This window comes from Geminocystis sp., assembly GCF_041753295.1.
In the GTDB taxonomy this organism is placed as follows: Bacteria; Cyanobacteriota; Cyanobacteriia; order Cyanobacteriales; family Cyanobacteriaceae; genus Geminocystis.
In genome coordinates, this window is record NZ_JBGSUU010000050.1 from 1 (window position 1) to 53,651 (window position 53,651).

The following is a 53,651-nucleotide window of genomic DNA, read 5'->3' on the forward strand; positions in this document are numbered from 1 at the left end:
GGAAGTAAAGCCTGTGGAGAGTCAAACCAACTTAGTGGCAAGTCTATTAAGGATTCGGTGAAGCAGGAAGTGAACGTCCATCCCATGAAGAGTGGGGATTTACTCTTATGAGTAGATTTGAGTAAGTTTTATAGAGCGGCAACATTTAGCATCTTTAATAACAGGAATTAAAGGCAGAAAAACAGGGGCAAGAGGAGATGATTTAGAAGATGGCACAGAGGTTAAATCTTGTTCAAGAATTGATCAAATGGATAAGTGCAAAGACTGTCAATCTCCCGTTGCTAGAAGTGAAATAATATGTTCAAATTGTGCCTCATCTAATATTGAAAGAAAAGAAGATTCTAAGTGGTTGTTTACTATTAGAAATGAAAATGATTTAAAGGTTTTAACAGATGATATTAAGAGAATACTTTTAATTTTAGCTGATTATCCCAATTTTGCTCAACAAGATTATGAAACTCTAAGATTTCAGGCTTTTGAGATTTGGAATAATAGTAACAGACATATTCGATTTAAGGAAATTATGACTAATTATTATCATCAAATTTATTTAGTAAATAAAAGTAAAAATCCGAAACAAACACCAGCACCTCAAAATTTTTGGCCTTATAAATATCAATTTTATCTTTGTAATCCAATTTTGACTTTTTCTTGTTTAGTTAGTCAAGCATCAACGAATCCTCAAATGATCATTAATCATTATATAGATCCTCAACAAAATAGATCTAATATAAAATCAATTATGATGCCTATAAAACTATTAAATAAAGAAGAAAAATTATTAGTAACAGATTATTTACAGTTAGATGATAGTCAAAAATTACCTGAATTTATTGATGAGAAAACTAGACAAATATTATCTTTAAGAAAAGTAACTATAGGTAATAGTTCTCAAAAAGAATATTTGAGATATTCAGCTACAAAACAAAATAAAAAATAAATCTTAATTCCATGATTTTAACAAGATAAATCCAGCATAAGTTGATTATTATTGATCAGATTTTTATTGTCTATATTTAACTCGTAATTATTGCTACGTAAAATAAATTTATATTCATCAATTCTATGGTTAATAACCTTAATATATTTGTCTTCTTTTTCAATGCCTATATAATTTCTTTCCAAATTTAAACAAGCTAAAGCCGTTGAACCTGAACCCATAAAAGGATCTAAAACTATGTTATTTTTATTGGTACTAGCTTTAATAATTCGCTCAATTAACTTAAGTGGTTTTTGTGTTGGATGGTAACGTTTTTCTTCATAAAAATTAATATCTTCCCAAACATCTGTTACGCCCATTTCAATATTAAAAACTTGTGCAATATCTTCATAAGGATATTCAAAATCAAGAATTTTTTGTAATTTTTCCCACATTTCTTTAGTCGGTACTTGAGCTAAAATATTATCCCCCGTATAAAGTGACCACATTCCACCACCATTAGATTTTACTCCTAATTGTTGATTTATTTCTAATGCTGTTAGCTCTAATTTTTTTTGTTTTTCTTTAAGTAATTTTCTAATAAAAGGTTTACTATCATAAATAAAAAATAATAAACTTTCGGTAACGTTAGGAAACATTTTATAATTTTTTGTTGCTCTACCACCAATAGCTTTTATCCCTTTATTAATAATTATTTGTTGTCTAAAATTAAATCCTAAATTAATCAAAGGATGGTATAAATAAAATAAATTTCTTAAATATCCAAATAAGTATAAACTACCCGATAATTTAATTACTCTTGTTATTTCAGAAAACCATTGTAAACACCATTGTAAATAATCTTCTTCAGTGCGCCATTGATAATCCCATTTTTGTTGTATCACTTTCCAATAAGGTGGATCTAAAATAATTAAATCAATGCTTTTATCAGGTATATTTTTTAATATTTCTATACAATCACCGTGAATAATTTTGTTTAAGTATTTCATTATTAATAAATTGATAATTATAATAGTTTTTTAAGGTATTTTGCGAGGTAAGATTTTTTAGATTTAGCAATTTTTTCAGGTGTGCCAATAGCGATTAATTCCCCTCCTTTATCACCCCCTTCTAAACCTAAATCGATAATCCAATCGGCACATTTTATCACATCTAAATTATGTTCAATAACGATGATAGAATTACCTTTATCTGCCAATTTTTGCAACACATTTAATAAGTGGTGAACATCATAAAAAGATAAGCCTGTAGTTGGTTCGTCAATTAAGTATATAGTTTTACCCGTGGCACGGCGAGACAATTCCGTAGCAAGTTTTACCCGTTGCGCTTCACCTCCTGATAAAGTGGGTGCAGATTGCCCTAATTTGATATAAGTTAAGCCAACATCCACTAAAGTTTGTAAACGATTTACCGCGCGAGGGATATTTTCAAACACCTTTAAGGCTTCTTCCACTGTCATATTTAGCACATCGGCGATGGAAAATCCCTTATACTTAACTTGTAAGGTTTCACGGTTATATCTTGCACCCTTACAAATATCACATTGTACATAAACATCAGGTAAAAAATTCATAGAAATTACATTAACACCTTGCCCTCCACAGGCTTCACATCTACCGCCTTTAACATTAAAAGAGAATCTTCCAGCTTTATAACCTCTGGCTTTGGCTTCGATGGTTTCCGTGAATAACTCTCTAATCACATCAAAAACTCCCGTATAAGTAGCAGGATTCGATCGAGGAGTGCGCCCGATGGGGGATTGATCAATTACAATAACTTTATCAATAGCTTCGATGCCTTCTAATGAGTCTAAGTCTTTGGGAAAAGGTACATTACGACTGAGATAATGTTGTAGAGAAGGATATAATAACTCATTGACGAGGGTGGATTTACCGCTACCAGAAACTCCGGTGACACAGACAAATTTACCTAAAGGGATTTCTACATCAAGATTTTGTAAGTTATTGCGATGACAGTTTTTCAGAGTTAAAAATTTACCGTTGCCTTCTCTTCTGGTTTCAGGGATGTCAATTTTTTTTCTCCCTGATAGATAAGCACCTGTTAAAGATTTTTCACACGTCAAAAGTTGTTGAAAATCGCCTTGCATAACAATTTCGCCACCATGTACTCCAGCTTTTGGGCCAATATCCACGATATAATCAGCAAACTTGATCGTATCCTCATCATGTTCTACAATAATTAAAGTATTGTCGAGATCTCGTAATTTTTTTAAGGTTTCTAGTAGGCGATCATTATCTCGTTGATGCAAACCGATACTAGGCTCATCTAAAACATACAATACTCCCGTTAATCCTGAACCGATTTGAGTCGCTAATCTGATACGTTGCGCTTCTCCTCCTGATAAAGTCATGGCAGTTCGATCTAAACTAAGATAATCTAAGCCAACATTTAACAAAAATTGTAAACGTGTTTTGATTTCCTTTAAAGCTAATTCACCGATTTGGGCTTGTTTAGGGGTTAACTGTATATTATTGATGCGATTAAGACATTCACCAATGGAAACGTTAGTTAAATCATAGATAGAATATTGTCCTAATTTTACCGCTAAGGCTTCGGGTTTAAGGCGTTTACCATGACAAACTTCACAAGTTTTATACTCTAAATATTGCTCTAATTTTTGTTTCGCAACTTCCGAGTTACTTTCTTGATAAGTTTTATCTAACATGGGAATCACGCCACGATAATAACCATATTGAATATTTTGAATTTCCTTATCACCGTATAAAACGATGTGCTGTTGTTGAGGTGTTAAACTATTCCATGAATCGGTGAGTTTGAATTTATATTCTTTGCTGACATATTCTAATAGTGACAAATAATAGGGGTTATCTTTTTCAGCCCAAGGTACGATGGCATTGATTATTTTAGCGTGGGGATCTGGTATGATTAAATCGGGAGAAAACTGCCTTAAACTACCTAAACCGTGACAATTTGGACAAGCACCATAGGGTGAGTTAAAAGAAAAAAGACGGGGTGATAACTCTTCCATCACCGCTCCATGAGTAGGACAAGCGAATTTTTCAGAGAATACGATACTTGCCCCTAAATCCTCAATACTGGGGACTTTTTTTTCCCCCAAAGTTGGAGGATAGAGGCTATTTTCCTCCCCTTTAGAAAGGGGAAACCTCCCGACTTCGTCTCCCCCCTTAGAAGGGGGGAGAGGGGGAGTAAGAATCTCTACAATAGCGATACCTTCGGCAATTTTTAAACAAGTAGAAAGAGAATCAGCTAACCTTTCTTGAATGTTGGGTTTAAGAATAAGTCGATCAACCAAAACACTGATATGATGAGATTGTGATGCTTTTAGTTCAATATTATCGGCTAATTCTCGAATTTCGTTATTAATCTTAACTCTAACGAAGCCTTGCGATCGCAAACTAGATAATAATTGATGATGATTGCCTTTTTTTCCTCTGACAACAGGCGCTAATAAATGTATCTTAGTCTTTTCAGGTAAAGATAAAACTTGATCGCACATTTCGTCAATGGTTTGAGGTGTGATAGAATGATCACAGATTGGACAATGAGGAGATCCTGCTCTACCATAGAGTAAACGTAAATAATCGTAAATTTCTGTAACCGTACCTACCGTCGATCTGGGATTATGGGAAGTGGACTTTTGATCAATAGAAATAGATGGAGATAAACCTTCAATACTGTCAACATCTGGTTTATCTAATTGTCCTAAAAATTGTCTTGCATAGGAACTCAATGACTCTACATATCGGCGTTGCCCTTCAGCGAAAATAGTATCAAAGGCAAGGGATGATTTGCCACTACCTGAAACTCCCGTAAAAACAATCAATTGATTGCGGGGTAAGTCTAAATCGATATTTTTTAAATTATGTTGACGTGCGCCACGAATACGAATCATTTTTTAAATCAGGAATTATTAATTGTGGAGGTGAATGGTATTTTAATTGTAGGGATGAATGGCATTCACCCAAATATTCACCCAAATATTCACCCAAGTATTTATCGAAAGATAATAGTAAATAATTTACTTATTTTAACTCAAAGTTAGACATTTTTTTATGTAAATCTAAAGTATAATAATAAAGTGCAACTGGCTGGTCAAAAGCGATAAAATAATCAGGATCTTGAGGAGATAAATAAATAGCAGTAACTTGTTTTCCTTGAATATAATCAGGGTTTATTAACTCATATTTAGTGGTAGTTTCTACTAAGTTTAAATATACACTATTCGGACGACGAAAAAATTGTCTAGTTATTTCGCTTGTGATAAATTTATCTTCGGAAACAATTTCTTGTTGTCTGCCAATTACTGTAGAAATTAGTTCGTTTTCTCCTTTAAATTTAGTAATTTGTTCCGTAGAATTATTTTTATTTATTATTACTTCTTTGACATTTTCTTCTCCTAAATATGCTTGTGAGATCGCTAATCCATTAAAAGCTCTATCTGGGATGATAACTGGTTTTTTATGGATAATACTGGGGATAAAATTATCATTTTTAGGATTAAAGATAGTGGGAATAAATTGTACAAAAAAAGTAATATTTTTATCAATATATTGTTCATTACTATCAAAAGCGGGGGTTTTAAATTTCGGAGACAGAGGGGCGATTTGTTGTTTTAAAGTGGACTTAACATCCCATTTTCCTTCAAACCAAGAGGGAAAAATTAACTCTTGATGGGGAGTAGGTAAAGAAAGCTGATGTTCCCAATGAGGATATAATGCTATTCTATCAGTCAAAATACCACTATAAGCAGGATAAATATTTAAAAAAAAAGTAACAAATAATGCTATAGTCAATACTAAACTTTTTTTGATAAAATTATTATTCATTAATATAAAAATTACTTTTAACCTTATTTATAAAAATTAATTAACTTATTATTAACTATCAATTAATCTATGACACTAACACTAAATAACTTAATTTTAATGGCAGAAGATGAACTAACACAGTATAGCACTGATGCTCGTAAAATTGAAAAATTAAGACGAAAAATTGGCATTGCTTTAACTTTGAAAGAGCAACAAAAATTAAAAGAAGAATTATTAACAAAAATGCCTCAAGGATTCTGGGCAAAAAAATTAGAAAAAGAGCGTCAAACTTTTGCTTTACCTTTTTGGGGTATCGCTGGTTTAGGTTTATTATTAGGTATTTCTTCTCAACAATATTTAGATTTTTTAGCACCTGTTATTGCTTTACCCATTGCGATTAAAATACAACAAGTAGGATGGAAATTTCAAGCACAAACTTTATTGTTACAAACTTTTGAAGATATAGAAAAAAAGGTTAATAACGGATAAATACAGAAGATAAATAAATCGAAAATGCTACGGCTTTCTGGTTAATTATAGGGAAAAAAAAGAAATTAACAAATATTAAGCTGGTATTAAGATTATTGTTAATTCGTTAAACCAAAAAATTAGCACCTATAATGAGGACGTACGCAAGGTTGTTAAACTGACTCAACTAAGTGATTCTCAAATTCAATTAATGAAATTAAAAAAGGAACACATTATGAGTATGAAAGATAGAGCAAAAGCAACAGCGAAAAATGTTGAAGGTAAACTTCAGGAAGTAGCTGGAAACGTTACAGGTGATCCTCAAGCGCAAGCAGAAGGTAAAGCAAAACAAGCGGAAGCAAAAATTCGTCACACCACAGAAGATGTGAAAGACGAAGTAAAAAAAGTTGTTGATTAATTCTTTATCCCTCTAAAAAAGATAAATAATTAAAATCGCTTTTTCATCATAAGACAAATTTATTTCTAGTAGCAGATGGCGTGAATTAATCCATTAATTCGGTTAACAAAATAATATAAAATTCTCTTTTTATCAAACTTTTATCTACAAAGGTTTAAACTCGAACTCGTTTTTAAAACTATAATTTTGTTTAGGTACTTAATATCTAACATCGATAAATTTATTTGTCGATATACGTTATCAGGTGCTAGAAATATTTTGCTTATGGAAACATATTAAGTAATTAATTACTGTGAATAAATCATAAACATTGTTGAATAATATCAGCAGTACTTTTGCACCGATGCAATAGATTATGAATAATTAATAATTAAATTTTCAAGGTATTAATACTATTAAATAAGTGTTGATTTATTTGAGAATCTAATTTTAAATAACCATTTTTTAGTGAAATTCACGTTAATTATTAATCACTAATACATAATCAATCCAATTATTTTTGGAGTTAAAAATGATCTCATTTACAAGGTTACGAAACTTATTTTTCAAGACAAGTTTAGTTATATTGTTGGCAACAGCGACAACTTTTAGTTTTGCTTCTGAATATAGTTGGGCTAAAACTTTAACCCCTTTGGTGAGTCAACCTCAAACCTATATTGCCATGAATAAAGTTGAGGAAATCGGCAATGATATTAAAGGAAAAATGGGGGAAACTGTTAGTAATGTATCAAATACTTTTGATAATATTACAGATAACTTAAAAAACAAAGATGAAATTTTGGAACAAGGTAAAGAACTTAAAGCTGAAACTTTAGAGGGAATGAATAATAGTATTCAAAATCCAGACTATCAACCCAGTGGTAAAACTAAACAAGCTGAAAAAGAAGCCATCAAAGGGAAAAAAGAGATAATGTCTGAAGCTCGTGATGCTTTAAAACAAAATACACAAACAAATAACTACTAAAGCATTTAGGGATTGTGGACTTTTAAATTAATAAAAATAACTCATAATCTTTGTTGCTTTTTGGATGAGTGCATGAAGATAAAGTAAACATACAATCAATTTTACCTACCTATTTATTATGTCAACTCAAGTCTGTAAAACAAATTCTTCTGATTCTGATAAAGATCTTAAATCATTAGTATTACCTGAAGAACAACAAGGTAATGAATTAGATGATTCACCTACTCCTGATAGCTATGATAATCATATCGTTCCTGCAGAAACCGCCGCAAGAAAAGAGCGTGAAGGTGATGATTTTAAGCATCTGAAAACACACCCTGAAGGATCAGAAAATATTGAAACAACTGGTGGTTATACCGTTGACAAAGAAGGTTTAGTGGATAACTTTGCTATTGAACCTGAAATGTATTATGACACCCCTGGGGATTTATCCAAAAAAAAATCTAGTAAAAAGAAAGTTTAGGAAGAAATTACTATCATCAAACAATTTTTCAAGATTCAATATAACCATCTTATTAAGATAAGGAAGATACTGTTATGAATCCAAAAGATAATAAAAATTTTACCCGAGTTATTCATCGAGAATACACTGATCCTCAAGGTAATATTCGGACTGAATACAAAGATATTAAAGGTAATATTTACACTGAATATCTGGATAGTCAAGGCAATTTTCACACTGATCAAAATCAATCAGTTAATGGAAAATTGGCGGACGCACATATCCAAGATGTACGGGTGGAACACGCTGATAAAAATATATCTAAAGGCTTACTCATTGGTGTTATCGTCACTACGGTGGCAGGTTTAATAGCTGGAGTAATCTACTTTTTAAATGATGTGAATAATCCTCAGCCTGTATCTATAACCAATATTCCTGCCGAAAAACCAGAAAAAAATGATCCCTCACCGCCTCAAATAAAAGTTGTAGAGAAAGAGGTAGTTAAAATTGTACCCGTAGAAGTACCCGTACAAACATCCCCTACCGTAGTAGAAAAAGTGCCACAGGCTCAAAATAATCCTTCAACGGTGAATAATAATATCACTGTTAAACCTTCGGAATCTAATCCACCACCGAAAGAAAGTAGCACTAAAACACCGGCGGCTAAACCTGCTCAAAATCCTACGCCATCGCCAACAAAACCTGTTGTTATACCATTATCCAACGATAATGCAATCAAAAATGATGGTGATCTTAAAAATGAAATTTTGAAACAGTTTAAAAATAATTTACCGAATAATCAATTAAAAGTTGATGTTAAAACTGGTGTAATAATTGTGTCAGGAAATGTTGACTCTCAAGAACAAATACAAAAAATTGAACCTTTACTTAAATCTGTAAAAGGCATTAAAAAACTTGAGATAAATGCAACTATCGCTAATGGTGTGACGAATTAATCAGAAGAAACCTCAGTTCGATGGTTTGAATATCTGATTAAGGCAGGTTTCAGGTTTCAGGTTTAATACTCTCGAACTCAGGTAGAAGAAATAAGTAATAAGTAATTTCAAATAATAAATAAATTTTAGGAAAAACAATGATTTTAAAAAAACGTGCAGTGGGTACATTTTCAAATTACGAAACAACGGAAGTTGCCCTTCGTGATTTAAAAGAAAATAACTTTTTGATGGAGCAAATTTCTGTCATCGGAAGTGACATCAAAAATGAAATTGAAACCACAGGAGTTAACACCAGTGAAGATCTTGTCAATATCAATAATTTGCGTACTGATAAAAATAAAGCCTCGGAAAATGCCACTGATGGCGCTATCGCAGGTATAACCTTAGGCGGTTTTACTGGTTTGTTAGTTGGTTTAGGTGCGATGGCAATACCCGGAGTTGGTCCTGTAATGTTAGCAGGGGCAGCCGCTACCGCTTTAGCAACAACCCTTTCTGGTGGTGTTATTGGTGGTGCTATTGGTAGTCTAGCTGGTGGCTTGGTAGGTTTAGGTATTCCCGCAGATCGAGCTGAGGTTTATAGTGATCTGATTTCTGACGGTAATTATTTAATTATGGTGGAAGGATCAGAATCTAATATAACCCTCGCTGAAACAATTTTTAGTAACCATGACATTCATGATTGGTACACCTACGATTTACCCAATGAATCGGTATTAACTCCCAAGCCAATTTTGACTGATTACTCACGGGTATAAAACAAAAGTTTATTTCATCAAAAGACCAATTTTCAATTATTTTTCATTAATTTTTTAAGGAGTTCAAAATGATTTCATTTAGACAGTTTCGTCGCTTTTTTGTAATGGCAAGTTTAACTTTGTTAATTACCTCCACTGTAACTATTACTTTTGCACCTTCTCAAAGTTGGGCCGCTACAACCTTTACAAAATTTACCAGTCAACCTCAAATTGCTATGAATCGTGTTGATGCTATCGGTAAGGATATTGAAGGCAAAACTCAAGAACTCAAAGGTAACATTACAGGTGATCCTCAAGATCAATTTATGGGTAAAGCCAAACAAGTTCAAAGTGATGCTATTAATGTCGGAGAAGACATCAAAGACAATATGAAGTTGAAAGGCCGTTCAAAAGCCATCAGCAAAAATATTGAAGGTAAAGCACAAGAATTAAAAGGTAATCTTACAGGCGATCGCAAAGATCAAATAGTGGGAAAAGCTAAACAAACGGAAAGTGAAGGCAGAAATGTAGTAGAAAACTTGAAAGATAAAGTTCAAAATATTTTCAACTAATCGTCAACAATCAACAATTCTCAGAATTTAAGCAAAAAAACGAATTTAAGCCCTTACCCTAAAATCTGGTTCTAGTTTAATAGCTTTTACCTCCAAACTTGGGGATTAAGGAGCTAATTCGGTAAATTGCGTTTTAGTAAATAAAATTTAAAAATTATGTTTAACTTAATTTGGACAGCAGTTGGAGTACTTTTGATTCTTTGGTTATTAGGATTTTCGATCCACATTGGTGGTGGGTTAATTCACTTACTCCTAGTATTAGCACTTATCGGTATTGTTTATAACTTATTTATTGGTCGGCGAATAGGTTAAGTTAATAAGGTATATTAACAATGGAGAAACAATTATAATGAGACTCTGTTAATCATTCCCTATTTTTACCGATCACATGACTATTATCACCATTCAATCACTAAAAAAAGATTTCGGCATTAAAGAAATTCTCAAGGATGCTAGTTTCAGTATCGACGATAACGATAAAGTAGGTTTAATTGGGGTTAATGGTTCAGGTAAATCAACCCTCCTCAAAATCTTATCAGGATTAGAGCCTTATGATAGTGGAGAAATGGTGGTAAAGTCTGGGGCAAAAATCATCTATCTTCCTCAACAACCCGAAATTGAACCAAATAACACCGTTTTAGAACAAGTTTTTGCCTATAGTGGCGAACAAATGCAGTGGATTAAAGAATATGAAGATTTATCACATCATATCGCCCATGCTGATAGTGTAACCCAAGAAAAACTACTAGATAAATTAGCAAAAGTGACAGAAAAAATTAACGCTGCTAATGCTTGGGATGCAGAAACTAACGCCAAAATTATTCTCGATAAACTGGGAATAAGTGATTTTGATGCCAAAATGGGAGATTTATCTGGGGGTTATCGCAAAAGAGTAGCCCTTGCTTCGGCTTTAATGGCTGAACCTGATTTATTATTAATGGATGAACCTACTAACCATCTCGATGCTGAATCAGTACAATGGTTACAAGAATATATGCAAAAATTTAGCGGTGCAATTTTCTTGATTACCCATGATCGTTATTTCTTAGATCAGGTTACAACTCGTATTCTGGAAATTGATCGAGCTGATATGTACGGTTATGCAGGTAACTATAGTTATTATCTTGAGAAAAAGGCTCTAGCTGAGGAATCTGTGGCTAGTAGTCAAAGAAAACATCAAGGAGTACTTAGACGAGAATTAGAGTGGCTTAAAAAAGGACCTAAAGCCCGTAGTACAAAACAAAAAGCTAGAATTGATCGTGTTTATGACTTGAAAGATAAAGAGTTTAAGCAAACTCAAAGCAAGGTAGAAATTGATACCCCTAGTCGTCGTATCGGTAAAAAAGTCATTGAATTAGATAATATTAGCAAATCTTTTGGCGATCGCACAATAATTAAAGATTTTACCTATGAATTTGCGCCAGATGATAGAGTGGGAATAATTGGCGGTAACGGCGTTGGTAAGTCAACTTTGATGAATTTAATTATGGCAAAAATAGAGCCAGATAAAGGGAAAGTAGAAATTGGTAGTACAATTCATATAGGCTATTTTGATCAACATTCTGATGATTTAATCACCGCAGCACAAAATGAACAACGAGCCATAGAATATATAAAAGATGTGGCTACCTATATCGAAACCTCCGATGGTAGTCAAATTAGTGCCTCACAACTGCTAGAAAGATTTTTATTTACTCCTAATCAACAATATTCTCCCATTGCTAAACTTTCAGGAGGAGAAAAACGTCGTTTATTTTTACTGAGGATGTTAATTAGTAATCCGAATGTATTAATTTTAGATGAACCTACTAATGATTTAGATGTCCAAACTTTAGCAGTATTAGAAGAATATATCGAATCTTTTAAAGGTTGTGTAATTATAGTATCTCATGATCGGTACTTTCTTGATCGCACGGTAGAAACAATTTTTGCCTTTGAAAGTAATGGTAATCTGCGTCAATATCCGGGGAATTATTCAGTTTATTTAGACTATAAAAAGAAACAAGAAAAAAAATTACAAGAAGAAAAAACAGTTAATTCTAAAATTACTAAACAAGTTAAAAATATTGAAGAAAAAGAGAGTAAATCTAGTACAACTATCCGTAAAATGTCAACTTATCAAAGAAGGGAATTAGAGAAATTAGAAAAAAAAATTATTCCTGATTTAGAAAGTAAAAAAGTTGATGTTGAAAGTAAATTACATAGTAATTCTGATGATTATGAAAAACTCCATCAGTTAACACAAGAATTAGCTAAAATTAATGAAAATATTGATAAAGCCACAGCAAAATGGATGGAATTATCAGAATTAAGTTAATTTAATATAAAGTAAGTTGGGTTGAATTTATTTCATAAAAACCCAACATTTTTAGTCTTATTTTGTCTAAATATTAAAACATTTATGAATTGTGGACTTGAAAATTAATAAGAATGACTCATAATCTTTGTTGCCTATTGCCTTTTATCTTTTATATCTTACCTTTTGCCTTTAATAAAATAAATATACAATTAATTTTACTTACTTAAAATATCATTTTTAATAGCTATTCTACAATAGTTATAATAAATTCAGATAAAATAAACGATATAAAGTTGTTACTATAAGAATTAACAATTAACTAGGTTATAGATTTAAAGTTTACATTTCACCTTATACCTTTTTTTAAAGATAATTTATCCCGAAAAGAAATAACATCGCCTTTTTAATTTTTATAAGTTATTGACTGTTGATTTCCGTATAAAATTGCAGTAGCTTCAGTTTCACTCCAACGAGTCATTAAGTTTGGTTGTAAACCGAAAATAACGATTAAAAAAGCAAGAAATAACGCTGGTATTCTTTCACTCCATAAAACTTTTGGTAGATTACTTAACTCAGGTGTAAGTCTGCCAAAAAACACTTTATTTACCATTAATAAAAAATAAACTGCGGTTAATCCAGTGCCAACTAAACATAGTAAAGTGGGGATAGGGAAAATAGGGAAACTACCTCGAAATACCAGAAATTCTGAGATAAATCCTACCATGCCCGGAATCCCAGAACTAGCCATTACTGCTACAATCATTAAACTACCCGTAACAGGTAAACCTTTTTCAGGATTAAGTAAACCCCTTAAATAATCAACGTCTCGACTGCCTGTTTTTTTGTAAACGATACCCACAAGAATAAATAACATTCCCGATATTAAGCCATGACTTACCATCTGTAAAATAGACGCATTAATACTTAGTCTTGTCGCCGCTGCCGCCGCTAATAACACATAAGCCATGTGCGCAATGGAAGAATAAGCGACTACTTTTTTCATGTCTTTTTGGGCGATGGCACAACAAGCACCATATAAAGCACTTATACCTGCTAAAATCGCTAAGTAAGGTGCACAAACTACCCAAGCATCTCGGAAAAAACCGATACCAAATCTTAATAAACCATAAGTGCCAAGTTTTAGTAATACTCCAGCCAATAAAACAGATACAGGTGTACTGGCTTCAACGTGCGCATCAGGTAGCCAAGTATGAAAGGGAAAAATGGGGATTTTAATAAATAAACCAATTAAAAGGGGGATTAATAGCAAAATTTGGCTATTTACTGTCAAAGAATGGGATTTTAAAGGCTCAAATGCAAAAGTTGATTCTCCACTTAACCACACTAAACCGAGGAAAGAAATTAAAACTAAAAATCCTGATAAGGCTGTATAAAGTAGAAATTTCATGGCAGCATAACCTCTTTTTGCACCACCCCAGACGGCAATAAGAAAATATAAAGGCACAATTTCAATCTCATAAAATAAGAAAAATAAGAGTAGATTTTGTGCTAAAAATGCTCCTGATACTCCACCACTTAACAGTAACATCATCCCATAATAAAAACGAGGACGTTGTATATCTTTTGGGGTAATATAAACAGCAATTAAAGTTAATAAACTATTGAGACAAAGGAGAGGAAAAGATAAACCATCAATGCCTAAGTCATAGCCTAAGCCTAACCAACTTAACCAAATAAAACTTTCGCTAAATTGTAAGCCAACAATGTCAGTTTGAAAATTAAAGCCTAAAATAATATTAAGAATAACTATTATTCCTGCTGTTATTAGAGCAATATTGCGATAAATTAAGGTATTTTTAAAACTAGGTAAAAAACAGATGATTATGGAAATAATTATAGGAATCCAAATAAATAAACTTAACATTTTTATTAATAAATAAATTAAAGACAGTAACAGGTTAGGAGAATTTTCTTAATTCCTGATTATTAAAAGAATGACCAAAAGTTGATAATATTTTGCCATTGTCCGCTTAAAATTGACCACATTAACAAACTAACGCCGATAATAATAGTTAAGATGTAAAATTGTGATTGTCCCGATGTGTTATATTTAAGAGTATTACCACTAAAAACTGTGACTAAGCTAACGAGATTAACTACACCATCAATGACATAGCGATCGCACCATGTGGTAAATTGAGCTAAATTAGAGATAAAAGCCACCACAGTAACCTCGTATATTTTATCAAGATAAAAATCGTAAGCTAATAAATCTTGAATAACACGAAGTGATTTTTGTATCGGGCGATTCCACCCTCGTCTTAAAGGAATAAAAGCACCAATAAGACAACCAATCAACCCTGAAACCATGATTAAAGGTAAACTATAAGTCACAATCATTGAAGAGAATGTAGTTGAACTTAAAGAATAATTTAAAGTTAGAAAAGGAGCAAGTAAAGTGATGATAGTTAAAGATACCATAGGAATCGCCATTTGCCAAGGCACTTCTGGTGCACGTTTTGTTTTTGGTTGGGATTTACCGAGGAAAACTAAACGAAAAACTCTGGTGAAATTGACAGCATTAACTAAATTAACGATAAGTAAAATTATTAATAACCACCAAGTAACTTTTAAGTTACCGTTAAACCAACTGCTAAAAGTCGTTAACATTCCTAAAGGTAATAAAGCGATAATTCCAGCACTTCCCGTCATATAGGCTAATGTAGTGCAAGGCATTTTTGACCAAATTCCCCCTAATTCCGTGATATTTTGACCACTGGTTGTTAAGATGATAGAACCAGCACTCATAAATAATAAAGCCTTTGCTACTCCATGAGTAAATAATATCAAAAAAGCAATATTAACATGACCTAATCCTACAGCAATAAAAACTAAACCAAGATAAGCGCTAGTAGAATGGGATAAAGTACGTTTGAGATCAATTTGTGCTAAGGCAATTAATGAGCCACCAATGGCGGTAATTGCACCGATAATAATTAAAGTATCCGTTACTACGGGAGAAAGATTGAATACAGGTTCTAATTTTATTAATACATATGCACCAGCAGATACAACGATAGAGTTACGCATAATACTAGCAGGATTTGGTCCTTCCATACCTTCGTCAAGCCAGAGATTTAAAGGAAATTGAGCGCATTTACCTATGGGTCCTGCGATAAGAGCTAAACCGATTAATGTTATGGTAAAAGGAGGTAATGGGGAAGTCTGTGCCCAATTTTGTAGTTGTGAAAAAGTTAATCCTGCACCATCAGAAGAAAGTGCCACAATACCCATTAATAATAAAATATCCCCTACCCTTTTGGTTAAAAAGGCATCTCTAGCCGCAGTAACAACTAAGGGTTGTGCATACCAAAAACCTACTAACAAGTATGTGGAGAGTGTTAGTAATTCTAGTAACCCATAACTTAGTAATAGAGAATCACTTAACGCAATACCTCCTAAAGCTGCTTCAAAAAATCCCATTAAACCAAAAAATCTGGCGATCGCCCAATCTTTCTCCATGTAACCTAGTGCAAATACTTGAGCTAATAAACTAATACCCGCAACTAATTGTAATGCACCGACACTAACGGGAGAAATTTCGATAGCCAAAGATAAATCTAAATCAGCAATGGAAAACCAAGGAAAAACAATACTTTGAGTAGGTTGTTGCCAAATATGACTAAAAACGACACCATCATGAATAAATGATAATAGCGTCATAAATATATTAATATAAGCGGCAGGACGTGGCCCTGTTTTACGAATAAAACCAAAACACCAAGGAAGACTAAAAACCGCTCCTAACAGACCATATAAAGGTACTAACCAAATATATTCTACTAAAAAATTTATCATCCCTGTTTTTATTAATAAATCATCACAACATAATGAATCAATCTTATAGCAATGTGTTGATGTCTGATCAGATTTCTCTATAAAAAATCATAATACCATTGTAAATTTTCTATAATCAAACTAGATTTTAGATTTTAGGTTTCAAATAATTAGTTTATAGAACCCATTTGGTATCTATTAAATGTAAGTTATAACATTATCATAAGCAAAGACAAAAGAGTTAATGTTCTCGTAATAACGGATTTCTATTTTTCCTTGATAATAAACAAAATCCCTAAGGTTAGGATATTTTTCTTCAACACTTTGATTGTTACTCATAATTTCGTTGTGTTATCTAATTATGTTAATGTTTTTAAAAATATCAGAGGATTACTCATATTTTCGGCAAATCCTAATATTCCTTTATCTCGATATTCATAAATTAATTCTCCTTCTTTGTTAAAAAGAAAAGTTCCCCCTCTTTGAGTCAAATATTTGTCATTTGGTACATAAGTTTGCCAATGTTTTAAAACCTCAACCATATTCTGAAGACGTAGTGTTGCCAACTCAAAAGGACGTTGATAATTTTTTCCTGCTATGTTAAATAATGAGCCTTTAATCATCGGTAAAGGTTAAATATTGATTGATTCATTTTCCTTAAATAATGATGGTGCATTTTTATCTCCTATATAACCTCGCAAAACCTCTTTCAAAGTGCCCTTACTACCAATTCCCGCACACATTAATAATAGATTTAACCAAGCATTTTGTGTCGCTGAAAAAAAAGCTAAATTCCAATTTAAACCTTGATATAATTTTAATTGTCAATGTATCTATAGCCCAAAATACAACTGATTGTCCTGTAATTAACGGTGCAACCAGATGTGACTTAAAAGGTAAAAATTGCCGTTATATCAATGGTGCAATTAAATGTGATAATTAATTATTCTATTAGTTATTCGTAAGAAAAAAGGCTATAAGAAGTATAATCGTCATTACCATTTCTCAATTATTTGCTGACGGTATCGAATAGTTAATTTATACGATGAATAAAATATATAAACACATAAAATTTATAGAAGATTCTCACCAGTATATTAATACGAAGATAGGAGAAGAATACTCGTCAGCTACTAAGTTTATTTCTCAGTTTTATCCTCCACTACCCTGAACAATAGCGTTGCACTATTTTAAGGAGGTAATCAGTAAATTAGCGACGGCTTCACCAGATGCTGGATTTTGTCCTGTAATGACTCTTTGATTTTCCACTGCAAAAGTAGCCCAAGGCTCATCAGCTTTCTTGTAAATAGCTCCTCTTGCTACTAATTCAGTTTCTGTCAGGAAAGGTATAAATTTATCAAGTTCCACCAGTTTCTCTTCTTCATTAGAAAATCCAGTAACTTGTTTATCTTTAATTAATAACTCTCCATTAGATAACCTAATATTTAACAAGCCTACAGCACCATGACAGACGGAACAGACAAAACCACCCTTTTCATAAATTTTTTGACTAATAGCTTGTAATGCTTCATTGTCAGGGAAATCCCAGATCACCCCATGTCCACCCGTATAATAGATAGCAATATAATCATCAGGATTAACTTCACTGGGTTTAAGTGTAGTTCCAAGACGGTTCATAAATTCTTTGTTCTGATACCATTCCCAATCAATGGATTCTGCCATTGCAAGACTGTGGGGATCAATCGGTGTATATCCTCCTTTGGGGCTGACGTAATCAACTTCATAACCTGCTTCTTCTACTTTTTTGACAAAGTGAACTGCTTCCCCTAGCCACAAACCAGTAGCTCGATTCAAATTAGGATACTTTTCAACACTGGTTAGAACGATAAGTATTTTATTACTCATTATATTTTTTTCTGCTTGTACTTGTTCTCATTGTAACTCTGTCATCTCTATTTTCCTCAGTTCTCCAATGTAATGTCATTAGGTTTATTATCCCGTTGGTTTACTAATTTAAAACCAATGGCTACTAGAATATGTCATTTATGAAGATTATCATTATTTAAGATGATATTATAACTTACATTTAGTAGATACCAAATGGGTTCTATAGACATCAAATTACATAAGTTTTTTTCTTTCAGTTAATTTATCTATTAGACTTAGACTATTTTATATTCTTCTTGTCTTCCTGTTTCCTGCTTCCTATCTCCTTTTATTCTAGGAAATTACCATTTATCAACTATAATTTTTTCTTTTTTTTTGAGGTTAAAAACATCAGGATTTACGGATTCAATTTTTCCGTTTACCATACGCCAACAGTTATCAGCTATATCAACTAGATCTGAAGCATCATGGGTGACGACAAGAAGAGTCCAATGTTGTTTTAATCGTGATAATAGGTTAACTAAATTTTCTTTCATGAGCCAGCCGTTGGCTCATCTAAAAGTAAAATATTAGGTTGACGAATCAAATGTACTGGTAAGGATAATCTCTTAGTGTCCGCACTGTGGTTTTATGAAATTATTTTGTTTAATGGGAAATTTAAGCCAATTTTTAAGCCATCTGTACTTTAGCATATTTTTAAATGTTGTTTGGGATAACTTCATTATAGGAGATTTAATTATGATAATTAGTAATAATAATTAGTGGTAAATATTTTTATGATTTGTTATAATATAGTAAGAAAAATCTGATAATTAGGAGTAAATAAAGATGAATCAAAGTACTGTTACCAGTGAGTTAGAGAATAAAGTTTATGATTATGCTATGGTAGTAAAAAATATCCTTGATGAGATGGTATTAAATGAAAATATCGATAATGAATTGTTATTGATGTTTGAGGATTTGGTAGGGGGTGAAATAAGGTTTTACCAACGTACTTTAATTAAAAGAGATTTAGCTTAAGGGCTTCGGTTAGCCCCCCCTGAGCTATAGGTAATGGTTAAGGGTAGGTGGTGTACATTTTTTCTAGTTTTTATTGCAGGGAATTAGGAGTAAGGGTCTGAGTCATCTAGGGTGATAGATAAGCTATAGTCTTCTTGGTCATCATCTGTAATGTCTGAGATTCTGTAAAGTAATTTATCAATGATTATTAAGGTGTTGGTGACTTCTTTAAAGTTTGTGAAACCTATGCTTGAGCTACGGATAAGTTTTTTAAGTAGTTGTAATCCTTTTTCAAGGTCTTCTGTGAGTAAGTGTATGGTATCCATTATTTATTTTGTAGGTATTGGTTTATTTCGTTGATTTCAGGGATATATGAGGGATTAATAAAGCTATAACTGCATTTACTGATAGTTGTAAGTAAATTATTGATGGAAGTTGATAAAATAGATTCATCTTTCATTGCTCGGGTAATCTTGGTTAAGGCGATTTGTCTTTGGATACTATAAACATATTCTTTGATGAGGTCTTTGACTAGGGTTTCTGTGTTATCAATATTAATTTCTGGTAATAAAGTTTCGATGCTTTCGGGGTTAAAGTCTGCGGTAATTTCTTCTAATTCTTGTAGTAAATGGTATCTTCGATGAGTTGCTAATTTTGAAGTACTGATAGTAAAATTAAATGATTGACACATTTTCTGTATTTTGTCTGCTCGTTCTCCTTTGATAAGTAGTTGGTCTATCCTATCAAGTAATATTCTTCCTTCTGCTCCTTGCTTTTCTAAGGCACATATCTCACATTTATTACTACGTTTTCCTATCATTTTTCTATTCCCTTTTATGTAATTTGTGTAAAGTATATATAGCAATAGTGAGCGTGGTTACATTAATCTGTACGGGGGGGTGTGAAGGTGTCGGGGGTTATGGTGTAAGGCTCAAGAATTATTTATCTTGTTTTTTCTTGGTATTCTGCGTATAAAAGCTATTAATTATAGAGGTATCTATATAGGTTTACTACTATACATTGATTAAAGTATATGGATAAAGGTAATAAGGGATGTTTGGGGAATTGCAAGTAAAAAGATAAGAGAAAAAGTACCAATGATTTTCGCCCAAATCTTTATTACTGATAAATATATTTAATTTCCTCCTAATTTTTGGAGGTTTTTTTCTAAATACCCCGTAACTTTTATGAATCAAAGATTATTACTTTTTAAAGCACTAAAGGAATATAAAGAGTCTGTCCTTCAAGGTGTAGCTCTAAATAAGTTAACGACTGCTGAACTTGAGAAGATACATCAATATATTAAAGCTAATGAGGGTAGCATAAAAGAAAACATTAAGATTGACAAGAAGAATATTGAGAGTCTGATAAAGAGAAATAAATTGTTAAAACAAAAGTCTGATATAGATAAAATGACTTTTAACCTTGAAGTAGTACAAGGGGATTTATTGGAGAAATATTTAGTTAATCAGCAGAGAATTAGGGATAATAAAAGAGATTTAGTAGTACAGCGAGGGGCAATAGGTGGTAAACCCTCTTCTTTACTAACTGGCTCGATCATGTTTGTTAGGGAGTTGGATAAAATAAGGTTAGATAGCTTTAGGGAATTACGGCAACTACAGGGATTAAGGAAAGGTAGCATAAGAGAAATAACAGGTAAGGGTTCAGATAAGGTTAAGCCGTTACAGGAAAATATAAAGGTAATTATTGATAAGTTATCGAGCCAAGTAATTGATAACCAGAAGATTAAGGAAGATATAATAAGACAGGAAGCTAAGAATTATACTACTCGATTAATGTTAGAAATACCTAAATCAATTAGAGATGGTTTTCAAGGTATAATTAATAATAGTAATAATAATATTTTAGGTGGTAATAAACTTAGTAATATTCAGTCTGCTTATCAGGGTTTTGGTGAAAATATTAAGGCGGTATATGAGAAATTAGCTTCTATAAATTTCCTTAATAAGTCAGGAATTACTAATCAAAGTACTGAGGTAATTAAAAGATTTTTAGGGGATAATGTAGGGAAGTTATTTCAGGAATCTATTAAGTCTGTTCTTGGGGATATTAAACAGGAGATAAAGGGTTTTTTTAATGCTCTTAAGGAGTCTATTAATAATCTTAATAATAGTATTCAAAATAAGTTACCTAGAGCTTACCTTGATATAGTTAGAGAGATTAATAATATTCAGAAAGATAGGGATAAAAGTAAGGAAAATACTAAGAATGAGATAGAGAAATTAAAGGTAACTAAGTCTGTTCTTGGTGTAGATAATATCCTTAATAAGCTAGAACAAAAAGTTAATAATTCTGTGGATAATCCTGACCCTTTTGCGAGGGTTAATGATACTATTGCTACGGTAATTAATGGGGTAAAATCTGGTATAATTGATAAGCAAATAGCTTCTTTAATTCTTAGGGATAAAGCTGAGGAGAATTTAACTAATATTAGTGAGAAAGGGTCTATTCTTAGATTTATTGAGGGTATTGTAAATGATTCTAAGGATTTGGTAAATGGGGGTAATGATAAGGTAAATGAGGTTAATAAAACTGTAAGAGATACTGATAAGGAAACAGGTAAATATGAGGGGATAATTGAGACTTTAAATAGTGATAAAGTTAAGGCTATTGTAGCTAATGATATTCAGTTATTACAGTCTGTTAATCTTGCTATTACTCAAACTAAAGATGCTATTAATTCTTTGGAGTTTAATCGGGTAAATGCGATTGCAAAGTTTAAGGCTAGTTTTGCTGATATTGATAATGATTACCTCGATATTTATTCTAATTCTCTTAATAGTAATTTTGAGAGTACTAAGGAAATAATAAGTAATCAATCAGATAGTTTTTTGGCAAATAGGAGAATACTAGAGCTAGAATTGCAGAAAACTAAGGAGTCTGCTACTGCTAAGATTGATTTTATTGATAGTAAAATTGCTGATATTGTGTCCGCTCCTGTGCCTATTGATAAAGCATCGATGGAGACTGACAGGGAAGAAAGAAAGGTAAAGATTGCTAAATTAGAGTTTGATAAACAAGAACTTGAAAAGTCTGTTAGTAGTGTTGAGGATAAATTAAAAAACTTAGGTGATTTATTTGGTAAGGTATTTAGAGAAATAGGTGATAGTGTTACTGATTCTATTAAGGGATTTTTTGATGGTATAATTGATGGAAGGGATAATGCTTTAGATGCTATTCGTGATATTCCTAAACTCATTCAAAAGATACTGGTACGCAATCTTATTGATAGATTTATTGCCCCTTTCTTTAAGCCTTTTAGTGAACCTGATAAAGCTAAGGTAGTATTGCAGAAGTCTGTTATACCTTCTATTGATTTTGATAAGGTAGGGGTGAAGTTAGATAGATTTATATTAGAACTATCAGAAAGTTACAGCAAACAATCTGAGGTTGTGGCGACCCAGTTTGATAATGTTGTTAGTAGTATGGAAGAATCTACTCTTAAGTTATTGGAGAGGGTAGAGAAAATAAAGGTTGATTTTCCTTTTGATGAGCTAGATAAATTTTACACTGATTTAGTGGATAAGTTAGTTAATACTATAAACCTTGAAACTGTTAATAATTCTATTGTAGCTATTGAGGGGATTATTAAGGGTATTAGTGGTAAGTTAGATAAACTGGTAGTAATTAAAAGTAATCAAAATAATCAAAATCAAAGTAATCAAGGTAATCAAAGTAATCAAAGTAATCAATTATTTATAAAAGCTATACAAGGAATTATTAATGATGATAATGATGATGATGATGATGATGATAAAAAACCTAAGAAGAAACCTAAGAAACCTAAGAAACCTAAGAATAAACCTAATATTGATGAAAGAAATGTTTACACTGTAAGTGATGGGGCTGTTAATGAGGGTGGGGTAATCATTCATGAGGTGGTGGTGTCTGATTCTGATAAACAAAGGGTTTTACCTTTAGCTTTTGAGGATATAAAGACTAGCCCTGATGATTATAGCCAAGATGTTACGGTGTCTAATAATGTAAAATATAATGGTGATGATATTATTGTTCCTCCTCATGTTACAAGTTTTAATGTTTTGGTACAGACTAAGAAAGATTATGAGGACGAAAGCCCTGAAAATTATAAGTTAAAGGTGGGTACTTTAGGGGCTGGTTATGGGGTGATTAGTGATGAACCTGATATTTTTAGTGATATGGGGGATATAGGTGGCGATATAGGTGAATTAGGTATTACTGGGGTTTTTGGTGGTTTGTTATTGTTTTTAGCTAATAAATTAAAAGGTTTTGGTAAGGATAAAGATTACAAATATGATGATGATGATGATAATGATGATAATGACGGTAATGAACAAGGGGGGGAAAGTCTTGATATTGATGAGACTATACAAAAGTTACTTGAGGTTGCTTCACAGTTAGAAGATTTATTTACGGATAATGAACTGGAAGGTATGAGAAGGGCTGTTAAAAATAAGAATATCCCTAAAATAGTTCGTATTATACGTCATAGGGCTTATGAGAAAGGGGAGGGTAGAACTGTTGATGACCAATTAAAAGATTTAGGTGTCTCTTTTTTTAAGGATAATGCACTTAGTTTGTCTGGGGGTAATCAAGGATTTACTGAACTCTATAATGTCTTTGTTTCTCTTAATAATACTTTGTTAAGTACTAATAGCTTATTACAGACTACTAATAGTTTATTGCAGAGTTTAACTGTAGCTAACAATGCTTCAAAAATACCTAGTGCAGTTAATCAAGGAGGTATTAAGTCTGCTTTTACTGACATCTATAATCCTAAGAGTAGCATTAATAGAGCTTTTAATACTCCTTCATCACCACTAGCAAATATTCCTAAAGTATCTAATACTTCTCCTAAACTTCCTCCAGTAGTTTCTAATGTTTCTAATATACCTGTCTCTAATCTTCCTAAAGTACCTGTTGTAAATACTCCTAAAGTATCTAATAATTCTGTTGTAGTTCCTAAGAATCAGTTTAATAGTTTAGGTCAACAAATCCCTAATGCTGTTTATGAGCAATTGATAGATGCTCCTGATGGTTCTACTACTCGCTTAAAGGTTGGTAAGGATTTTAAATACTTTATTAGGACTGCTAATAATGTTGCACAGACTACTTTAAATTCTAAATATACTCCTTCGGGTTCTACTTTGCAATATACTGTAGCTCTTAATAAGCAAGGTTTACCAGTTCTTACTAATGCTGGTATGCAGTTTATACCTACTAATCCTACTGCTAATAATCCTAAACCCGTAAGTAATGAAAATAAGGGTAATGTATCTGTAACTTCTGTAACTCCTAATCCTGTTGGTAAAGTTTTAAGTAATGTTATGACTGCTGATGATAATTTTTGGTCTTGGTTAGCTAATGGTATTTCTAGTAATAAAGATACTAGGTCTGCTGAAATATGGTTAAGAAAAGATGGTAATGCTGAGAAAATAAGAAAAGCTGGTTTAACGGTAGGGTTCATTTTATCTTTAGTTCAGTCTGGGGGGTTATCTGGTATTGCGGGGGCTGGTGCTAGGGGTGTTGGTTTTTTAGGTGCTTTTAAGAAACTTTTTGGTTTTAATAAAGGTGGTACTGTGGGGGGTGATGGTTTAGTTAATGCTGCACTTACCCCTAATGAGTTAGTTATTCCTGCTAGTCAAGCTAAAACTATTGGTTATGATAATTTAGAGTTCCTTAATAATCTTGATAAGGGTCATGTTTTCTCTGGTGGTGGTACGGTTAAGGGTGGTAATTCTTATTTAGGTGATACTATCCCTGCTATGCTTCATGGTGGTGATTATGTGCTTAATAATAATACTTCTGATATATTGGCGAACCATGTTTTACCTAAGTTCATGGGGGGGATTTTTGGTCAACAAGATTACTCTAAATACAATGATAATAGCTTATTTGGTCTTAGTGGTTTAATGCCTTTTATCGGTGGTTTGGGTACTCTTGGTATGCAATTATGGGGGATTATGAATCCTACTCCTGACCCTAAGAAAGCTAAAAAGTTACAATATAAAAGGATTGAAGCCTTTGCTTTATTAAATGAGTTAGAGAAAACTGAAGGGGCTTATTTAAAGGATAAAGACGGTAATCCTACTTACCATCAAACTCGTAATAAAGGTGGTGTTATTAAGCCATTAGCTACTGGTGGTATTTTTGGGGATTGGGGAAAATTTGATGTTGATTTATCTGGTGTAGATACAGGATTAACTAATAGAGGTGATGGTAAAGTATTATATAATTCCTTATCACCAAAAAAGAAAAAAGGTTGGTTAGATTATTTACCTTCTTTAGCTATGACGGGGTTAAGTTTCTTAGCTGGTAAGAAAAAAGATCCTAATCAAGAACAAGAAAGGATAGCAGAGAAAGAAAGAATTAAGTCTTTAACTGCGTTTGGTAATGATCCATTTTTAGCTAATAAAAGTACTGCTGATTGGATAAGGAAACGAGGGGATATTTTAGCTGTTACTAAGGGGTTATTGTCTCAGAAAGAAGTTAAAGAATATGGTAAATTAAATAAGAGAAATACTGGGGGGATAATAAATTATTTACCTGATAATATTAAGAGTTTACCTAATCCTAATTTATTTACTGAGAATTTAACTAAGGGTAGAATTTTTAAAGGTTCTGGTTTACTTCAGGGATGGGGTAATAGCAGTCATGGTGATATAATTCCTGCTAAGTTAAGGTCTGGGGATTATGTGATAAATGCTAATTCTACTAAGATTTTAAGAAGAAATAATCCTGATTTATATAGGAGATTAGTAGGTTTTAATACGGGTGGTTTATTTGGTAATAATAATGATTTAATTAAGGCTAGTAAAGTTATTGATAAACCAATAGATTTAACTCCTTTTTCTTTGTGGGGTAAAACTAAAAAATTCTTTAAGAGTATTAAGCAAAAATTAGGTAATTTTACTAAGGATAATAGTTTAGTAAAAAATGTTTTTAAAAATGTAAAAAAGTCTGTTTTATCTATGTCTGAGTTAGGGGGTTTTAATTACTCTGATACTAATGGTTTTAAGGATTTAGGGGTAAATATAGATAGTTTACCTTATAGTTTGGGTATGGATTCTATTAGTTCTTATGGTGATGATTCACAAAGGATAATTAATAATATTAAAGATATTGAGTCTGTACCTCGTTCTGTTGGTTCAGCTATGGATAAAATACCTGAGAGTTTTGCTCGTGCTTTTAATGATTCTAATATGACTCCCCAAGAGGTTAAGGTAGATTATAACGTTAAGACAATTAATAACATTGATTATGTATCTAAGGAAGAATTTATGGCTGGTATTAATTATGCTAGTCAGGCAGGGGCAAATATAATTCAAAATAAACTTAAGTTTAACCCTAATTATCGTAAAAATCTGGGGTTTTAGGTTATGGTAGCTAATGGTAGTAAATCAAAGCTAATGTAATGTGATGGTAGCTAAGTCTGTTAATGCCTAATTGTTAATTGTTACTGTTAGAAATACCTGATATTGATATTATGGTTTTTAGTATATTTGTCTTCTAAGCGATATAGTGTTGTCCAGAATTTCCTTGTACTGACATTTAAGTTATATTTAAAGTCTCCTGATACTTTATTTGTTACTATGATTAACTTTTTGTATTCTTTTGTTTTTGCTGTGTAATTAGCGTACATGAATAATACTGAGATGATGGTTAAGCTTATGATTGAGTTGATTATTTCTAACATTTTGATTACCTTGATTTATGTATTGTAATTTATGTGTCGTATTGAGAATGTATAGGAGTTATTGTTAATTGTTAATTTGTTGATTACGCTATAATCTCTAATCTGGTTCGTTTATGGTTACGGATTCCTTGAGTTAGTTTTATGTGTCCTTCTGGTACTGTGCAAGGTATTGATACACTAAACCCTAAGTTTTCTATGTTTCTGACTAAAATACTTTGTTGCGTTACTTCTATCCACTTACCTATAAATTTACTCGGTAGCTTATCGAACCATACTTCAGCTACATATCCTGTGTAACTTCTTCTTGATTCTCTCCAGTAAATTTCTTTTGCTCCTGCTTGTTGTGCTATTATTGCAACTAATGGATATGGTACATTTAATTTTAACTGACTCATAATTTTACCTACTAAAAGACAGCTTCTTTTCACCCGTTTTTAAGGTTCATATTCGATTTTGATATGTGTGCAATTTCAAAAATAAATGGAGTGGAGGACGTTACGGGGTTAAGTGAACTTTTTTCCCCATTTTATGCGTCCGTAGCGACTCCGAAACAATGTGAAATAGTCACACCTCTGATAAGGGTATAATAGGAAAGCTGTAGTAGTACTTAGATTTTTACTTTGTTCTGGTCAAGCGAACGTAGTGAAGCCCGTGCCTAGCGGCTTTAGAGCGTCACTAATTATGATAAGTACTTATAGTTATTGATTGGTTCTGAGTTTTAGCTTTTCTCTAAGAAAAGAACGACACAGTGACGTAATAGTGTTGTTAATCTTTTAAAGGGATTTTATGAGGAAAGTCAAAGTATCCCTGAGTTAAGGTTTAGTGCTGAGAATAAGAAAAAAATATTGAATTTACAACAGAATAATTAGTATTTCAATCTAAAAAAATACCCTTTAACATCATTTTTTGCCTATGTTTAACTATTTCATCTATTTTTTTTTGATCTTTAGGTAATAAAGGTGGGTAATCTTCAAATAAAGTAATAATTTCGGCATTATTTTTCAATTCTTTAGATGTGATTTCTTCTGCTTTTTTTATTTTACTTACTAATTTATACGCACTAATTCCTTCTTCTGGAGGGCGAATAAAATTACCGATAGGGTAACTACCAAAACTGAGAGCTTCCCTTAGTATTTTTTTATTAATCTCATCATTATCAATATTCGTGGTTAATTCCAATTTATAACCATCGTAATACCAAGATAAAGTACTATCACCAATTAAAGTTTTTTTGATTAGTTTTCTCATAATTTTTTACTCATAAATAGCATCTTCATAAGCTGAAATATCACCGTCTAAAGGGTCACTAGGGGGGTTATTAGAGGTAATAGTGGTTCTGTATTGACATAATTCTTTACTCATTAATAACCTAAAATGGCTATTTGCTTCTTGTACTCTATCCATAACCCCGAAACTATCTATATCTAAAGGATTTTTATTGGAATTTATACCTGTGCAAACATCGTGAATAGCATAATTTAATACTTTATCAATTATTTCTGGGGAAACATTGGTAATTTTTAGGGTTAATCTTCTTTTATTATAACTCCAAGTAAGGATAGAAGAAAAGTTTTTAAAGACAAATTTAGTTTTATTAATTATCATAAACCAAGTTCTTTTTTAATTTTTTGTAATTGGGAAATATTTATTATAAGTTGATCAGAAGATTTCCTTGCTAACCTGAATAAAGGCTCTAAAGTATTTTGTTTTTATGTTTTATTGTTACCTTTTTATTTGAATTATTTAAGGGGCTTTTATACCCCTCTTTGTTTACTATTTTATACTGAGATAAGTTGATTTTTCTCCTAAACAACCATATTTCAATGCTATTTTTTCATTGTCTGTGACTGCTTTTCTGAGGGCTTTTTTATCTATCTCTACCGTTATTTTCTGGTATTCTGGGGGGTAATCTTTAGCATTTTCTCTCAGTAGTTGTAAGGGTGCTATAGATGCTTTTCTGATGGATACATTAAATTTATTTGTTCTCAGTTTTGTTTTACCTATCTTCTCTAAATGTTTCTTAAGGTATTCTTGTAACCAATCGATTGCTTTCTCGTCTTTTCGTACCAGTTTTGTTAGTCTGTCTGCTTCTGCTTTTCTGATTTCTAACCATCTTTTTCTTGACTGAATTAAGGATAAAATAGAATCAATCTTTTCTATAAATTTATTGTTTGTCTCGTCTGCTTCCTCCAATAACTCTAAGTATTCTAGGTGTAAATCAGCAGGTATATCTACCCCCTCAAGGTTTTCTATGGTCTGTTCTAATTCATTTAAGCGATCGCCTAATTCATAGAGTTTGTATGTGCCTTTAGTTTCTGTCATGTAGTTGGTAGTATTTTAATAGTAATTGGTAGATTGTAGGTGAGGGCGGTTAAACCCTCTTATTTTATGTAATTTAGGGTGCAGACTTTTTTACATCTAAATTAGCTAAAATGATTGTAGATAAAGCATTTAACCCCTCAGACTTTTATTGTTTATTTACCTTTTTTTCCTCCTTTTTGTTCTTGCTTAGGTTTAGGTGATTCTACTTGATTAGCATATATAAATAGTCTTGTTTTTTTCTCTCCTTCCTCGCTTTCCCATGAACTTTGTTCTATCTTTCCTGATACTATTACATAACTCCCTGAGCCTAAATAGTTATTAACAAATATCGCTTGATTTCCCCAACATTCACAAGGTATCCATGATGTTTTTTCCTCTCCTTTTATCATGGTATTTACCGCTACTGAGAAACTAACTTTTGTTGCTTCTCCATAAATATTCATGGTAGGTTCTGCACCTATATATCCTGCTATTGTTACTGTATTTATCATTTTTGATTGTTCCTTTTTTTTATTGAATTTGCTATAACTTAAGGGATTTATCAAGGCTTTTTTCTCTCTCTTGATTTCCTTTCCGTTATATCTTTATTATAACTAATATTCTTTAAAATTGCTAGTAAATCTTTAAAAATATAAAGAATAAGTTATGTGCTATAATAAGGAAAATAAAGTAAAGAAACGATAAGTTTATGGCTAATAATTCAGAGATTCAGGTAATTAATAAAGAGTTAGTAAATGTTCCTTTAAAGTTTAATTTACTTGAGGATGAAGACATCGAACAAGCTAATGTAGTTTTTGATGCTATGAGACAATATGTTAAACGTTATTTAGTAGAAAAAATAGATTATGGTACGATTCCTTATTGTGGTAATAAAGATGTTTTATTTAAGGCTGGTGCTGAAAAGTTAATAAGATTATTTAAGCTACGTCCTACCTTTGATTTAATTGATAAAATTGTGGATTATGACAAAGAATTATTCCATTATCATTATCATTATCATTATCGTTGTAGTTTATATCGCTATGGTGATTTAGTAGGTCAATGTGACGGTATTGCTAATAATAAAGAAAAAAAGTTTACTCGTGTTGATAAGAGTACTGGTAAAATGAATGATTTTTCTGTGGTTAATACTGTCTGTAAGATGGCTCAAAAAAGAAGTCTTGTGGGTAGTGTCCTTATAGTCTGTGGTGCTTCTGAATACTTTACTCAAGATTTAGAAGATTAGTTTAGGTTATAATAAAAAAGGGGTTAATTCCCCTTACTACAAATTCAATAAAAAAAAGAAAATTACAATATTCTTGTATTTATTCTCGTTCGTTACTTCTATGATAACAGATTTAGTAAGTGTAAAAACTTTATAGCCCTGTATTTCATTTTGTTATATTCTTTAATAATTGTTATAATTTACTCACTATTTAAAAATAAGTTTATATGGTTAAACGCAAAACAAATAAGATTTTTCCTAATGAATATCGAGAAAAAGCAATAGCTAATAATATAGCTTTGGCAACCGTTTATAGTAGATTAGAAAGAGGTTGGGATTTAGATAAAGCTGTAACAACTCCGCCTATAAGAAAAACTTACATTCATCAAGCAAAAAGAGAAGATGGTTGGGTAGTTTCTAGCGATCGCCCTCGCTTAAAAAAATCTATGAGTGTATCTCTTTATGAAGACCTTGAACCATTATTTAATAAGGCTTTGGCTGATAGTGGTTTGTCTTGTAGTGAATTTATAGCAAATGCAATTGAACAATATTTAAAAAAGTTATGGACTCCCCAAAAGTAATTATAGTAGATTTCTCTCAGTCTGTTAAAAAGGGTAATGATAAAATTTATAAAGATAACCCTAAAGTTATTAATCATCCCATTATTACTGAGAGACGCAGAAGATTAGGGCTAAAGCTAAAAATTAATAAGCAATGGTTTTAGTCTGTTAGGTTCTTAATTAAGCAAGTAACAGGAAAGTATTTAAAAAACTGCGGTAATTCTTGCTTTCTTTTCTGTCTCAATCTGAATAATGGACAATTGCAATTGTAGGGGGTGACAGTGTAATATTTTGTTTGTTTACCTTGCACTATATATATGTTTTCTCCTACTTGCTTGTAAGGTAATTGATAGGCTTTTGCTTGGGTGTAGAGCATTAAGAACTCTGCATAATCTTTATAACTAATGATTCCTGCTAAGTTTGTCCATAATCCTGTGAACCATAAATCGATTTGGAGGTCTTGGTAACGGTAATTATAATGACTTCTATCAAGGTGGTAGAGTGCTTTATCGATTAGGTACGGGGTGAAGTGCTGTGATATTAATTGATGTGATGGGTTCATGTTTTTTCGTGCCAGTGTTTGTGTGTATTCCCCATATTTCAGGGGATTAGTTAGGTTTTTAGGTTATCTAAGGTTATTGCTTATTCCTTACAGTCTGTAATGTTCTAAGTAAAATTCAAGGTCTGTTTGTGGTAAATCTAATTCGTTAAAGGCTTGGTTAGGGGTCAATCCTTCCTCGAATAGTTCTATATAATACTCTCTGTCATCTTCTAATAAATCAGGGTACATTCCATAATGATTTGTTAGTATTTCGTCTAGTTCTTCTTGCCATAATGTATAGCTTTCGTTTGCTTGTCCCATGTTTGTTACTCCGTTGTTTATGTGTAGGTTAATTGTTAATTGCTTATAATTGTTTACATTCCTAGATTTATGTCTCTTGATATTTCTTGGTTTAACCGTTCGTATTCTTCGATGTAATCAAATTCACCATTAATTAAGTGGTAATACTCTTGTTCTTCTAAGTATTCTTGATATTGTCTTTGGATCTGTTTTTCTTCAAGGTCTTCTAGGTATTCCTGAAAACTGCTTAACCCTAAATGATTTAATAGAGCGTGTCCGTGTTTACATAACGCTTTCTCTCCTTCAAATATGATCCATTGGTTGCCGTAATCAGGGCAGGTGCAATCAATAAAGCAATCATTAGGCATAACTGTATATTCAGTGCCTTTAACAGTATTTTTTGCTGTATATGTGTTATCTTTGTTGTCTATAATCTCTATGTTACTGCTTCGGGTTTTTCTCGCTTCTGTCATTACTTCCTTGACTTCTTCCGCCGTTATTTTGATGGTTTCTCCAGCTTTTAGATGAACTGTGCAATATTCATTACTGTTAATCTTGATCATTTTGATGTCTTTGCGGTCAATCCATGTAACCTTTTCGATGTTACTGAAATTAAATAGTATATGTGACATAATCGTAATTTTCTTTGTTTTTTATTGAATTTCTGGGGTTTTCCCATATTTATATTATACCGTAAAATCTTTAAAATTGCTTATAAATTCTTTGCTTTTTTTAAGAATCTTGGTTATAATGTATATATTCAATAAAGAAAAGTATCAAATTATGACTGCTAAATTATTTCCTGTTCGTATGGAGCTTTCTACTTATAATTCTTCGGTTTATGCTTCCCGTCTTGATGAGCTTCGTAAGGCTTTGGACACTATGAAAAGATTATCTCTCTTTGCTGATTTAGAGATGATGGGGGGTATCGATAACTATCAGAAGTTAGTTTCTGCTTCTGCTGAGCTTAAGGCTTTTATGGAGACACAATGCCCGTTCTAGTTTATTCCGCACCTCCTTCGGGGGGCTTTGTCCTTTACATTTTGAGGTTCTGTAATGATTAGTAATTATGATATTGTTGGTTTTTCTGGTTCTCGTTCTTATTCTCCTTTTATTCTCCCTCTTGTTCTTGAGTCGGTAAGGGATAAACAGATATTTGTGGGCTGTGCTAAAGGTGTTGATGCTATGGTACGGTTATATTCTGTTAATAATTCAGTTAATTTAAGGGTTTTTAAGGCTTCTGATTACGGTAAGGGTAAATCTAGCTTTGCTCGGCGTTCTATGGCGATGGTGAATGAAATTAAGGTTTCTCAGGGCTGTCTTGTTTCTTTCCCTTCTTCTCCTTGTCCTTCGGGCTTAAAACCTTCTCCTAACACCTTTAATGGCAAGGGGTCGGGTACTTGGGCAACTTTAGCTTATGCTGTTTTTCTTAATATACCTTGCTTTGTTTACCTTGATAGTTTACCTATTCCTCAAGGTTGGGGTCTTTCTTCTTCGCTTTCTGGTTGGTGTTGCTATTCTCCTGTTAACCAATTCTCTTTGATTTAACCTCGCAGAATATTTAAACTTTATTAACTGAAATCTTTACTTAGACAGGGTTTTAAACCTCGCAGTTACTAATTTTGAGGGCTTCGGCTCTCTTTAGTTTTTTATATACTTTTTACCCTTTCTCTCCTCTCTCTTTTCTCTCTCTCTCTTTTCCTCTCTAGTTTTACGAATCCCTATTACTACCTAAACACATTGTAATTCCCTATATCCTTTTTTGATATGTGCGGTTCTTCTTGGTATTCTTGGTTTTTACTTAGATTATGTTCCGCACCTCTGATGTGTTATAATCTGTAATAGATGAGTGAAACGTAATAACATTTATTCCGCACCTTTGTCAATGTTGACACCCCTTGAGATCCCCTTGCTGTATTTATTCTAGCCTTTATTGCTTCAATATTTGACAACCCTTTTAAAAAATTCTGTATTTTACCTGATTTGTTTTTATTGTTTTTGCGTACCATTTGTTATTATTTTTTCTCTTTTTCTTTCAGTAATGTCCTTTGGTAGTAATTAAAAGTAAATAGTAGCTCACTTAAGTTTATGTTAAGATAGTAGTAATTAAAAGTAAACGGTAGATAAATAATTATGAGTTCAACTCAGGTTAGTTTCAGGTTAGATACAGATGTTTACAATAACTTTTCAGCGAAAATCAAGGAATTAGGGATTAGTAAGCAAAGTTTTTATGAACGGGCAATCACTTTATTAATTTCTGGTTCGTTCCCTTTTGATTCTGAGGGTAGCAATAAGGTAGTAATTGATAGTAAAGAGATTGAACAAATAGTTAAGGATAATCTTCAGGATTTAGCTGAACTGGTGGTTAATAACTCTGATTTTATGATGTTTGTTGCTGAGGTAGTTAAAGATAGGGTAGCTAGTACTTTAGTTCTTCAGGGTAAAGTTACTGATAATTTAAAGGATATTAAGGATATTGATAACGTTAATTTAAAGGTTAATAATCTGTTTGATGATTCTATTGATCCATTACCCCTAGTTAATGATAATGATTATCCGTTTAAGTTTGTTGACCCATTACTTCCCTCTGAATCTCAAGATAAGGGGATAATTGATATACAAGGAATTACACCTCTTAATGATGATGCTGTGGTGTCTGATGAGCTTACAATAGATAAGATGAGGTTAAATTGTGCTAAATTGCCTTTTAATCCTTCACAGAAACAAATAGAAAATGCTCTGGGTATTCCTGAAACTTACCTGAGTAAACATAAAAATAACCCTGAGAAATTAACACGATGGCAATTTTACCTTAATATGTTTGTTAAGAAAGATGGTGTTTATTACAATAAATTTCTATGTGATGATATTACCCCTTATATTACTGATAAACCTCTCTCTTAATGTCTGGGTAGAGGTCTTTGATTGTTTAGCTGAATTTAGGGGGATAAAATCTTATAGTAGCCATTCCTCCTCCTTCCATATCAAAAGGTTTATCTTCAAATTTATCGATTTTAAAGGTTTCTACTTCTACAAACTCTATATCTTCTTTTTCTTCATTCCATATAGCTATAGGGTTTTTTTCCTTTAAATTTTCCCCTTTTTCTACACGAAAATCTCCGTAATGACCTCTATAGAAACTGTTACAGATTTTACATATATTTTGTTTTGCTAGTAAATAATTGTGCCAAGCTCTCACATATTCTTCTATTGGTATTATCAATATTATGTGTTCTTCTGGTTTCTCTGATTCATCTTCATAATCTATTTGTTCAGAATCTATATATACATTACCTTCAAATACTCCCATTATTTCGTAAGATTCTAAATCACTTACATCTAAGGTTATCTGTGATATGTCTGTTATCATGGTTTTATCTTCCCTTCATTACTTATCTATTGTAACATTTATTTTTGACTTTGACCATGCTTTATTGACTTTTCTCGTTGCACTGTCAACTTTCTAGCGTTTTCTACTTTACCTTTTCTCTATACTACTTCATTGCTTGTTCGTGCCATTTGTTGTTGTTGGTGCTTATCTTTTCTCTCAGTACATATATACTAACACTCAGAGAAATAATGATAACATTTTCAGTAACTATCATGACTCCTGAGCAAAAATTAATTATTAGGGCTTTCCCTTCTGCTTTCTTGCATTTATCAAGAATCTCTGGTTTATCCTGTACTAAACATTACGGTAAGCCTAAAGCAATATCTCGCAAAATTACTAAGGTTAAATAATGTAGTTTGTATATAGCTAGTGTACCTTCATGATTTAGTGTATCCTTTTAGCGAAAAAGTGTATCCTTTAAATTCAAGATACACCGCTAGAATACTTGATATATATGTGTTATAGCTCTTGAGTGTAGAGTGTGTATTCTTTTTAATAAAGTTATGCGTAGAAATTTTTTTGGATATATTTTTATATTTTTTTTCTACAACTGGTTCGTAGGGTAAGAAATAATAAAAGGAATAATATATAAAAACATAATATATGAGAGAGTTTTGGCTAAAAGGATACACACGGTACACTGAGGTTATTAAAAGCTATATAGTGTAAGGGTTTGGGGGAGTGTATTCTTAGATTTAAAGATACACTGGGAAAAATGAATGTACACTGTAACAAATTTTAAAACCTCTACAATATAGTAATTGCAAAGGCTTTGGGGTTTGTGTATCCTTAGTTAAAGGTACACTGTGGAAAATGAAGGTACACTAAATGTTGTTATCTAGTTTGTATGCTTGGGATATTAACCCGTAATTTTCTGGATCATTTGCGTTGGCTATACGAAAACCTTGATAGCGGTTTCCTTTGTTAGTTCTGGGTAAGACTTTATATTTAACTTTAAATTTATTGTCTAGTAAGAGTTTGATTTTATTGATTAGTCCTTGAGGTGACTTAAAGTTGTTACTCCATGAGTTTCCTGTTTCTTCTTGGCAATACTGAGAATATTTTTCATAAAGTTCTTTAGGGTAAACAATGCCATCAGGATCTATTACTAATGTGTCTTCGATGAATTGCTCAAGGCGATCACCATCTATATCATTTTTCATGGTAGTTTGGAGATAATGCTTAATATATTCTGAGGGATTGTTTAAGACTTGTTTTGCTTTGTGAGGGTCAATGGATAATACCCAATTAAGGATACCGCTCATTTCTGGTACAAATTTACCTGTAATAATTCCTCTAATATCTTCACAAAGGGGGATTCTTTCTTTAGGGTTTGTGTTATTATCAACATGAACAGTAATACGTCTGCTATCAAGGGCTTTGGCAGGGTCTTTACCTGTTAGTCTATAGTTTGATGCAAATAAGACTAATCCTTGAAAGGTTTTATCCTCTCTGATAGGTTTAAATTTTTCTTCTATTTTCATAGCATCTCTGCCTGTTAAGCCTAAAAATCTGGTTATTTTTCTATCATGCTTTTCCTCGGTTTCTGATATAGCTATTAATCTTTTATCAATAACTTTAGGCATAATATAATTAGAGTTTTCTAAGGTGTCAAGGTCTGTACTAGCACTGTTTTTACTACCCATTAAAGTTATTAAAACTCTCATTAATGTTCCTTTACCAGAACGGGGTCTTCCTACTAACTCAAGAAATTTATGAACTCCCATACCTGTCAAAGTAGCATAGAAGAAGGCTTGTATAATCAATATATCTTCTTTGTTTGTTAATGCTTCATTTTCTAGCCAATCAAGGAATAAGGGGCATTCAGCAGTAGGTTGGTATTCATGGGGTAAACAATAAGTATTTCTATAACTAGGGTGGTGGTCTGTTAGCTCTAATGTTTCAAGGTTTAACATTCCGTTAGCTAGGGGTAAGTAATTATTTAAGTTATGATCCATGTTTCCTACAAATCTTAATCTTAAGGTGTTACAGAGTTTAACTACATCGGCATAATCAGGGTTATGGAATACTACGGGGTGGTCTTCGGGGATACCATAGAGGTTACAATAATTCTTTGATAGCTGTATCCTTCTTTCCTCAATGATTTTCTCTATAACTGTTACTGATTTTTTATCAAAGTGTTTTAGTTTGTCATCATATAAAAACCAGTCCATGAAATCATCATCATAAGTTAAGATTCCATCAAAGCCTGTTTGTAGTTCATCAATTATCTTGCGATTGTCAATGAATTTTTTATAGTTTTTTGCTTTTTCTTTAAGGTCTTTATCTGATTGAGGGCGATCGCTACGGGGGTTTGCTTTTCCACATTCTAATGCCCTATTAATGAGGTCTTTAATTATCTTTTTATTTTCTTCCTCTTTTTCTTTTCCTTCTTTTAATATTTTGCTATTAATATAACTAGCTTGTAGCATTATGTCTTTAATGAGTTTTTCGTCTAAACCTTGATGAACTAATTGTCCTAAGCTAAAACTAGCTTTACAGAGGTAATTGTTTCTGTCGTCTGTGAGGTTGGCAACTATTAGGTATTCATCCTCAAGGGCTTTGGCTAGGTAAGCATCGGTAGGTAATTTTAAGCCTAATCCATGCAATAATACTACTAAATCAGGTACTTTATCAGAGTCTGTGGTTACAGGAGCTTTCTTCATCTTACTACTGGTACGATCTAGCTTAGGAGTGATGGGGATTACTTTATCAAGGTCTTCATGTGTATATCTGAGAGAGCGGTCACAAAGGTCATGGAGTATTGTTGTTTCTTTACCAGAGTATTTTTTTTCTTTACTAACATAAGGACATTGGGGTAATCTCATCAACTGTGAAATATCTCTTAGGGAAGTATCAGAATCTGAGAGATAATCCATTAACTTATCTTGCAATACTCTCCATTGTTTAGCTGGTGTGGGTTCTTTTAATACCCAGTAATAATGAATTGATTTACCTCCTGTATGAATAGCAAGGGTAGGTTTAGGTAATTTGAGTTTCTCGATTATTGTTAATTGTTCCTCATAGGTGAGGTTATCGAACTCCATATAGTGAGTTCTTCCAGCTAGAATATGTGCTTGTTTATATCCATAGTTATTAGACTGATAATTAGATAATCCTTGAGGTATATCTTCGGGTGTACCGTAGCTGTTAGGTAAAAAATAATAAGCTGTTTTACTTTTGATATTAAGTTGTTTTAAAGGGTAGGGGGTGGTATGAGTTACTGCTTTTTCTTTCTCATCAAATCCTCTGATTCTGAGTAATTCCCCTTTTTTATAGCCTAATGTGTCAAAGAATAAGTTAACTATTTCTAGGTCTTCAGGGCTTAGAGATGTTTTAGGTATATATTTCTTAATTTCTGTACTGTCATTTTCTATACTATTTTTTTGTGAATCAAAATCAAAATCATTCCAAGAATTATCAGTGTTATAGTTATTTTCTGTGCCGTCATTCCAAGAATCTGCTATAATATCACTAATAGATAATTGTGTCTGTTCTGAGATTACCTCTGTAGATGTAGTGGTTAATTCTTGATTTACTTGAGAATCGCCCAATATATAGTTAGCAGTGGTTACAGCTTGATTGAGAGGGGTCTTGAGAGAGTTGTTTGCTTCTTGGTTCATGACATTTAATTATTTTATTCAAAAAGTTTATACGAGAGAAGATAAGAGTACTTCAGATGGGTCTGGGTGGTTCTTATCTTTTTTATTGCTTAGAGTATTTTTGGAGAATAAGGGTTAATCCTTCCCTGTTAATTTCTGCCATAGGTCTCCCTAATACTTGCTGTAATTGCTTAAGTTCTTCATGAAAACTTTGTGTTACTGCAAATCTAGGTATCCATTTAACGGGTTCTGGATTACGATTAATCATGATTGTAAGTTCCTATACTTTTATATTGTCTTTATTTATATTGGGTGAAAAAGATAAACCAGTAAAAAAAGGTTATAGAAATAATTGATAGCTTAGGGAATAATCTATAAAGGGAACTTATAAGAATATGGCTCGTAAAAGTCTGAGATAAACAAGAAAGACAGACAATAATAAGACATAAGACAGTGAAGATTATAAAGGGGGTACTTCAAAATCAAGGTTATCAGCGAGATAGTGTTTGTAAAGGGTTTGAGGACTGTTACCCATGATTGTGCTAACGGTTTTAATATCTGTGGTTTTTCTGAGGATTAAAGAACCAAAACAATGTCTGCTATCATAGAAAGGTAGGTAGAAAGGTAATTGATGGTTAGCTACTAATTCATCTATAACTGGTTTCCATATTCTACGACTAAGGTTATCTGTGTTTATGTATAAGCCGTTAGGACTTGGGAATAATAGATTTAAGGGGTTATGACGGTGATTTGTGAGATTATTGAGTAATGCCTGTAAGTCTGGGTTGCAAGGGAAATATCTTGAAAGTTTACCGTTTTTAGTGCCTTCTTTCAGGTGTCCTCTTACATATCTTTTATTGAATTGTATATATATCTTATTATCTTTTTTGATTATGTCTGAAGTGGTTAGGGCTGTACTTTCTGAGGGTCTGCACCCTGTTAAAAATCTGAAGGTGATTAAGTCTTTGTAATATGATTTGCTAAATCTTTGTAATATTATCTTTATTTCTTCACTGCTATAGCTTTTGATTTCCTTTTTTACCTTTGTATCTAGGGTTTTATATAGGGGTGTGAGGGGATTATTACTACATTTATTTAAGGCGATCGCTAGATTAATTCCAGCAATTAAGATTCTCCAACCCCTCCCTATCGTTTTATCTGCATATCCTTTGCCTTTGCTGTGGGGTATTTTATAGCGTAAATAATTTAACCATAAATCAGCGTTATGTAGCTCTAATAGTTTAGGAGGACTAATCTGTAACCATCTCTGGACAGTAAGTCTTATTCTTTTTATTTCAGGGTCTGGGTTGGGGTTTAAGTTACAGTAATAGTTAAATATTTCTAGTAGATTCCATTCTTTTACTTTTTCGGGTTCTTTAGTGATTACACTTTTTTTAACTTTATAATTATCTTTGTTGGTGTAAAGGTTATTCTTTATGTCTGTATCAATGGTGTAAGCTGTTAGATATGCTGTACTTAAATTCTCTGGGGTGTAAGGTATCCCTAGGTTTATCTGTTGTCTTTTGCCTAAATAACTAAATCTTAATTGAATACTACCGTTATTGTTAGCTATTGTAACTTTACAGTTTTGTGGTCTTATAGAAGTTGTCATGATTTAAGCCAAAATTTAGGGTATAATGGCTTAAAATTTGTCTTAAATTACCATTTATCAACTATAATTTTTTCTTTTTTTTTGAGGTTAAAAACATCAGGATTTACGGATTCAATTTTTCCGTTTACCATACGCCAACAGTTATCAGCTATATCAACTAAATCAGATGCGTCATGGGTGACGACAAGAAGAGTCCAATGTTGTTTTAATCGTGATAATAGGTTAACTAAATTTTCTTTCATTAACCAGTCTAACCCAGCCGTTGGCTCATCTAAAAGTAAAATATTCGGCTGACGAATCAATTGTACTGCTAAAGACAATCTTCTTTGTTGTCCTCCACTAAGAGCATTAGGTGCGGTATCATAACTAAGATGATCTAATCCTACTTCCGTTAAAGCCTCTTTTACTCTCTCGGTACTTAATTCGGGATGTCCTAATCTTAACTCTTCTAAGATATTACTACCACAAAAATGACGCTCAGGAAATTGAAAAACAATACCGCTTAATTGTTGTAATTCCACTGATGTTAGTTCTTCTGTACCCCATAAAATTTGTCCACTGGTTTTCTGTGCTAATCCTGCTAAAATTTCGAGTAATGTAGTTTTACCAGAACCACTTATACCCACGATTAACCCTAACTTTTGTAAGGGTAGCTGTAAATTTATATTTTCAATAATCGGATGAGGAGTTGCCGCAGGATGATAACTAATATTTTTTAAATAAAGCATAGAAAGTTTAAGCTAAAATCATAAACAAGTTTATTTGACTGTAACTTAAAAACTAGCTTAATATGACTTTCAACTACTTTTCTTTTCTCGGTAAACACCTGTCTCCAATATTCTCTCCTAACAGAGTTTTTTCCTTCTTGACGATTTTTTCTTTAATTTCTTTTTCTAGCCCTTGTCTTGCAGGTGATCCTTTTCGTAATACTAATCCTCGCAACATTACTTCTCAAACGGAATCAGCTTTTAAAGCCTTATTTGAAGAGGGTAATTATCCCCAAGCAAAAAAATATCTAACTCAAGATAATAATTCTTCTAATGATCCCATGTTACCCGCTTTACGCGCTGCCGTTGCTTATACCGAAAAAGATTTTTCTACCATGGAAACTCAAACTCTCCAAACTATTAAAATAGCTAAGGCGATCGCCAAAGAAGATCCTCTTCGTAGTAATTTATACTTAGCAGTAGGGAATTTTTTAGAGGGTGCGAATGAATATCAAAAAAAAGGAGCATTAGCAGCACTGACAAAGTTACAATTAGTTTTTGATTATTTTGATAAAGCGGAAAAAATTGATAAAAATGATCCAGAATTAAACTTAATTAAAGGTTATTTAAACTTAATGTTAGCAGTAAATTTACCCTTTTCTAGTCCTCAACAAGCCATCGATAATTTACAAACTTACGCCTCACCTCAATATCTTGTAAATCGTGGTATTGCCCTTGCTTATAGAGATTTAAAAGATTATGATTTAGCTTTAACTTTTGTTAATAAAGCCATTGAAAGTACTCCTTTAAACCCTGAATTATACTATCTTAAAGGACAAATATTAAGAGCAAAAGGGCAAAAAGAAAACAGCTTACCGTTATTACAAGAAGCCGTAAAAAATTTTGATATTGCCTTAACTAAAATTAATCAATTACCTCAAGAAGCAGTACAAAAACCCTTACAAAGAGAAAAACGTAAAACCCTCGAAAAAATATCCGAGTTAGGCACTTCTTCAAGTAATTAAAAATTAGAAAGAAAAGAATCTCTTAATTATCTGAGGTTATCCAGAATTAACTGGTTAAGGTAGGGCAAAGAGATTAAAATTGACTTAAACTATACTAAAATTGATTTTTTGACTTTTGCTTATTAAGTATTTTAACCTGATGTAAGATAATATATCAGTTAAATAAAAACTTTTAAATAAAAAAATTCAATGAGTAATAATTCTCTAATTCTTATAGATAAATAGTTTTAGTTAATAGTTATCATTGTAGGTTGGGTAAAATTTGTAAAACCCAACTTTCCTTAAAAAACTTTCCACCAACGGCGACTACCATCAGGAAAAATAGTATTCCAGTTAATTTTTGCTTCTTTTAACTGTTGTTGATTTATTTTCGCATTTTTAAGATTTGCACCACATAAATTAGCATTACTTAGGTTAGCATTAGTAAAATCTGCACTTCCTAAATTTGCACCGCAAAAATTGACATTTTCTAAATTACTTTTGGAAAAATATCCTTGAAAAGCATTAACATTACTAAGATTAGCAGAATTTAGATCCGCACTATAGAAATTACCTTGAGATAAATTAGCATCAGCGAAAGTAATTCCTTGTAATTGAGAATAACGAAAAATACATTTATTTAACTTTCCACCTTGTAAATTTAAACCTTGCAAATCTTGATCACTAAAATCTTTTTTACCATTATTAAAAGCAGTGAAAAATTTTTCTTCATCCCACTTAATCGAGAGATTTTTAGAGGATTTATTCATCCGTCTTTTTTGAATTGCTTTTTGAATTTTTTCCGTAGTAGAAATTGTTTTTGTTACTTGAGTAATATTATCATCCGTACCATGAACTTCTAATTGACTTAAATCAATGGTGTTATTACTTGAAATTTGATTACCGACGATATTTTGACTCAAACTCTGTTGAAAAGGTTGAATATTAAGGGCTTCAATCAACTCATCAATACTTTTGTAACGTTCACGGGTATCTTGAGCCAACATTTTGTTAATCACTTTCACCAAAGCACCACTAATATTAATATCTTCTTGCCAAAGTAGTTGTCCTGTATCAGGATCAATATTAAAATTTTTCGGTGATTTACCCGTAATCAAATAAACACAAGTCGCCCCTAAAGCATAAATATCACTAGAATATATTGGACGCATAGCCAATTGCTCTGGAGGTGCGTAACCCATTGTACCTACAGAAAATTTAGTTAAGGCAGTTTGCCCAAAAGTTTTAGCTAATTGAGTATTTACTTGATCTTTTACCGCCCCAAAATCAATTAAGACTAATTTACCATCTTTTTTTTGTCTTAAAATATTAGCGGGTTTAATGTCTCGGTGAATCACTTTTTCCGAATGAAGATACTTAAGAATAGGAGTAATTTCTTCTAAAAACCTTCTCAAAGCGATTTCACCATAAACCCCTTGAGTTTTAACTTCCCTTTGTAAATTTTGTCCGTTAATTAATTCTTGAATCAGGTAAAATTGTCCTTGATCTGCAAAGTAATTCATCAACTTAGGTATTTGAGGATGGCTTATTTTCCCTAAAGTTTTAGCTTCCCTTTCAAATAAACTAATAGCAGTTTTCAGGGCTTGAGGATCATCCGCCATAGGTCGTAATTGTTTGACTACACACAAAGGATCACCCACTACCGTTAAATCTACTCCCACAAAAGTCGCACCAAATCCACCTTTACCCAACATTTTGATTACTCGATAACGATTATTTAAAATCAAACTACAACCACAAGTAATACATTTCTTTAATTTAGGGTGATTTTTTGGTTGAGAACAACTAGGATTAACACAATAACTAATAATCATCGTTTTGTCATGGATTGGTGAATAAATTTAAGGGCTATAGTAGAGAATAAAATTAGGAAATACCTACCACCATCGTTTTTTACCATCGGGGAAAATAGTACGCCAATTAGTTTTTGCCGTTTTAAGTTGCTCATCATCTACTTTTGCACCTTTGAGATTAGCACCACCTAAGTTAGCATCTTTTAAAATAGCACTATTAAGATTTGCCCCCATTAAATCAGCACCCTGTAAATCAGCATTTTTTAAATTTGCCTTATATAATTCTGCCCTTTGTAAATTACACTCTTTAAGATTAGCTTGTGCCAAATTAGCATTATAAAAATTAGTGCGATAAAGATTCGCTTTTTGTAAATTTACGCCGATTAATTTACTTTGAGAAAAACTAGCCCCAGCTAACTTTAAACCGTGTAAATCTAACTCACTTAAAACCTGTTGACTGAAATTACGATTTCCTTGACGATAATCTTGGATAATCATTTCAGGAGTTAGTTGTAATTTAGGTTGACTTAAGGGTAAAACATTTTGTTGACTTCTCGATGATGGATTATTTCCTGCTAATTTTTCCTTTCTTTTTCTAATGGCATCCGCTAAATTTTGAGAAGTTGAACTAGCAATAGTTACATCTTGTTCTTCATCGTCATTAGAATCTTTCCCATTACTTAAATTAACCATACTTCCAGCTAATTCTTGTTCATAGGGTACTAATTCTAAGGCTTTAATAACCTCATCGGCTGAAATATAACGTTTACGAACATCTAACTCCAGCATTTTGTTTAAAACTTTAGCAAAATTAGCACTAACATTAGTATATTTTTCCCAAGTTAATTCACCAGTATTATTGTCACATAAATCTTTTGGTGCTTTTCCTGTTAATAAATAAATACAAGTAGCCGCCAAAGCATAAACATCACTAGAATACACTGGACGCATAGCTAATTGTTCTGGCGGTGCAAATCCCATCGTGCCGACGGAAATTTTTGTAAAAGCACTTTGAGGATTTTGACTCATTAACTGAGTGTTAGCTTGTTCTTTTACCGCCCCAAAATCAATTAAAAATAATTTGTTAGTCTCTTTTTCTCGAAGAATATTTCCGGGTTTAATATCCCTATGAATTACTTTTTGTGAATGAATATACTTTAAAACAGGCAACATAAAACGAAGAAACTGTTTTGCAGAACTTTCCTGATAAATTCCCCCTTTTTTGATTTCTTTTTCTAAATCTTTCCCTAACACAAAATCTTGAATTAGATAAAATTGATCGTTTTCTTCAAAATAATCTAACAATTTCGGTATTTGAGGATGATCTAATTTTGCCAGAGTTTTTGCCTCCCTAGCAAACAAATCAAGGGCAGTGCGATGAGAGTCAGGATTAGCCGCCGCCAATTCCAGTTGTTTAATAACGCAGTAGCGATTTTTTTGTGCCATATCTACCGCTAAATAGGTTGTACCAAAACCACCTCGCCCAATTTTTTTGATGGCAACATAGCGTTTATGGAGTATCAGATTAGATTGACAACTCCGACACTTTTTTGTTCTGGTATCATTTTTTGGTTCTTCGCAATGGGGATTGAGGCAATAAATAACGCTCATTCACTCTCGTTTCTCTAATGAGTTAATTGTGATTATTCATCTCAAGATGTACCTTTAGTTTATCGTAATTTTTCAATCTCAAATAATAAGTTTAGAAAAATTTTACTGATTTTTTTTAACCTAGGTCTTTTCTTGATAGATTATAGTTAATAGTCAAATACTAACTTAACCTCAGTTCGATGGTTTGAATATCCGATTTAAGTAGGTTTCAGGTTTAATTTTTTCTACATTTATTAGGTTTTTCATCTCCCACCAGTTTTTTTTAAATAGTTTAATTAGCAAAAAAATATTCTTATTTTGAGTCATTTAGATAAATTATTTCATCCATTAACAGATTTTATCTCTTTAGCAGAAATAGAAGAAAAAGAGGTTATCAGTTATTATTATGAGGGAATCTGCCCAAAAACAGGGATTATCCTTAAATTACCTCGCACAAATTTAGCAGAAAAAATTGCCTTAAATTTATATCATCAATTAAAAGAAATTAACTTTTATACCGTCAAAGGAAAAATGTTAGGAATTTTAATAGCAAAAGATAATCAAGGAAAAATAGGAGTAATTAAAGCATTTTCAGGATTATTAAATAGTCAAAAAGAAGTTAATGGTTGGGTATCACAAATTTCTAGTAATTCTGTTATTGCCTTAGCTGAAAATTTAACTATTAAACAATTAGATAATATTAAAAATGAGATTCTTACCCTCAAAAATTTATCTATTAATCAAGAATATTTACAACTAAATATAGAATATGAAAGTCAATGGCAAGAATTAAAAGTTATTCATAATGAAAGAAAAAAAGTTAGAGATAAAAAACGGATTGTATATGTCAATAGTCTTCAAAATCATGAATTTATAATAGTTTTGGTGACAGAATTTTTATTTAAGCTATCACAAAAAAGTAGAGATAGTATATTTTACTATCAACTATTACTAGAAAATAATCTTGATAAAAAACTGTATAATTTACAGCAAGAAAGTAGAAAAGATGATTGGGAAAGACGTAATTTTAAACATAAATGGCAAGAAAAATTAAATCCTTTAAAACAAGTAATTAATCAAAATAGTCTTAAAATTCAACAACTAAAATCACAACGAAAAGAATTATCAAAACAGTTACAAGCACAAATGCAAACTGCCTATACTATTACTAATTTTAAAGGGGATAGTTTAAGCGTAGGCAAATTATTTAATAAAACTTTTATTCCTACTGGTACGGGAGATTGTTGCGCCCCGAAACTATTACACTATGCGGCAACAAATCATTTACAACCCCTTGCTATGGCTGAATTTTGGTGGGGAGAAAATTCTCCAGATGGAGAAAAAATTGAAGGTAATTTCTATCCTGCTTGTGAAGAAAGATGTCAGCCGTTAATGGGCTTTTTATTATCGGGTTTACCTACTTTTACACCCTTTGATACTCAAGAATCTATCCCGATTATTTATGAAGATGATTGGTTATTGGTGGTAAATAAACCCAGTGGGTTATTATCAGTATCAGGTAGAGGAAGGGAAAATTTTGACAGTGTGATTAGTCGTTTTAGAGAGATTTCTAAGGATAATCGTAACTATTATATTACCACAGTCCATAGATTAGATCAAGATACTTCAGGCATATTAATTTTGGCAAAAACTAAAGAATGTTATGTCAATTTATCTCGACAATTTGCCCAAAGACAGGTTAAAAAAATTTATGAGGCGGTGTTAGATGGTTTAATCTCTACTTCAGAAGGAATGATTAATTTACCTTTATGGTCAAATCCACTGACACGCCCACGACAAGAGGTAAATTATGATTATGGTAAACCTAGTGTTACTCATTTTCAGGTCATGGGAATAGAAAATGGACATACACGATTACAATTAAAACCTATCACTGGAAGAACTCATCAGCTAAGAATCCATTGTCTTGAAGGTTTAGGAATAGCTATCAAAGGCGATCGCTTATATGGAAAATTAGAGGATAATAAGATTAGATTGCATCTTCATGCGCGAGAAATTAATTTTAGTCATCCTCAGACGCAACAATCTTTATCCTTAAAAACTTTAACTCCCTTTTAAAAGGAAATAAGAGGAAAAAAAATGACTCTCTTACTTGGGTTGGTGATTTATTAGCATAATAAATATTTTCATAAAAGAGAAATAAAATCAATTTTAACATTGAAGTTATTAAATCAATCTAGTTTATTATCATTCTCAATCCTATCAAAATAATTATTAGAGAAGTCTAATGAAAAAAAGAATAATAATTGTTAATAGTTAATTGCGTCGTTAATTAATTATTTTTTCTTTTTAGGATCGACAACCTCTAATTCTGATAACCTAAAGGTAATAAGTTTATCCCAGTTGCCTCCTTCAAATAATACTGCTGCGTTTCCATCGGTGACTCTTTGCACTAAGCCTTCAAATCTGTAATAAATATCATCAACATTAGTAACTGTAACTATCGTGCCGGGTAAGATTATCATAATTATTGATTTAGTTAAAGTAATAAGTTTTCTTTTTCTGTCATTTTAATCTATAGAAGTGTTTTGAGAAAGAAACCAATACTTTATAATTGATAATGCTATAACAAACAAAATTCGATATTGATGGATATTAATACTTTTTTAGAAAAAACTTCTGGGGATTGGTTTTCTCAACGTACAACTTACAATCTTAGTCAAGATAACGTTGATAACAGTAAAGCGAACATAACTATTAATCTTTTATCGTCCGATGATAACTCACAGGTTGAGCAATTTTGTGAGAAGTATAACCTAAATTTAGATTTAAGTCTAGGGATGATGACTTCAAATTGGGATAATTCTCCTGATTGGGGTAAACCAAAACAACAAGGAAATAGCTTAATGTTAATTTTTGCTGATGAAAATAATCATAATCAAGGAAAAATTTTACGAGTTTTAAGTGATGATAAAGCTTTAATGGGAAAATATATATTAGCTGAGGATGAATCTTTAACTTTAATGATTGAAGAAAATAATCAATCTATGGAGGAAAGAATTTATTTTGCTAGTGATAATTTACGGTTACGCAATACTATTGTGAAAAATAATGGAGAAGTTACTCAAACTTGTTTTTATTCTGAAATTCGTAGAATAGTTAATAATTGATAATGAATAATGAATAATGAATAATTAACAATTGACGATAAAAAATAAACTTATAAGATAAAACTATCAATTTTTATTTCTATTCCTTATTATTTACTATTTACAATGTTTAAAAAATTTTTTTGTTGGTGTTTATTCACTCTTTTATTCTGGAATTTTTCGCCTAATTTAGCTTTAGCAAAAACATCGTCAATTAATCAATCACAATCAATAAAGCCTTATTTAGAGCAAGTTAAAAATAATATTACTGAATTTACTTTAGATAATAATATCAAATTTATTGTTTTAGAAAATAAAAATGCACCAATTATTTCTTTTGTCACTTATGTTGATGTTGGCGGTGCAAATGAGCTCGATGGAAAGACTGGAGTTGCTCACTTTTTAGAGCATTTAGCCTTTAAAGGTACAAAAAAAATAGGTACTAATAACTATCAAGAAGAAAAAATTATTTTAGATAAATTAGATAAAGTTTTTGAAGAAATAAAGGAAGTAAAAAAAGAGAATAACCAAGAAAAATTAGCAGAATTAGAAAGTCAATTTAGAGAATTAAATGCACAGGCAAATAAATTTGTCAATCAAAATGAATTAGGAAAAATTATCGAATTAGAAGGAGGAGTTGGTTTAAATGCAGCAACTTCTGCTGATGCCACTGTGTATTTTTATAATTTTCCTAGCAACAAATTAGAGTTGTGGATGTATTTGGAATCCGATAGATTTTTAAACCCAGTTTTCAGAGAATTTTATACGGAAAAACAAGTAATTTTAGAAGAAAGAAAACTACGCACGGATAACTCCCCTGTAGGTAAGATGGTTGAGGCTTTTTTAAATACGGCTTTCACCCAACATCCTTATAAACGCCCTGTAATTGGTTATCAGGCAGATATAGAAAATCTTACTAGAGAGGATGTCCAAAATTTCTTCGACAGTTACTATGCCGGGAGTAATATTACTATTGCTATTGTCGGTGACGTAAACCCGAAAGAAGTTAAATTAATGGCACAAAAGTATTTCGGAAGTTTTCCTACTACCAGCAAACCAGCTAACTTAAATATAACTGAACCAAAGCAAAATCAAACTAAAGAAATAACGGTAGAATATCCGTCTCAACCTATTTATCTTGAAGGTTATCATATTCCAGACGGGAATCATCCTGATTATGTAGTTTATGACATGATTGGTTCAATTTTAAGCGATGGGCGTACTTCTCGACTATATAAATCTTTAGTGGAAGAGAAACAAATTGCTTTAACCGCCGAAGGCTTCACGGGTTTTCCGGGAGATAAATATCCTAACCTAATGTTATTTTATGCCATGTCAACTCCCAATAGTACTGCGAAGGAATTAGAAAACGCTTTACATTCAGAAATTGAGAAATTAAAAACTCAACCTGTTACTAAAGATGAGTTAGAAAGGGTAAAAACTCAAGCTAAAACTGGTTTATTAAGAGGAGTTAATTCCAATGCTGGAATGGCACGATTACTAGCTGAATATCAAGGAAAAACTGGAGATTGGCGCAATTTATTTACTCGTTTAGATGATATTTCTGCTGTTACTGCCGATGATATTCAACGAGTCGCCAAAGAAACTTTTACCTCGGAAAATAAAACTATTGGCAGACTTAAAACCATTAAGAATTAACAGAAATTTTAATTATTACAGATAATTTTTGTTGATAGTTAAATAATAAAACTTTAGATATTTTTAATAATGATGTCATTTTTTGACATTAAAATTGAGGTGTATTTTGATAAAATGAAAGGATAAAATTTAGTCATTAAAACAACTAATTTTACTTTTAATCCTGCAATGGTGAATCAAAATAGTAAGGGAAATAATAGCCATAGATATTTATATATCAAGGGGAAAATTAAGTCAAATTGATTATAAACATTATTATATTTATGACTTAATAAAAAGTAAAAATAAGATAAAAGTTAGTCTAAATAGTAATCTTTATAAAGACTTAATTTATAATAAAAATTTTATTACTGATGAAGTTATTATTTTTCATAACTAAATTGAGAAAAGTGAATAAATACCTAACATTAATTCAGATATAGAGCTTAAATTTCTCTTAATTTTTCATCCCCATAATAAGAAATTAAAACAATTAATGATTAACTGTAAAATCTAGTATAATTAAATAATTTAGATTAGAAAAAATATGAGAAAAGCGTTAATTTGCGGTTATTATGGGCAAGGAAATGCAGGAGATGAAGCGTTATTAATTTGTTTATTAGAAAGATTACCTAATAGTTTTCAACCGATAATTTTGTCAGGAAATCCGACTAAAACCAGTCAAGATTATGGAGTTATTAGCTATTCCCGTTTAGGAATTATTAAACAAATATTAAAATTAGGAAAAAAAGATTTATTTATTTGGGGAGGAGGAAGTTTAATCCAAGATGTTACGAGTAAAAAAAGTGCGATATTTTACTTAACTTTAATGAGTTTAGCACAGTTTAAGGGCTTAAAAACTATTGCTTATGCCCAAGGTATTGGCCCTATTAAAACCTCTTTTATTGTATGGTTAACTAAAATAGTTTTAAAAAAATGTGATGGTGTTAGTGTTAGAGATAAAGCATCAGCTAAAATGTTAAAACAATGGGGAATAAAATATATAATTGCGGCTGATCCAGTATGGGCGTTATCTAGTAAAATTAAAGAAAATTTATCCTTATTACCTAAACCAAGAATAGGAGTTAATCTACGATGTCATTCTAGTTTAACACAAGGAAAAATAGAAATAATAAGTCAAAGTTTAATCAAACTTCAAGAAAAAACTCAAACAAATATTATATTAATACCTTTTCAGGAATCAAAAGATTTAGAAATTTGTCAACAAATAGGAGAAAAAATCAAAAAAAATTGTCAAATTACTATAATAGAAAATCCTCAAGAATTAAAAGGATTATTTCAAGAAATAGATATGATGATAGGAATGCGTTTACATAGCTTAATTATGGCAAAAAGTGAACAATGTAAATGTTTTGCGTTATCTTATGATCCTAAAGTAACTAATTTAATGAAAGAAATTGGCATTGATGGTTACGAATTAAATAATTTACCTGATAGAGTAGATATAATTACAGAAAAATGGTTAGAAATTTATGAAAATGTAGCAAATTTATCAGATAATAAGACAGAGTATTTCTTAGAAAATGCTTTACAACATCAAAAATTATTCGATTCAGTAATTTAGGTTTTACCAATATATAAATGTCGATAAATTAATAATGATATGAAAACTTTTCCTGTGCTTAATTTACCAGTACACTTAAGTGATAATTATGAAGATTGGCTAATAAATCGCATCGATAACGGTGAATCGACTCATGTTATAACCATGAATTCTGAAATGGCTATTATGGCACAAAAAAATGAGGAGTTATTTCACGTTATCACAAAAGCTGATTTAGTCGTACCCGATGGTTCTGGTATTATACTTTATTTATGGCGTAGAGGACAAAAACAACAACGAATCGCAGGAATTGAGTTAGCGTCTTCTTTACTGCAAAAGTTAGGTAATCGAGGAAAAGACTATCCCATTTGTTTTTATGGTGGCGGTGTGGGTGTCACAGAAAATGCCGCTAAAATGTGGCAGGAAAAAGTACCTAATATTAATATAATCTACAATCATGGTTATCTATCAGAAAGAGAATTAAAGGCTTGGTGTGAGACTATTCAAGAAAAACAACCTAAGTTAATTTTAGTTGGTTTAGGAGTCCCAAGACAAGAATTATGGATTATGAATCATCGCTATTTAGCGCCAAATGCTGTGTGGATTGGTGTTGGCGGTAGTTTTGATATTTGGGGAGGTGTCAAAGAAAGAGCGCCAGAATTTTTCTGCAATAATAACTTAGAGTGGTTATATAGATTATATCAAGAACCTTATCGCTGGAAAAGAATGTTAGCTTTACCTCAATTTTTCCTCAAAGCAATACTTTAAATTATAAAAGAGTGTGAAATTATTTTTTCTAATTAATTTATTAACTTGTATTTTATTATTAACAGGTTGTAGTAATTATCCTCGATTATTAAGTTTCCCTTTTTCAGATAATAACCGAAGTTTTAACAGTCGCTCATCAGAATTAAATCCCTCTATTTCTGGACAGTATATTACTTTTGTATCTGATCGTAATGGCTCTCAAGATATATTTTTATTTGATGCCAAAAATCGTCGTCTGATAGATTTACCCGCATTGAATGCCATGGATGAAATAGCTTCAAATCCTTCTATTTCAGAAGATGGGCGTTATTTAGTCTTTATAGCCATTAAACAGGGAAAATCTGGACTTTATCTTTATGATCGCACAACTCAACAAAAACGGCCTTTAATTACTCAATTAAAAAATGAAATTAGAAACCCAATGATTAGTAGCAATGGTGAAAGAATTACTTTTGAAATAGCAAATAATGGTCAATGGGATATAGTGGTGACGGATATAAAAGGAAATCCCCTCAATATTTCAGGTAACTTATTGGATTAATAATCTTAGCTGTGTTACTTCTATTGGTGATAAATTATTCCTTATAATTTTAATGGTTAATTAACACATATTTTTGTTATATAAATACTAAAAGTTGCGAAAAATTTATACCATTATTGAAGATAAAAAACATTGGAAAAAATCTTGATAACGAATTCCATCTAAATCGATGATAAATAATTTATTTCGACAACGAGTAATTGCCGTATAAATTAATTCATCAGTCATAAAAGGATTTTCTTTTGAGTCTTTTTCAATTATTAAAAATAAAGTATCTATTTCCCAACCTTTAAAACTATGGGCGTTGCTGAATTAAGGTATGATTTTTAGATAAAGGGGTCAAATTATCAAAAATAAAAAAATGATACAATGTCCAGAGTGCGGGTCTAAACATATTCACAAAAATGGAATTAAAAAAGGAAAGCAAAATCATCTTTG

At 31.7% G+C, this 53,651-nt stretch carries 49 protein-coding genes and 2 pseudogenes; 25 read left to right on the forward strand and 26 right to left on the reverse strand.

All coding sequences use genetic code 11. The annotated features are described in order from the left end of the window. The first annotated feature begins 130 nt into the window (after positions 1 to 130). Positions 131 to 940, forward strand: coding sequence for a MamI family restriction endonuclease (locus ACEW8E_RS04965; RefSeq protein WP_373479284.1), 810 nt, complete (start codon positions 131 to 133; stop codon positions 938 to 940). Positions 941 to 957: 17 nt separating this feature from the next. Here the strand turns inward: ACEW8E_RS04965 and ACEW8E_RS04970 are convergent, their stop codons facing one another. The 3 genes from ACEW8E_RS04970 to ACEW8E_RS04980 all read right to left on the reverse strand — a co-directional run bounded on the left by ACEW8E_RS04970 (position 958) and on the right by ACEW8E_RS04980 (position 5,769). Next, entirely contained in the window at positions 958 to 1,929 is a 972-nt protein-coding gene (locus tag ACEW8E_RS04970; RefSeq protein ID WP_373479236.1) for a site-specific DNA-methyltransferase, read from the reverse strand. A gap of 17 nt (positions 1,930 to 1,946) precedes the next feature. Beyond that, complete coding sequence (uvrA, locus tag ACEW8E_RS04975; protein WP_373479237.1) at positions 1,947 to 4,835, reverse strand: excinuclease ABC subunit UvrA; 2,889 nt, start codon at positions 4,833 to 4,835, stop codon at positions 1,947 to 1,949. A gap of 130 nt (positions 4,836 to 4,965) precedes the next feature. Further along, positions 4,966 to 5,769 carry a DUF6816 family protein gene (locus ACEW8E_RS04980; RefSeq protein ID WP_373479238.1) on the reverse strand — a complete coding sequence of 268 codons (804 nt, stop codon included), beginning with the start codon at positions 5,767 to 5,769 and terminating at the stop codon, positions 4,966 to 4,968. Positions 5,770 to 5,838: 69 nt separating this feature from the next. Here ACEW8E_RS04980 and ACEW8E_RS04985 point away from each other — a divergent pair, with 69 nt between their 5' ends. The 9 genes from ACEW8E_RS04985 (at position 5,839) to ACEW8E_RS05025 (ending at position 12,622) form a co-directional block, all read left to right on the forward strand. Beyond that, complete coding sequence (locus ACEW8E_RS04985; RefSeq protein ID WP_373479239.1) at positions 5,839 to 6,240, forward strand: hypothetical protein; 402 nt, start codon at positions 5,839 to 5,841, stop codon at positions 6,238 to 6,240. Positions 6,241 to 6,454: 214 nt separating this feature from the next. Beyond that, entirely contained in the window at positions 6,455 to 6,637 is a 183-nt protein-coding gene (locus tag ACEW8E_RS04990; RefSeq protein WP_373479240.1) for a CsbD family protein, read from the forward strand. A 568-nt stretch (positions 6,638 to 7,205) separates the two neighbouring features. Further along, on the forward strand, positions 7,206 to 7,601 hold the full coding sequence (locus ACEW8E_RS04995; protein WP_373479241.1) for a hypothetical protein: 396 nt from the start codon (positions 7,206 to 7,208) through the stop codon (positions 7,599 to 7,601). Positions 7,602 to 7,719: 118 nt separating this feature from the next. Beyond that, a complete protein-coding gene (locus ACEW8E_RS05000) occupies positions 7,720 to 8,064 on the forward strand; it encodes a hypothetical protein (protein ID WP_373479242.1) in 345 nt (114 codons plus the stop codon). 74 nt (positions 8,065 to 8,138) lie between these two features. Continuing rightward, complete coding sequence (locus ACEW8E_RS05005) at positions 8,139 to 8,999, forward strand: BON domain-containing protein (RefSeq protein ID WP_373479243.1); 861 nt, start codon at positions 8,139 to 8,141, stop codon at positions 8,997 to 8,999. Positions 9,000 to 9,136: 137 nt separating this feature from the next. After that, on the forward strand, positions 9,137 to 9,754 hold the full coding sequence (locus ACEW8E_RS05010; RefSeq protein ID WP_373479244.1) for a signal transduction histidine kinase (STHK), LytS: 618 nt from the start codon (positions 9,137 to 9,139) through the stop codon (positions 9,752 to 9,754). 68 nt (positions 9,755 to 9,822) lie between these two features. After that, complete coding sequence (locus tag ACEW8E_RS05015) at positions 9,823 to 10,305, forward strand: CsbD family protein (RefSeq protein ID WP_373479245.1); 483 nt, start codon at positions 9,823 to 9,825, stop codon at positions 10,303 to 10,305. 156 nt (positions 10,306 to 10,461) lie between these two features. Continuing rightward, positions 10,462 to 10,617, forward strand: coding sequence for a lmo0937 family membrane protein (locus ACEW8E_RS05020; RefSeq protein WP_373479246.1), 156 nt, complete (start codon positions 10,462 to 10,464; stop codon positions 10,615 to 10,617). A 76-nt stretch (positions 10,618 to 10,693) separates the two neighbouring features. Beyond that, the gene (locus ACEW8E_RS05025; RefSeq protein ID WP_373479247.1) at positions 10,694 to 12,622 is read left to right on the forward strand and encodes an ABC-F family ATP-binding cassette domain-containing protein; all 1,929 of its coding nucleotides are present in this window, start codon (positions 10,694 to 10,696) and stop codon (positions 12,620 to 12,622) included. 385 nt (positions 12,623 to 13,007) lie between these two features. Here ACEW8E_RS05025 and ACEW8E_RS05030 read toward each other — a convergent pair whose 3' ends face one another. The 6 genes and pseudogenes from ACEW8E_RS05030 to ACEW8E_RS05055 all read right to left on the reverse strand — a co-directional run. Beyond that, positions 13,008 to 14,489: an NADH-quinone oxidoreductase subunit M gene (locus ACEW8E_RS05030; protein WP_373479248.1), complete on the reverse strand. Its 1,482-nt coding sequence runs from the start codon at positions 14,487 to 14,489 to the stop codon at positions 13,008 to 13,010. Between the two features lie 62 nt (positions 14,490 to 14,551). Beyond that, on the reverse strand, positions 14,552 to 16,423 hold the full coding sequence (locus tag ACEW8E_RS05035) for an NAD(P)H-quinone oxidoreductase subunit F (RefSeq protein ID WP_373479249.1): 1,872 nt from the start codon (positions 16,421 to 16,423) through the stop codon (positions 14,552 to 14,554). A 177-nt stretch (positions 16,424 to 16,600) separates the two neighbouring features. Next, entirely contained in the window at positions 16,601 to 16,741 is a 141-nt protein-coding gene (locus ACEW8E_RS05040; RefSeq protein WP_373479250.1) for a hypothetical protein, read from the reverse strand. Between the two features lie 20 nt (positions 16,742 to 16,761). Further along, positions 16,762 to 17,223, reverse strand: a pseudogene (locus tag ACEW8E_RS05045) (AhpC/TSA family protein); the annotation flags it as partial. Positions 17,224 to 17,587: 364 nt separating this feature from the next. After that, positions 17,588 to 18,217 carry a type 1 glutamine amidotransferase domain-containing protein gene (locus tag ACEW8E_RS05050; protein WP_373479251.1) on the reverse strand — a complete coding sequence of 210 codons (630 nt, stop codon included), beginning with the start codon at positions 18,215 to 18,217 and terminating at the stop codon, positions 17,588 to 17,590. A gap of 374 nt (positions 18,218 to 18,591) precedes the next feature. Beyond that, positions 18,592 to 18,860, reverse strand: a pseudogene (locus tag ACEW8E_RS05055) (ABC transporter ATP-binding protein); the annotation flags it as partial. A 218-nt stretch (positions 18,861 to 19,078) separates the two neighbouring features. Here ACEW8E_RS05055 and ACEW8E_RS05060 point away from each other — a divergent pair. Then, positions 19,079 to 19,270, forward strand: a complete 192-nt coding sequence (locus tag ACEW8E_RS05060; RefSeq protein ID WP_373479252.1) for a hypothetical protein — start codon at positions 19,079 to 19,081, stop codon at positions 19,268 to 19,270. A gap of 304 nt (positions 19,271 to 19,574) precedes the next feature. Here ACEW8E_RS05060 and ACEW8E_RS05065 read toward each other — a convergent pair whose 3' ends face one another. Next, on the reverse strand, positions 19,575 to 20,069 hold the full coding sequence (locus ACEW8E_RS05065; RefSeq protein WP_373479253.1) for a hypothetical protein: 495 nt from the start codon (positions 20,067 to 20,069) through the stop codon (positions 19,575 to 19,577). A 367-nt stretch (positions 20,070 to 20,436) separates the two neighbouring features. On the opposite strand from ACEW8E_RS05065, the gene ACEW8E_RS05070 reads away from it, so the two are divergent. After that, positions 20,437 to 26,625, forward strand: a complete 6,189-nt coding sequence (locus ACEW8E_RS05070; protein WP_373479254.1) for a hypothetical protein — start codon at positions 20,437 to 20,439, stop codon at positions 26,623 to 26,625. A 403-nt stretch (positions 26,626 to 27,028) separates the two neighbouring features. Here ACEW8E_RS05070 and ACEW8E_RS05075 read toward each other — a convergent pair whose 3' ends face one another. From ACEW8E_RS05075 to ACEW8E_RS05095, 5 genes are all read right to left on the reverse strand, one after another. After that, positions 27,029 to 27,340, reverse strand: a complete 312-nt coding sequence (locus ACEW8E_RS05075; RefSeq protein WP_373479255.1) for a hypothetical protein — start codon at positions 27,338 to 27,340, stop codon at positions 27,029 to 27,031. 478 nt (positions 27,341 to 27,818) lie between these two features. Then, entirely contained in the window at positions 27,819 to 28,193 is a 375-nt protein-coding gene (locus ACEW8E_RS05080; protein WP_373479256.1) for a hypothetical protein, read from the reverse strand. Positions 28,194 to 28,199: 6 nt separating this feature from the next. Continuing rightward, the gene (locus ACEW8E_RS05085; protein ID WP_373479257.1) at positions 28,200 to 28,550 is read right to left on the reverse strand and encodes a hypothetical protein; all 351 of its coding nucleotides are present in this window, start codon (positions 28,548 to 28,550) and stop codon (positions 28,200 to 28,202) included. A 168-nt stretch (positions 28,551 to 28,718) separates the two neighbouring features. Beyond that, a complete protein-coding gene (locus tag ACEW8E_RS05090; protein ID WP_373479258.1) occupies positions 28,719 to 29,267 on the reverse strand; it encodes a siphovirus Gp157 family protein in 549 nt (182 codons plus the stop codon). A 152-nt stretch (positions 29,268 to 29,419) separates the two neighbouring features. Next, a complete protein-coding gene (locus ACEW8E_RS05095) occupies positions 29,420 to 29,758 on the reverse strand; it encodes a single-stranded DNA-binding protein (protein ID WP_373479259.1) in 339 nt (112 codons plus the stop codon). Between the two features lie 197 nt (positions 29,759 to 29,955). On the opposite strand from ACEW8E_RS05095, the gene ACEW8E_RS05100 reads away from it, so the two are divergent. Both ACEW8E_RS05100 and ACEW8E_RS05105 read left to right on the forward strand, forming a co-directional pair. After that, positions 29,956 to 30,492 (forward strand): hypothetical protein, encoded by a 537-nt coding sequence (locus ACEW8E_RS05100; protein WP_373479260.1) that lies wholly within the window; start codon positions 29,956 to 29,958, stop codon positions 30,490 to 30,492. A gap of 206 nt (positions 30,493 to 30,698) precedes the next feature. Continuing rightward, the gene (locus tag ACEW8E_RS05105) at positions 30,699 to 31,052 is read left to right on the forward strand and encodes a hypothetical protein (RefSeq protein ID WP_373479261.1); all 354 of its coding nucleotides are present in this window, start codon (positions 30,699 to 30,701) and stop codon (positions 31,050 to 31,052) included. 628 nt (positions 31,053 to 31,680) lie between these two features. Here ACEW8E_RS05105 and ACEW8E_RS05110 read toward each other — a convergent pair. Both ACEW8E_RS05110 and ACEW8E_RS05115 read right to left on the reverse strand, forming a co-directional pair. Beyond that, positions 31,681 to 31,893: a hypothetical protein gene (locus ACEW8E_RS05110; RefSeq protein ID WP_373479262.1), complete on the reverse strand. Its 213-nt coding sequence runs from the start codon at positions 31,891 to 31,893 to the stop codon at positions 31,681 to 31,683. A gap of 53 nt (positions 31,894 to 31,946) precedes the next feature. After that, positions 31,947 to 32,504, reverse strand: coding sequence for a hypothetical protein (locus ACEW8E_RS05115; RefSeq protein ID WP_373479263.1), 558 nt, complete (start codon positions 32,502 to 32,504; stop codon positions 31,947 to 31,949). A 151-nt stretch (positions 32,505 to 32,655) separates the two neighbouring features. Here ACEW8E_RS05115 and ACEW8E_RS05120 point away from each other — a divergent pair, with 151 nt between their 5' ends. From ACEW8E_RS05120 to ACEW8E_RS05130, 3 genes are all read left to right on the forward strand, one after another. Next, positions 32,656 to 32,874: a hypothetical protein gene (locus ACEW8E_RS05120; RefSeq protein WP_373479264.1), complete on the forward strand. Its 219-nt coding sequence runs from the start codon at positions 32,656 to 32,658 to the stop codon at positions 32,872 to 32,874. 54 nt (positions 32,875 to 32,928) lie between these two features. Then, positions 32,929 to 33,420 (forward strand): hypothetical protein, encoded by a 492-nt coding sequence (locus ACEW8E_RS05125; RefSeq protein WP_373479265.1) that lies wholly within the window; start codon positions 32,929 to 32,931, stop codon positions 33,418 to 33,420. Positions 33,421 to 34,005: 585 nt separating this feature from the next. Continuing rightward, positions 34,006 to 34,776: a hypothetical protein gene (locus ACEW8E_RS05130; protein WP_373479266.1), complete on the forward strand. Its 771-nt coding sequence runs from the start codon at positions 34,006 to 34,008 to the stop codon at positions 34,774 to 34,776. A 25-nt stretch (positions 34,777 to 34,801) separates the two neighbouring features. Here the strand turns inward: ACEW8E_RS05130 and ACEW8E_RS05135 are convergent, their stop codons facing one another. Next, complete coding sequence (locus ACEW8E_RS05135) at positions 34,802 to 35,242, reverse strand: hypothetical protein (protein WP_373479267.1); 441 nt, start codon at positions 35,240 to 35,242, stop codon at positions 34,802 to 34,804. A gap of 209 nt (positions 35,243 to 35,451) precedes the next feature. Between ACEW8E_RS05135 and ACEW8E_RS05140 the strand changes: the two genes are divergently transcribed. Then, positions 35,452 to 35,613, forward strand: coding sequence for a hypothetical protein (locus ACEW8E_RS05140; protein ID WP_373479268.1), 162 nt, complete (start codon positions 35,452 to 35,454; stop codon positions 35,611 to 35,613). Between the two features lie 474 nt (positions 35,614 to 36,087). Here the strand turns inward: ACEW8E_RS05140 and ACEW8E_RS05145 are convergent, their stop codons facing one another. The 4 genes from ACEW8E_RS05145 to ACEW8E_RS05160 form a co-directional block, all read right to left on the reverse strand. Beyond that, positions 36,088 to 38,886, reverse strand: a complete 2,799-nt coding sequence (locus ACEW8E_RS05145) for a DUF5906 domain-containing protein (protein WP_373479269.1) — start codon at positions 38,884 to 38,886, stop codon at positions 36,088 to 36,090. 82 nt (positions 38,887 to 38,968) lie between these two features. After that, the gene (locus ACEW8E_RS05150) at positions 38,969 to 39,133 is read right to left on the reverse strand and encodes a hypothetical protein (RefSeq protein WP_373479270.1); all 165 of its coding nucleotides are present in this window, start codon (positions 39,131 to 39,133) and stop codon (positions 38,969 to 38,971) included. A gap of 192 nt (positions 39,134 to 39,325) precedes the next feature. Further along, positions 39,326 to 40,477 (reverse strand): tyrosine-type recombinase/integrase, encoded by a 1,152-nt coding sequence (locus ACEW8E_RS05155; protein WP_373479271.1) that lies wholly within the window; start codon positions 40,475 to 40,477, stop codon positions 39,326 to 39,328. Positions 40,478 to 40,524: 47 nt separating this feature from the next. Beyond that, positions 40,525 to 41,205 (reverse strand): ABC transporter ATP-binding protein, encoded by a 681-nt coding sequence (locus ACEW8E_RS05160; RefSeq protein ID WP_373479272.1) that lies wholly within the window; start codon positions 41,203 to 41,205, stop codon positions 40,525 to 40,527. A 62-nt stretch (positions 41,206 to 41,267) separates the two neighbouring features. On the opposite strand from ACEW8E_RS05160, the gene ACEW8E_RS05165 reads away from it, so the two are divergent. Then, positions 41,268 to 42,209 carry a Sll0314/Alr1548 family TPR repeat-containing protein gene (locus ACEW8E_RS05165; RefSeq protein WP_373479273.1) on the forward strand — a complete coding sequence of 314 codons (942 nt, stop codon included), beginning with the start codon at positions 41,268 to 41,270 and terminating at the stop codon, positions 42,207 to 42,209. A gap of 281 nt (positions 42,210 to 42,490) precedes the next feature. Here ACEW8E_RS05165 and ACEW8E_RS05170 read toward each other — a convergent pair whose 3' ends face one another. Then, positions 42,491 to 44,023: a protein kinase gene (locus ACEW8E_RS05170; RefSeq protein WP_373479274.1), complete on the reverse strand. Its 1,533-nt coding sequence runs from the start codon at positions 44,021 to 44,023 to the stop codon at positions 42,491 to 42,493. A gap of 63 nt (positions 44,024 to 44,086) precedes the next feature. Further along, entirely contained in the window at positions 44,087 to 45,613 is a 1,527-nt protein-coding gene (locus ACEW8E_RS05175) for a pentapeptide repeat-containing protein (protein WP_373479275.1), read from the reverse strand. Between the two features lie 297 nt (positions 45,614 to 45,910). Here ACEW8E_RS05175 and ACEW8E_RS05180 point away from each other — a divergent pair, with 297 nt between their 5' ends. Next, positions 45,911 to 47,671 carry an RluA family pseudouridine synthase gene (locus tag ACEW8E_RS05180; RefSeq protein WP_373479276.1) on the forward strand — a complete coding sequence of 587 codons (1,761 nt, stop codon included), beginning with the start codon at positions 45,911 to 45,913 and terminating at the stop codon, positions 47,669 to 47,671. 218 nt (positions 47,672 to 47,889) lie between these two features. Here ACEW8E_RS05180 and ACEW8E_RS05185 read toward each other — a convergent pair whose 3' ends face one another. Further along, a complete protein-coding gene (locus ACEW8E_RS05185) occupies positions 47,890 to 48,078 on the reverse strand; it encodes an NAD(P)H dehydrogenase subunit NdhS (RefSeq protein ID WP_373479277.1) in 189 nt (62 codons plus the stop codon). A 123-nt stretch (positions 48,079 to 48,201) separates the two neighbouring features. On the opposite strand from ACEW8E_RS05185, the gene ACEW8E_RS05190 reads away from it, so the two are divergent. The 5 genes from ACEW8E_RS05190 to ACEW8E_RS05210 all read left to right on the forward strand — a co-directional run bounded on the left by ACEW8E_RS05190 (position 48,202) and on the right by ACEW8E_RS05210 (position 53,213). Then, complete coding sequence (locus ACEW8E_RS05190) at positions 48,202 to 48,723, forward strand: phycobiliprotein lyase (RefSeq protein ID WP_373479278.1); 522 nt, start codon at positions 48,202 to 48,204, stop codon at positions 48,721 to 48,723. A gap of 105 nt (positions 48,724 to 48,828) precedes the next feature. Then, the gene (locus ACEW8E_RS05195) at positions 48,829 to 50,361 is read left to right on the forward strand and encodes a M16 family metallopeptidase (protein WP_373479279.1); all 1,533 of its coding nucleotides are present in this window, start codon (positions 48,829 to 48,831) and stop codon (positions 50,359 to 50,361) included. Between the two features lie 526 nt (positions 50,362 to 50,887). Next, positions 50,888 to 51,925 carry a polysaccharide pyruvyl transferase CsaB gene (csaB, locus tag ACEW8E_RS05200; RefSeq protein ID WP_373479280.1) on the forward strand — a complete coding sequence of 346 codons (1,038 nt, stop codon included), beginning with the start codon at positions 50,888 to 50,890 and terminating at the stop codon, positions 51,923 to 51,925. Between the two features lie 39 nt (positions 51,926 to 51,964). Continuing rightward, positions 51,965 to 52,672, forward strand: coding sequence for a WecB/TagA/CpsF family glycosyltransferase (locus ACEW8E_RS05205; RefSeq protein ID WP_373479281.1), 708 nt, complete (start codon positions 51,965 to 51,967; stop codon positions 52,670 to 52,672). 13 nt (positions 52,673 to 52,685) lie between these two features. After that, positions 52,686 to 53,213, forward strand: a complete 528-nt coding sequence (locus ACEW8E_RS05210) for a TolB family protein (RefSeq protein WP_373479282.1) — start codon at positions 52,686 to 52,688, stop codon at positions 53,211 to 53,213. A 105-nt stretch (positions 53,214 to 53,318) separates the two neighbouring features. Here ACEW8E_RS05210 and ACEW8E_RS05215 read toward each other — a convergent pair whose 3' ends face one another. Next, positions 53,319 to 53,441 carry a hypothetical protein gene (locus tag ACEW8E_RS05215; protein WP_373479283.1) on the reverse strand — a complete coding sequence of 41 codons (123 nt, stop codon included), beginning with the start codon at positions 53,439 to 53,441 and terminating at the stop codon, positions 53,319 to 53,321. Positions 53,442 to 53,651: the final 210 nt, after the last annotated feature.

Coding starts and splice junctions, on each gene's coding strand:
- ACEW8E_RS05080 (WP_373479256.1), bottom strand. CDS start 28,193: ATGAGAAAACTAATCAAAAAAACTTTAATTGGTGATAGTACTTTATCT.
- ACEW8E_RS05000 (WP_373479242.1), top strand. CDS start 7,720: ATGTCAACTCAAGTCTGTAAAACAAATTCTTCTGATTCTGATAAAGAT.
- ACEW8E_RS04980 (WP_373479238.1), bottom strand. CDS start 5,769: ATGAATAATAATTTTATCAAAAAAAGTTTAGTATTGACTATAGCATTA.
- ACEW8E_RS05190 (WP_373479278.1), top strand. CDS start 48,202: ATGGATATTAATACTTTTTTAGAAAAAACTTCTGGGGATTGGTTTTCT.
- ACEW8E_RS05095 (WP_373479259.1), bottom strand. CDS start 29,758: ATGATAAATACAGTAACAATAGCAGGATATATAGGTGCAGAACCTACC.
- ACEW8E_RS05150 (WP_373479270.1), bottom strand. CDS start 39,133: ATGATTAATCGTAATCCAGAACCCGTTAAATGGATACCTAGATTTGCA.
- ACEW8E_RS04970 (WP_373479236.1), bottom strand. CDS start 1,929: ATGAAATACTTAAACAAAATTATTCACGGTGATTGTATAGAAATATTA.
- ACEW8E_RS05040 (WP_373479250.1), bottom strand. CDS start 16,741: ATGAGTAACAATCAAAGTGTTGAAGAAAAATATCCTAACCTTAGGGAT.
- csaB (WP_373479280.1), top strand. CDS start 50,888: ATGAGAAAAGCGTTAATTTGCGGTTATTATGGGCAAGGAAATGCAGGA.
- ACEW8E_RS05025 (WP_373479247.1), top strand. CDS start 10,694: ATGACTATTATCACCATTCAATCACTAAAAAAAGATTTCGGCATTAAA.
- ACEW8E_RS05160 (WP_373479272.1), bottom strand. CDS start 41,205: ATGCTTTATTTAAAAAATATTAGTTATCATCCTGCGGCAACTCCTCAT.
- ACEW8E_RS05070 (WP_373479254.1), top strand. CDS start 20,437: ATGAATCAAAGATTATTACTTTTTAAAGCACTAAAGGAATATAAAGAG.
- ACEW8E_RS04990 (WP_373479240.1), top strand. CDS start 6,455: ATGAGTATGAAAGATAGAGCAAAAGCAACAGCGAAAAATGTTGAAGGT.
- ACEW8E_RS05065 (WP_373479253.1), bottom strand. CDS start 20,069: ATGATAGGAAAACGTAGTAATAAATGTGAGATATGTGCCTTAGAAAAG.
- ACEW8E_RS05140 (WP_373479268.1), top strand. CDS start 35,452: ATGATAACATTTTCAGTAACTATCATGACTCCTGAGCAAAAATTAATT.
- uvrA (WP_373479237.1), bottom strand. CDS start 4,835: ATGATTCGTATTCGTGGCGCACGTCAACATAATTTAAAAAATATCGAT.
- ACEW8E_RS05060 (WP_373479252.1), top strand. CDS start 19,079: ATGAATCAAAGTACTGTTACCAGTGAGTTAGAGAATAAAGTTTATGAT.
- ACEW8E_RS05015 (WP_373479245.1), top strand. CDS start 9,823: ATGATTTCATTTAGACAGTTTCGTCGCTTTTTTGTAATGGCAAGTTTA.
- ACEW8E_RS05135 (WP_373479267.1), bottom strand. CDS start 35,242: ATGATAACAGACATATCACAGATAACCTTAGATGTAAGTGATTTAGAA.
- ACEW8E_RS05165 (WP_373479273.1), top strand. CDS start 41,268: ATGACTTTCAACTACTTTTCTTTTCTCGGTAAACACCTGTCTCCAATA.
- ACEW8E_RS05005 (WP_373479243.1), top strand. CDS start 8,139: ATGAATCCAAAAGATAATAAAAATTTTACCCGAGTTATTCATCGAGAA.
- ACEW8E_RS05030 (WP_373479248.1), bottom strand. CDS start 14,489: ATGTTAAGTTTATTTATTTGGATTCCTATAATTATTTCCATAATCATC.
- ACEW8E_RS05170 (WP_373479274.1), bottom strand. CDS start 44,023: ATGATTATTAGTTATTGTGTTAATCCTAGTTGTTCTCAACCAAAAAAT.
- ACEW8E_RS05110 (WP_373479262.1), bottom strand. CDS start 31,893: ATGGGACAAGCAAACGAAAGCTATACATTATGGCAAGAAGAACTAGAC.
- ACEW8E_RS05020 (WP_373479246.1), top strand. CDS start 10,462: ATGTTTAACTTAATTTGGACAGCAGTTGGAGTACTTTTGATTCTTTGG.
- ACEW8E_RS05115 (WP_373479263.1), bottom strand. CDS start 32,504: ATGTCACATATACTATTTAATTTCAGTAACATCGAAAAGGTTACATGG.
- ACEW8E_RS05010 (WP_373479244.1), top strand. CDS start 9,137: ATGATTTTAAAAAAACGTGCAGTGGGTACATTTTCAAATTACGAAACA.
- ACEW8E_RS05090 (WP_373479258.1), bottom strand. CDS start 29,267: ATGACAGAAACTAAAGGCACATACAAACTCTATGAATTAGGCGATCGC.
- ACEW8E_RS05085 (WP_373479257.1), bottom strand. CDS start 28,550: ATGATAATTAATAAAACTAAATTTGTCTTTAAAAACTTTTCTTCTATC.
- ACEW8E_RS05035 (WP_373479249.1), bottom strand. CDS start 16,423: ATGATAAATTTTTTAGTAGAATATATTTGGTTAGTACCTTTATATGGT.
- ACEW8E_RS05155 (WP_373479271.1), bottom strand. CDS start 40,477: ATGACAACTTCTATAAGACCACAAAACTGTAAAGTTACAATAGCTAAC.
- ACEW8E_RS05075 (WP_373479255.1), bottom strand. CDS start 27,340: ATGAGTCAGTTAAAATTAAATGTACCATATCCATTAGTTGCAATAATA.
- ACEW8E_RS05105 (WP_373479261.1), top strand. CDS start 30,699: ATGGTTAAACGCAAAACAAATAAGATTTTTCCTAATGAATATCGAGAA.
- ACEW8E_RS05100 (WP_373479260.1), top strand. CDS start 29,956: ATGGCTAATAATTCAGAGATTCAGGTAATTAATAAAGAGTTAGTAAAT.
- ACEW8E_RS05125 (WP_373479265.1), top strand. CDS start 32,929: ATGATTAGTAATTATGATATTGTTGGTTTTTCTGGTTCTCGTTCTTAT.
- ACEW8E_RS05195 (WP_373479279.1), top strand. CDS start 48,829: ATGTTTAAAAAATTTTTTTGTTGGTGTTTATTCACTCTTTTATTCTGG.
- ACEW8E_RS05215 (WP_373479283.1), bottom strand. CDS start 53,441: ATGACTGATGAATTAATTTATACGGCAATTACTCGTTGTCGAAATAAA.
- ACEW8E_RS05145 (WP_373479269.1), bottom strand. CDS start 38,886: ATGAACCAAGAAGCAAACAACTCTCTCAAGACCCCTCTCAATCAAGCT.
- ACEW8E_RS05175 (WP_373479275.1), bottom strand. CDS start 45,613: ATGAGCGTTATTTATTGCCTCAATCCCCATTGCGAAGAACCAAAAAAT.
- ACEW8E_RS05185 (WP_373479277.1), bottom strand. CDS start 48,078: ATGATAATCTTACCCGGCACGATAGTTACAGTTACTAATGTTGATGAT.
- ACEW8E_RS04985 (WP_373479239.1), top strand. CDS start 5,839: ATGACACTAACACTAAATAACTTAATTTTAATGGCAGAAGATGAACTA.
- ACEW8E_RS05205 (WP_373479281.1), top strand. CDS start 51,965: ATGAAAACTTTTCCTGTGCTTAATTTACCAGTACACTTAAGTGATAAT.
- ACEW8E_RS05130 (WP_373479266.1), top strand. CDS start 34,006: ATGAGTTCAACTCAGGTTAGTTTCAGGTTAGATACAGATGTTTACAAT.
- ACEW8E_RS05120 (WP_373479264.1), top strand. CDS start 32,656: ATGACTGCTAAATTATTTCCTGTTCGTATGGAGCTTTCTACTTATAAT.